The sequence below is a fragment of the Bdellovibrio sp. GT3 genome, assembly GCF_037996765.1.
Classification (GTDB): domain Bacteria; phylum Bdellovibrionota; class Bdellovibrionia; order Bdellovibrionales; family Bdellovibrionaceae; genus Bdellovibrio.
Map to the genome: position 1 here is coordinate 1 of NZ_JBBNAD010000006.1, position 57,671 is coordinate 57,671.

The window sequence follows — 57,671 nt, forward strand, 5'->3', positions numbered from 1 at the left end:
AGCTGCCATGGAGCTGAGATTGCAATTGAAACTCCTCACTTTTCTTGGATTGATTCATGGAATGACCCAACGCATTTTTGGCATTTTTCAAGTGGTTGGTCACGTCGGATGGAAAAAGGTGAATATCTTAGTCACATTGTAGGTGAGTTTGAAACGATCGAAAGCAGAATCGAGTTCAATCAAACCTTTAGAAGCATAATTCCAAAACTTATTTCAAGGATTTTGGGCCAAGATACTTACGAAAAGTATTATGCATTTATTTTTCCCGCAAGAAACATTCACACACGACTTCGAGTAGTTAAAAATTAAACTCCTATTAAAGCTTAGATTTTTTGGACAGCGGAGAGTACATCTATGTCGGAACGCCATAAATCAACAATAGTTTCTATTCTTGTTGTCAGCTGTATTGGTGCTGCATTGGTATCTTGGCGCATTTTTGATGCTTTGATTGTCATATTTGCTCTAGTTATGATGAGCTTTTACACAAAGGATATGCGCAAATGGATACGCGAAAAAAGATTCTCTGGTCCCGGAAAGTTTACAAATTGGCTTATTCCGATTTGGCTTATTGCGGTAACGCTTAGTTATGCTACCCAGCAAAGTTTTGGCCAAGATCAACTAGATGATATCTTGAGTTTTAGATGGATGCTTGCTTTATTTCTGTTCGTTTGGGCTGGCACTAAAATTACTTTTTCAAAAAGATTTCTCACTTCAGTCTTTAGCTCAATATGTATTTTTTTAATTGCAGGACTACTGTGGCAATTTATTATTTTGCCTACAATTTCACCGTCAGTTCAACTCGACACTCGTTTTATTGGTTTTTTTCACAATGCAAATCACTACGGCTTAGCAGTTGGAATTCTATTTTCCTTCACCGCGGGCATTCTAACTTTATCCATAGTCCAAAATGCATCAATCCGCACATCTGCTGCAGCCTTACTTATATCTGGAATTTGTACATTCGGAAGTCAAACACGTAGTTCCTGGCTTGGTATTGGGTTAGCAATCCTCTTCATTTTGATCATATTTAAACGAAATAAACGCATCACGTATCCACTTATAGCATGCGCAGTTGTCACCACACTAGTTTTTGCTTTTGATATTGGACCACTTAAAAGTCGCCTGCTTTACGCTTTCGATTCATCAGGCACTTCTTCAACAGGAATAAGGATGGACCTATGGAAGGCAAACATACAAATTTTTAAAGAACATTGGATTTTCGGTGCAGGTTACTACGAAAATATACGTTTGCTTCCAGAATACTTTAAGAAACTTAATATCAATCAGACATTCATTGGTCATGCCCATAATCAATATTTACAGGTACTTGCTGGTACGGGAATTGTTGGCTTCGTGGTATATCTGGCTTTCTTTGCGAAATACTTGCGCTTTTTCTGGCTAAAGTTCACTCAACTCAAGGATACAAATTCGATGCAAATTTCCTTTGCATCGATTCTCGTATTAATTACCTTCTTAGCCCAATCATTAACAGAATGCCCTTTTAATCTAAGAGAACCCAGAAGTATCATGATAATCTTACTGGGAACAACGTACGGATACCTTTCGAAATTAAGTCCAGAATCATAGCTAAAAAGTAAAAGGAATTTACTTTTTCACGATGGTTGATTTCAATTTACTCGCAATCAGATCTGGTGGATAGATCATTGCTTTATAAACACCGCAATCTATTATCTCGATTGGTGTACCAAAATCTGCAGTCAGCTGCTCTACCGTCTTGTCGAACTCTTGGCGATAAGTATTATGGGCAATGACAAAATCATACTTGTCTGTAAATACATTTTTATTAGTAATCCAGTAATGGTATTTCATTTCATCCATATTCATTTGTGCAAGCTGCAACCCTGTCTTACTCGTGTACGCAATACGTTTTGCGTCCCAATACCCAGAAATACCATGGCGAATTCCCTTAGAACCAAGCTGTTCATCTAAACATCTAACTTCTTCAGGATAATAGGTTCGAAGATTCGCCAATGCTTCCGACTTTTCTAATCCAACCAAACTTCCAAACAACAATAAAGCGCACAGACCACTTAATGCCAGGCCAACTTTCTTCCGATCAAAAACCTGATCTAACAAGAACGGTAAAAACAAAAATGGACCATAGACGATATTAAAGGCATATCGCAAAGGAGCTCCTAGCTGACTTGGAAGAACCACCAGATTTGCAGCCATCGAAACCAATAAAAACAGAGCTATGAACCATGCCTTACTGTCACTTTTTTTGAACTTCCACATTCGCCAAAGAACCACCACATTCAAAACCAAAAAAACTAAACCGATGATCAGGAAAGACAGACTATTGTTAATAAGATCTTGCAGATTGTCTGCGTAAACATTTAAGTTTGCTTTAATTCCATAATAAGAAGTGAAATAACTAATGGCTTTATAAATTCCAAATGAAATTAAAGTGCTATAAAAAACAAAGAGCGCTTTGCTTTTGCTCTCCTGCACCGGAAGGATTTTCATCCACCCCATCACTAAGAAAACAAAAATCGCGGGCAACACAAACTGCAAGATAATTATCTGATCAGAAAGAAGAATACAAAATAAGATAACTACTTGAGCACACTTAATCAGTTTGTTTGATGGATTTCTAAATCCCAAAAGGACAACCCACAAAAGCGCCAAGGTGCAGATATAGGCACCAATATGAAATGCGGACTGCAACCATAAATTGTAATCAAGCGGAAGCAACCCCTGACCAAGAACGGAAAATAAAACAACAAACCCAGCAAGCCTGATCCAGGTTTCATTTTTCTCAAGCTCTCTGTAGATTAAGTAAACAAAAAGCACCAGCATTAGTAGTTGAACCACACCATATGCCCAAATCATCAGGTGCTTATCCGCAAAGATCTTCCACATCGCAAATATGTTAAGCATGTCAGGAAATATGTATAACGCAGGACCAAGACGCCATTCAGAAAGACGAGCACCATTTGAAAGAATATCTATCGCAAGAGTTGGGAAATAGACTGCATCGGAGTTATAAAAAAGTTCCCTATCTATAACACCACGACCAATTGCTCCTAGATAATTCCAAAAACAAAGAAGAAACGAAAAAACAAATATGATGGATGTGGAGTACTTTTTAAACATAGACAAAACACTAAGTTATTCACTATATGCTTGCAAGACAGACAGCAATTGTCCTATTGCATTATCAGCACCACTACTCCAAAATTAGCTCACCCAGTTTTGCCTTATGGGTTCGCACGTACTCTGGAAAACTCTCATCAATCTTAACAAAACGAGAATCCAATTGATCACCATAAAGACTCCCACCATTACGGATAATCTCCTCAACCTTATTAGGATCCTTGAACTCATCTTTATTGTGTTCTTTATGAGCGTAAGCTTCGATCTTTTCGATAACCTTTTTCGCCCCGCCTAGATAACTAAAATGCCAACCACCGTTAGGTACGACAGTGATTTTATCAGTACTGACGCGATTTTCACGGTACAGGCGAGTTTTTTTAATTGTTTTGATATCGGAGTAGTTAAGCATAACCGTTCCATACCAAGGCATATAACCATCAACCAATGGGATAGGCTCTGGGTAAGTCTTAATGAAGCAATTCAAATAGTAGTAGTAAAGCTTTTGTTGAAACACCTTGATGCCAGGTTTCGAAGCATATTCCTTCACTAGCTCTGGACGTGGAATTTCATCCACATCGGAAACAATGATCACATCATTGGGCTTACAGTTTTTAAGTCCATAAAGGATGCCTTCTTTTTGATGATCATCGTAATCCCAAGTTTTAGGAACGCGCCACTTGGAAAAAAAGTTTGGATATTTATCAACAACAACGTGCTCGATTTTATGCAAGAATGGCTTGAAGCGCTCTTTGTTTTGTTCGAAGTAAAGAGGCTTTTCTTTCTTCTGAAACGTACGCGTGGCTTCAACCAGTACAAACTTATCAACAACTTCATTCAATGTGTTTAAACGAATCTCAAGAAGGTCCAGCTCATTAAAAAAAGCAAAGCAATCGTAAATCATAAACAACCTATTTTCTGGATTAATCAAGTTCCGAGCTGATGGAAATCAAATACTGACCGTAAGCATTCTTCTTTAATGGCTCAGCTAACTTTAACAGCTGCTCTTTGCCGATATAACGCATACGGAACGCAACTTCTTCAGGCGAGGCAATCTTTACGCCCTGACGCTTTTCGATGGTTTGAATAAACATGCTGGCTTCAAGCAAACTCTCGTGAGTTCCTGTATCCAACCATGCAAATCCACGTCCCATGACTTGAACGTTGAGGTTGCCTTTCTCAAGATACACGCGATTAAGATCCGTAATCTCAAGTTCACCACGATGTGAAGGTTTAAGTGCCTTTGCATATTCAACTACGTGCTTGTCATAAAAATACAACCCGGTGACAGCATAGTGCGACTTAGGCTTTGTTGGTTTTTCCTCCAAAGATACTGCATTGCCAGATTTATCAAACTCAACAACACCGTAACGTTCTGGATCGTGAACTTTGATCGCAAAAACTTCAGCTCCATTTTTTAGCTTTGCTGATTCCTGCAATAGTCCCATAAACCCATCACCGTAATAAATATTATCACCAAGGACCAATGCACACTCGTCACCGTCGATGAATTTTTCACCAATGATAAAGGCTTGAGCCAGACCATCCGGAGAAGGTTGAACTGCATAAGAAAGCTTAATACCCCACTGCGAACCATCACCAAGGAGTTGTTCAAATCGTGGCGTATCCTGTGGTGTAGAGATAACTAAAATATCGCGAATTCCCGCCATCATCAGAGTTGTCAGCGGATAGTAAACCATCGGCTTATCGTAAATCGGAAGAAGCTGCTTACTTACAACTGTTGTTGCAGGATAAAGTCTAGTACCAGAACCGCCGGCAAGAATAATCCCCTTCATTACTTACGTCCCCCATAATTTTTATCCAACCATTCGCGGTAACTACCAGAAACAATGTTTGAAACCCAAGTTTCATTATCTAGGTACCACTGGATAGTCTTAGCCAATCCAGTTTCGAAATTTTCTTTGGGCATCCAACCCAGCTCTTTTTCAATCTTAGTGGCATCAATGGCATAGCGCTTGTCGTGCCCCGGACGATCCGTCACATACTTCTTCTGTGATTTATAACTCTGGCCGTCTTTGCGAGGACGAATTTTATCCAAAGTATTGCAAATTGTATCTACGACCTCGATGTTCTTTTTTTCATTCCAACCACCGACGTTGTATGTTTCGCCCAGGCGACCCTTTGCAAGTGCGAGCTCGATCGCCTCACAGTGGTCAACCACATAGAGCCAATCGCGGATATTAGAGCCGTCGCCGTAGATTGGAAGATCCTTACCATTCAAAGCATTATGTATCATTAGCGGGATCAACTTTTCCGGAAACTGATACGGCCCATAGTTGTTTGAGCAATTCGTGGTTACAGTCGGCAATCCATACGTGTGATGGTAAGCGCGCACCAAGTGATCACTTGCAGCCTTAGAAGCAGAATACGGACTATTTGGCTGATAAGGAGTTGTTTCACTGAACGCGGGGTCATTTACTTCCAAACTTCCATAAACTTCATCCGTAGAAACATGCAGGAAGCGGAATGCTTTCTTTTCGGCTTCCGGAAGTTGTGACCAGTATTCTTTAGTTACTTGAAGCAAGTTAAAGGTACCAACAATGTTGGTCTGAATAAATTCGCCTGGACCATGGATCGAACGATCGACATGGCTTTCCGCCGCAAAATTCAAAATGGCGCGGGGCTTATGCTCGCGAACCAACTTCTCTAATGCAGGCAAATCCAAAAGATCTGCTTTGGCAAAAATATATTTGGAATTACTTTCCACAGATTTTAAATTTTCGAGATTACCTGCGTAGGTCAATTTATCGATATTAACAACAGGCTCGTTGTTATTTTTCAACCAATTCAGAATAAAATTGGAACCGATAAATCCAGCTCCGCCTGTTACGAAAATCATAGTAATAACCCCAATTTAACAAAGATAAAAATGTACCTTAGAACATTCGAATATCCAACGGAATGCAACGCAAAATGATTCTTTCTATGCAGGCCTCAACCCCTGTGTTACCAAATATAGAAGGCCAATTAGATCAAGGACAACACTTTGCAGCAATCACCTATGACGATCTACTTTGATATCAGCACACTCAACCCAGACAAGGTTACGGGCGTAGGTGTCTATATGCTTCAGCTATGGGAGCGTCTCCGCAAAAGGACCGATCTAGTCGTCATTCCCGTGCTAAAACTTTCACGCATCAAAAAACGCGCAAAACTTGAGCAGTTCTTAAACTCTAAAATTCAGCTAATTTGGCCGTGGACGGGAATGGGTTCGAAAAATGCCCTCTACCACGGGCCTGATTTTAAAGTACTTATGAATGCCTTCCTTCCCCGCGTGGTCACCGTTCACGACATGGTGGTTTTTGAAAAGTCGTACAACAATCCAGCTTTCTACACCAAAGGCATTAAGGAACTAACTCAGGTTCTCAACAAAAAACTAAACGCCGTGGTCGTTAATTCTGAGTTCACAAAATCTGAAGTATTAAAGCACTTCCCAGAGTTAAAACAAAAAACTCACGTCACCTATCTTGGTTGCGACCGTACTTATCCCCCTCAAGTGCCATTCGAAGACGATAGACTTGGCAAGTATATTTTGTTCCTGGGAACTTTGGAAAAACGCAAAAATCCAGTTGCAGTTCTTGATGCTTTTAAAATCCTTTGCGATCAAGGTACCGATTTAAAATTAGTTTTAGCCGGAACCTGGGGTTATGGCGAAAACGAAATCAAACAAGCCTTGGTGCGATTTCCATATCCAGACAGAGTCTTTCATTTAAACTACGTTCCTAACAATCAAGTTGCTGGCTTATTCAAAAATGCCCAAGCGTTCGTTTTTCCGAGCCTGTATGAAGGTTTTGGCATTCCAGTATTGGAAGCCATGAGCCTGGGGTGCCCTGTAATCACTTCAGATAAAGGGGTATTGAGAGAAATCACGGGCGATGCCGCATTACACGCATCCCCGACTGAGCCGAATGAAATTGCGCAATCTCTGATTCGTCTACTTGGTTCGGAAGAATTAAAACAAAGCCTGATCACGAAGGGTCGCATTCAGGCCGCTAAATTTACGTGGGATAAATGCGCAGAAGAAACGGTCAACATTTACAAGTCCATTTTAAAAGCGACTATTTAAGCGCCTTCAATACCGGCTCTAACATTCGCATTGAACCGTAACAAGTAAAGTGAACGCCATCATTCCAGAACTTAGGGGAACCATCATCCCCTTCGATCCCTTGAAAAGCATCAACGATCTTAACTTTTGAATTCTTTGAGAGCTCGATCAATTCCTGAATCCACTTTTCATGCCGCGCATATATTTCAGCATGCTCAGCCTTTAATTTTGCCAGAAACACGGGATTGTAAGGAATCACGACAACGACAACTTCAACGCCATTGTCAGACAAGGACCTCACTTGATCCGCAAATAGCTTCCAGGCGTTTTCACTTTGGGCAGATTTAATTGGGCCGTTTACGTAGTTCTGATAAAGCATCTGCACTTCGCGTGAAAGACCCTCGACCGACTCATTGCCTTTGAATCCTGGATCCATGCAGCGCTCATAAAGCTCACTACCCGGGCCTTGGTTTACTGCGACTGAATTTTTATGTTTCACATGATGAAGTGATGCTTCAAAGGTATTATGATCAATAAGAGACTGCCAATGGGAAGCTCTTAACCAAGGATTTTCATGCGCGCTTGTATCAGGCAAATATTTTCGAAGAGCTTCAGTGTTTTTAATTCTTGAATCCGTGTTTTCAGAAATCAACTCGAAGTAATCAGCAAACCAGATCACTCTTTTCAATTTGGTTTTTTCTTTGGCCATATTGCTGAAGATGATTTTAGTCATGACTTCGGCACCTTCGGTGGCGCCGTTAATTGTTTTTAACCCCGTCACTTGCTCTACCCATTGGGGCGGAGTGGTTTGCGCGCGAGAGGATCCTAGAATCAACTGCTCAGCTTCTGGATGCGCCAGAATTGTTTGAGCTGTTTTGTAGTAAATATTCAAACTTGATCTTTTTAGGCTTACTTCAGAACAGTTGTAAAAACACTGCGGGTCGGTTTGATAATTAAACAGAGCAATGCCACCCAATAGTAAAATGATCGTCGCTATAAGCAGATAGAGAGCTTTTAAAGAAGACATAAACTCCCCTTCCTAGAACTGGAAGTAGAGGAACGGAGATTCCTCGCCCATATAAGTTAAACAAACTACAAACATCAGCGCCAACAACACCACTCGCCACGCGGAAGGCTTAAACTTGATTTCCCAAGTGTTGCGAGCAAATAGTGCAATCGGCAGCGCTAAAATCAAAGCTGCGAAGAAGCGATCACGGTGCTTGGTTGCAATAAACAGAATATCCCAACTGACCGGTCCCTGGATCATGAAGACTTTAGACAGCCATAAATTCGCTGTGTGTATATCCGGCGCCCTAAAGAACACCCACGCCACGTTCACAGCCAGGAACGTCAAAATCCACTTTAACCATTTAAACTTAAACAAATCCCAACCGCGGTTCGTAAAGAATCGTTCGACAAGCAATAAACTGCCATGGAAGCAGCCCCAAACCACATAAGTCCAAGCAGCACCATGCCACAGACCACCGATCGCCATCGTCAGAAACAGATTACGATAGGTTTTCAATTTGCCGGCGCGATTACCACCCAAGGAGATGTACAAATAATCCCGTAACCAGGCCGACAAGCTGATATGCCATTTTTGCCAGAACTCAGTGATTGATTTGGATTTGTACGGGGAATTGAAGTTTTGTGGGAATTGGATGTTCATCATCAATCCCAAACCAACGGCCATATCAGAATAGCCACTGAAATCAAAATACAACTGCATGGTGTATCCCACCATCGCGAGCCACGACTCCCCTGTGGAAAGTTGCGCCATATTGCCAATCATCGGATCGATAACAATGGCAATGCGATCGGCGATCAGCATCTTCTTGGTCAAACCAAAGATAAAGAAGTAACAGCCGCGCCAGAAGTTTTCGGCCTTGAATACATAAGTTTCATTAGCCTCTAGCTGGGGAACGATCACATTATGACGAACCAATGGTCCCGAGATCTGATGCGGAAATAAAGTCACATAACCCGCAAATTCCAACAAGTTAGCGTGAGCATCTGAAGTCTTACGATAGACGTCGATCACGTAAGACATCGACTGAAATGTGTAAAATGAAATACCAATCGGCAATACCAACGCCAAATGAGGAAGCAACGCCTGAGAAACCCCTGCGCTTTGAAAAACTCCATTCATAGATTCAGCGAAGAAGTTGTAATACTTAAAGAATCCCAAAATAGAGAGATTGCAAATCACCGACGTCAGCAGCAGCGCTTTTCGCATCCGCTGAGTTTTTGCATAGTAGATAGCCTTGGCTAAGTAAAAATCCAGGACAACCGTGAACAACAATAGAAAGACGTAGGTTTTACTCCAGTACGCGTAAAACACGACGCTTGAGAAAAATAAGAACCACAACTGCAGATTCTTTTTTGTGATCAGGTAATAGCCCAACAACGTGAGCGGCAAAAATAAGAATAAAAATGAGTACGAATTAAATAACATTGCAGCGAGACTATAGAAGAGCTTTCATTAGAAACCAACCGTCTTAAGATGTGCCAAATCGCGTCAAGGCATAGGCGCTAAACCCACGAACAGCCCCGTAGATCACCAAAAATGCAATTTCCAAATTGTGCGAAAATATTGATAAACAATTACAATCAGTATAAAAATCTCAGTTCGTGAGGTTCATAATGAAGATTTTGGTTACTGGTGGCGCCGGTTATATCGGGTCACACACAGCAAATAGGCTTTTAGAATCAGGATTTGAAGTAGTCATTTTTGATAAACTGACAACGGGATTTCGCAATGCCGTACCCTCAAACGCAAAGTTTATTGAAGGCGACATCAGAAATGAGGCGTTTCTTGCTGATGTATTGATTTCTGAAAAAATAGACGCAGTTATTCACTTTGCGGCGAAGCTTAATGTTAAGGAATCTACACTAAAACCTCTTGATTATTACGACAACAATACCGGCGGCGTCCTTACTCTTCTTAAAGCCATGGAAACGGCAAAGGTACAACGTATCGTATTTTCTTCAACCGCTGCGATTTTTGGGGATAAGGTCCAAGATCGGGCTATCTTCGAAGATGATCCCAAAGCCCCCCTCAATCCATATGGTTATACTAAGCTAATGAGCGAACAAATCCTACAGGACGCCTCAAACGTGGGATCTATCAAGTATTGCGCTCTGAGATATTTCAACGTAGCGGGCGCAAGCGATTCTGGAAACAATGGACAACGAACTGCGGATGCTTTCCATTTGATTCATCTAGGCGTCCAAGCTGCTATTGGAAAAAGAAAAAACCTTCAGCTGTTCGGAACGGACTATCCAACCAAAGATGGCACTTGTGTTCGCGACTATATCCACGTTGAAGATCTGGCTGACATTCACCTTTTAGCTTTGCAGTATCTTTTAGCTGGCGGAGATTCCAACTACTTTAACTGTGGTTATGGTTTTGGTTATTCAGTTAGAGAAGTCATTGAAATGATCAAGAAGGTCTCGAATACTGATTTCCCGGTCATTGAAGGCGAACGCCGCCCGGGAGATGCAGCCTCTTTGGTGGCAGATTCCTCCAAACTGAAGTCCGTTTTGAATTGGAAACCAAAAAGAGCTGATCTTGAATTGATTTGCAGATCAGCTTACCAATGGGAAAAAAGCCTGAAAGAATAAAACATGATTAGTGTTAAGAGCAAAAATATCACATGGTTCGTTTTAGCAACCGTATTTATCGCCTTCATTTATTCTTTAATCGGTCGCCCAATCCATATCGATGACGCCTGGTTAGGCGAATACTCGTATTGGTGGGCACAACTTGGATATGTGAAATCAGAAGCTCTTAGAGGGTATTTTGGCGCCGAAAACAAACTGTTCGTTTATCATAAACTATTTGCCCAGCAAGGCGGACTTCTTATTCGGGCCACCGAATTCAATGTCTACATATTAAAGGCACTACCCCTTGCATATTTATGTCTAGCTTTTATTTTGGGCTTTCTCTTTTTCAAGAAATGGATGTCCACACTTTCTTTGTGCCTGCTGTTCATTTTGGTTCTGTGTTTTCATCAGATTGTCGGCTTAAGTTTCACCTTTAGACCTGAAATACCGGTCATGTTTTTTGGAATGTTGGCTGCTTACTTTCTTATTCGTGAAGAAAAGACTGAAAAAAAATTCATTTTTATATCAGCGTTTTTTGCAGCTATTGCCGCCGCTAATCACTTAAACGGCATGGTCTACATTGGTGCTGGAGTGCTGTATTTATGGATCCAAAAAAAATGGCTGCAAGGCTTTATATACGGGGTCATCGGATTCTTTGGAGTTTGCTATTATTTCATCGATGTCAGATCTCTGGAAGATCTAAAAACTCTTCATCTTCAATTTACTAATTGGAGAGATGTGGCTGGTGAAAAGGTGGGATTACTTCAACTGCCTTTACGAGTACTGAGAGAACAGGAACGCTTTTTTCATACTCCACCGGAAATCGCCTACAGTTTGCTTTTACTAACCAGTTTGTTCGTTTACTTCAACGAAAAGATCGGCTCTTTTCACAAGGAAACCTATCGTCTTTTACTTTATGCTGCCTTGGTTACTTTCTGCTTAAGTATTTTGGCGCACGGCAAGAGCACAAAATATATCGTATACGCGGTTCCATTTTTTATGGCTTTCATTGTCTTAGTTTGTCAGTACGCCCGTCGTGGCAAAATGGCAATTTTGGTAGTGGGTTCTTTGTATGTATTAACAAATCTCATTTATAATTTTAACGCCTTCAAAGGTGCACCTTTGTTTAGCCATGAAATTGAATATGCGGCAAAGCAAATACCTGCCGGAGCAAACGTAGCCGCACATTATCCTTATATTTTTCTGGGAATTCCATTGGGACAGAAAGTTCAGGCAACTGTAATTTATGAGGATATGGAACGCGCCAAGGTACTTCCCCCTACCGCCGAAGACTTTTTCGAACAAGCAGCGAAGTTTAATATTGATTACGCCCTAATTCAGGCCGAAGACCGTGCGCAATTTCATATTGCCTACGAAAAAGTAGGCCAATACGAGCCAATTTATAGGGGCGAACAGGATTCAGTCTGGTTATTTAGAAGAATCCGGTAGCGTACCCTGATCAATAAAGAACTGAGGGCGGCCTTTACTTTCGAGGTATATTTTACCCACGTATTGGCCAATTACGCCAAGTGAAAGAAGCTGGACGCCGCCCAGAAAGTAAATTGATATAATCAAGGACGTCCATCCAACCAATGTGTTGCCGGTGAAATATCGGTAAAGTGCATAGACTCCCAACAAGACCGTAACACCACAGATAATCAATCCTAGGGCAGAAATCATTTGCAATGGCTTATTGCTAAACGAGGTGATTCCGTTCCAGGCAAAAGTTAACATTTTTTTCAGTGGATACTTTGATTCACCAGCAACTCGCTCATTTCGATCATAGTACACAATGCTTGAATTCTTACTTGTTAGAAGGACTAAACCACGTAGAAAAAGGTGCACTTCTTGAAACTGCCCCAGGTAACTTAGAGCTTTCCTTGATAACAGCCGATAGTCCGCATGATCGTAGATTACATTAGTGCCCATTTTTTTCATCAATACATAAAAGGCGCGGGCAGATATTCTTTTAAAGAAAGTATCTTTTTCGCGGCGGCGGCGAACTCCGTAAACTACATCGTTTTTATCTTTAACGAAATGCTGAATCATTTCTTTGGCACAACCAATATCGTCTTGCAGATCCGCATCGATACTAATCGCACAATCAACCAACGGTGTTGAATACTTTAAACCAGCTAGAAGGGCGGGTTGGTGTCCCACATTTTGTGCCAGTTTAAGACCATGTACCTTCGAACTGTTGGCGCGCATTTTCAAAATTGTTTCCCACGTTTGATCTTTGCTGCCATCATCAACAAACAAAATGAAACTCTCCGGGCTGACCAGACCTTCATAAATCCAGGACTCCAATGCACTTAAAAATTGCGGCGTCGACAAAGGCAAAGCTTCGGCTTCGTTGTAACAAGGGCTCACGATGGCAACAATTGGAGGTGTGGTATTCATAAATATTGTATAATGGGTCCAAGACACTAGGTCCATACTGTTAAGTTATGCCGGGCGTTATTTCAAGCTCCAACAAACCGTTGTTGTGCTTTACTACAACTCCATGAATCATAGAGTGATGATCGCCTTGATAGTCCCCTGCTACAACGAAGAAGAACGCATCAACCTGGACGCCTTTGTTCAGGGTGACTCTATGGGCATTGAGTTCTATTTCGTCGACGATGGTTCGAAAGATCGCACTGCAGCTATTATCGAAGAAGCCTCCAAGAAGTATCCGTTCATTCATCTGATTAAACTTGCCCAAAATTGCGGCAAGGCCGAGGCCGTTCGCCAAGGGATGATCGAAGTTCAGAAAAAAGTGAGCTTTGATGATGACTCTTGGATCGGATTTTGGGACGCGGATCTGGCGACTCCACTTTCGGAAGTTCCTAAGATGATCCAGTACGCCAATCACTATCGCCACGTGGACTCGGTCTGGTGCAGTCGCGTTTATCGCTTGGGTGCTGACGTGCGCAGATCCCCGCTGCGCCATTATCTGGGCCGCGGATTCGCGACCTTGGTGGGCGAGCTTTTACACGTTAAAAGTTACGACACTCAATGTGGTGCAAAACTTTTTAAGCCTTCGACAATTCAAACAGCGTTTAGCGAAAAGTTTATCGGCAAGTGGGTCTTTGATGTTGAGATTTTACTGCGCTTGAAAAACTTTACGGTGATTGAGTACCCCGTCACCGAGTGGCGAGATGTGCCCGGTTCAAAAGTCAAAATCAGCCGCGAGATCTTTCGCGTACTCTGGGAAATTTTGAAGATTCGTAAGAAGTATATTAAGAACTAGCCAGATCCACTCCCGCTACGCATTGGATATTTCCGCCGTTCGTATTCAATAACCCTCATCTAAAGCACACAGAACAAACAGCAACGACCAAAGATTGCATCGTTAGTTTCTCAATATAATCCTGCATTTACGCAGTATTTACATTGAATATACGGTGTGCTATTATGGTTTTTGAATGGGACGATACTAAAAACATCTCAAACAAGAAAAAGCATGGGATTTCATTTGAAAATGCCTTGTTGATTTTTAAGAGCGAGTTTTCAATCGTCTACGACGAATTACACTCTAGCCCATCGGAAGAGCGCTTTTGGGCGATTGGAAGAATCCATGCTGGCTTGATTATTGTGGTATTTACAGAAGTAATTGACGATGTAATTCGCATCATCTCCGCCCGAAAGGCGACACCAAGTGAGATTGAAAAATATGGGTAAAACGAAATCAATAAAAGACGCAATGAAATCTGCCAAGGTAAGCAAACAACCGCAAAAAACCGCAGCTCTGAATGAAGTGGATGTTAAGGTCAGTATTTCAATTCGCTTGGATTTGGATGTTTTGAATTGGTTGAAAGAAGAAGGGGAAAATCAAGGTATCCCTTATCAGACTTTGGCGAATTCAATTTTAAAGAAAGCTTCCAAAGATACTTCACTGGAAGAACGATTGGCAAAGATCGAGAAAGCACTTTCTCTTAAACACGGATAACCACATCCGAATCGGATGCAGCAGTGCGTTTTAGCCGAAATACTGCTTATACCACTCCGCCGTTTTTTGCAGGGCTTGCTCGGCTGACACTTGGGATTGCCATTGCAGTTCGGCTTGGGCCTTTTCGCAATTAAGCAGCCCGTGTTTTGAACCCTTGGTTGTTAGCTCGAATTTCTGAAACGGGTTTCCTAAATACTTTGCTTTAAAAATCTGTGCCGCCTGACCAACCGGTAGCTGATGATCTGCACCCACGCCGAAGTTCCACTCTCCGGAGGCTTGGGGGCCTTTTTCAAGTAAAGCCTGCGCCAATGTCAGCAGAGCGCTGACGCCGTCATCAACGTGCATCCAAGGACGAATGGAATCGGGGTTTTTCAGTGGCAGATCAAGCCCGCCTTGAGCGGCTTGGGCCAGCTGCCAAATCAAACTTTCATTGGCAAAATCTCCGCCACCAATGACGGCTCCCATGCGAGCGGAAGCCAATGCAATTTTATGCTTGTTGTATTTTTCAGGCGCAAAGACACTTTGCAGATAGGATTCTAAAACCAAATCCGTACAGGCCTTCGCTGTTGCCGCGGGTGAGCTTCCTGCCAGTGGATCGGATTCTTTAAGATCCGCACCTGCTTGCGGGCGATAGACTTTATCGGAAGACATCATCACCACAGCACGAACGGTCGCAGTTTCACGCAAAGCTTCTAGGAAGTTAATTGAACCCATCACTTGCGACGAATAAGTGTCGCTGACACGATCCCAGGAATCGCGCAAGCCACCGCCGCCAGCTAAGTGAAAAACCACATCAGCTTGAGAGTATTCCAGCGCCGCCTTTAGCGCAGCAGCGTCGCGCACGTCCCCAAAGGTGGAGTTCATGCCCTGCCCGATATTTGCGACTTCAAAAAAATTTGGATTGGTGGCTGGGGGAAGAGAATATCCAAAAACGAGGGCTCCGGCATTTTTTAAAGCCAAAGCCAGATGACTGCCGCGAAAGCCCGTGTGACCGGTTATGAAAACCCGGCGATCGCGCCAGAAATCAAGATTCATCCGCGAAGACCTTGCTCGACACCTTCAGCTCTGTGAGTGGGATGCACCCACAAAGTTTCATTGCCATCGTAGTTCCAGTAAAAGCCTACTGGGTCGGTATCGTGAATCACCACGCGCAACTTCCCATGGCCTTCGGTGGCTTTCATCTTAAGTAGTGTCTGTGACAAAGACTGCTTATTCAAATTGCCGCCGGACGAAGGAACGCAGTGTTCTTCGTACATGCGCGCCAACAACGAAAGCTCGACTAGGTTGAAAACAGATTCGCGAATAAAATATTTATCAGAGTGAAATGATGACATTTAGATATTCTAAGAAACCCTGAAACCAGGTTCAAGGACTTATTAGCCTGGACCAGCCACAGTTTGCAGATGAATCAGCTTATTGCGCGGTCGTGCCCCGACAAACTCCCCCAAAAACTCCTGAAAGACATTTCCAAAGTTCACATCCGCCAGATAGTACAGGTTTTTGGAGCGCACAAGATAAGGAGTCAGTTCCCGCTCACGAATACGGGTTTCAGCCATGATTTGAATTTGCAACTCATTGGTGGGAATCGTTTCGGGATGCATGGAAAGGCCAGCCTCGGAGCATCGATTGCTAAGTCCTTTATAGAAGTAACGACAACGATCAAAACTGACCTTCGAAAACGATCCCATGTAGCGAAGACCCAATTTACGAGTTAATTGATCCCCCAAGGTCCAGATATTGTATCCCATCCACACCACACGGCGCTTGGACTTTAAATAGTCCTCGATAAGTCTTTTAGGAACTTGATTGTCGAATTCGGAATTTACAATGAAACTTGCCTGACAGCGTTCCAGCTCCCCACTGGAATAGGTGCTCATCTCAATCATGACCTTTTGAAAGTCAGGGAACTGCTCAAATATTTTCGCAACACCCGCTATACTTCTGGAGCTGTCATAGACCACGGCAATGCATTTCTCCTCGGGCTTTTGCGAAATCTTTACCGCGACCAATATCGCAGTCGCAGACAGCAGAAAAAAGCCAAAGAAGAAAAGTGTCCTCATTTTATGTGCACCTCAACTGAATCCGGCGTTTCGACTCCAAAATGAGCAGGCATCTGATGATCCGTTTTAATCCATGCCGGTCGCTTACCGGTGCGCTGACTTTCACGATACTGACGGTGCGCTTTTAAACTGGCCAAAACATTCACTGCATTTGCCACAAGCCAACGCACCGGCACCATGGTCGCCTGGCTAAAGTCATTCACCCGATGCACAGCCAACATTCTTTGGATAATCCTTAAAATCATGGCCGCCGCGTTGAATGCCAACAAAAAGGCGAAGGCCTCTGTGCGCAGAATGGCCGGAATTTCAAATCCAGAAATCGCAATTCCAATCATACCAAGAAGAACGACCAAAGATAGTACAGTCAGAATACTGCACGCCGGCCCCTTGCGATCACGAAGCAGGAAGTAGCGATCCACCCAGCCCCCGTGCCATTGAATATTCGCCAACCCCTGATAGGCAATCCCCAAAGTCCAGCGGGATTTCTGTCTGACACTGGCAGAGAATCGATTTGGGAAGTATTCACGAGTCGCGATAAACTCCCGCTCCCCGTTTTCATGAACAATCTCGACACAGGCAAAATGAGATCTAAAACCCAAGGGTTTGGCGATAATCCCCAGGTGATAGTCTTCGGTCAGGGTGTCCTCTTTCATGAGTTGACCCTCTTGCTGAGTCATCATGGTCTTAACGAACTCCCTGGAGATACAAGTTCCTACCCCTGCCGACGGGATTGCAGCCCCCATCGCCTGGCGCACCAGAAGATCTTTGGTATGCGACTCGCTGAATTCATCGATGTACACTCCCCCAACCAGCGAGGTCTTGGGAACATCGAATGAAAATACAGGAATTTGAATAAAGTCAGCCTGATTGCTGTAATAGTTTAACAGAGTAAAGGCATGAGGATGCACGACGTCCTCTGAATCCTGCAACAGCAACAAATCCATGCTTTTGCCCGTGGACTGTTCGGATTCAATAATTTTTTTGGCAATTTCGTTCAACATCTGTCCCTTGCTGGTGGGACCTGGTTGCGAGTTGACGACGACGACGACTTTCTCGGGATACATTTTCTCGAGGCGCGCGGCCTCTTGCCAGGTTTCCGTGTCGTTGGGATAAACACCCAGGAAGAATGTGTAGTTTTCATAGTCAATGCCGCGCACGTTTCCGCGAATCATCGGGCCGATCACATCGGACTCTTTCCAGTTTGCGATCATGATGGCGATGTGTTTTTGCGGAATTCCTTTCATACGACGCAGAGATTTCAGCGGCAAACGCAAGGGTCTTAAGCGCTTCACCAACGCCACTGAATCAATGAACAGATCATCCAAAATAAACAGGGTGGTTGCAACCACGACCATGACTGTGAGGCCTGAAAATATATCATCAAATCCAAACCACATTAGAACTGCCCTCCCACTGCGAGCAATCCTTCAAGTTCACCGTTGGTCGTGTGTTTTTGAAATGGATGATATAGCAAAGCACTGACACTCCAGGATTTTTCAGCCAAGGTCACACGCCCACCAGCACGCCACTCGGTGATCGTGGGACCGAGGTCAACGCTGTTACTGACTCTTTGATAAATCTCTCCGTAAGCGTCCATGGAAACGGTGCCACCCGCAAACCAACGATAGCCCTGCTTAAGCCACACGAGGGACACGGGTGTGAGATCGATGCGCGGCACGTAGGCGGATTCAAGGTAGCCTTCTGAAAAGTTTTGCGTAAGGCCCCACATCTGCAAATGACCTGCGCTGAAAATCATACGCGGATCCCAAGTGCTGACGGGATCCTGACCATCCATCGACATAAGCGTGCGGTAGCCCACCTGCCCTTGCAGCTTCACTCCCGGATAGAACTGAAATTGCAGGCCCACGTTCGGGTTCACCGTATTGTCATAATACTTTGAGAGAGCGCCTGGTGACTGATACTGGATGTTTGCACCCATGTAGGCTGATAAACCAACAACACCAATTTCGGTGATTGGCTGATAGTAGCGAAGGCGAGAATCGGTCACGAAGTCGTATTCGAAGTAGTAGCTGCTTTCAGAATAGAAATCGAAGAAGCCTTTTTTTAGGAACGCATCAGCTTCCTCGGAGATTGTCGTCGTGGATCGATTAAGAACGTCGGGCGCGGAGGCATCCACGTTTCCGCCTTGAGATTGCGCGAACGCCGATGCACCGCCGAGAAGTGAGGATATCAAAGTACCCAGAAGAAGAGCTGATTTCATTCTTAATTGCTTCATAAAACTCCTGTCCATCCCGACAAAAAATGACGTTAATGGATGGAAAAACCAAAGAGGAGTTACAGGAATGAAAGTTCCGAATCCTTGTCGGAAAACAGATTTCCTTGATGATGGCTGGGTGCATCGAAACGGTGCGTATATCAATTCACAAAAGTCAGGAGTAGTCTTTGGGAATGAGTGAAAGAATAGATATCGAATCAAACGTCATGGATGATCGCCGCACGACTGGCTATCTGGAAATTAATAAATTTAATCCGGCTGAGAAAACCAGAACGGCATTGAAGAAGCTTGCCCTATGGTGGGGACTGTCTTTGCTGTCGGTGCTGATTCCGGTATTTCACTTTGTACTGGTGCCGCTGTTTTTCTTTTTGGGGTTTTTCTTTGCTCGCAAAGGCTACAAATCAGAAGGCCAGGTTTTAAGCGGCCAAACCACATGCCCTCACTGTGGCACTGAAATCAAAGTCGCCAAAGCTGATTTGAATTGGCCCATGACGGAAATCTGCCAAAGTTGCGCCCGTGTGGTGCGAATGGAAAAGAAAGACGTTGTTTAGGTTGGCGATTCTTTGTTCTGAATGTTCGCCTCTTGCTGGTACTTGAACTTGTTGTGGGCTGCACACAGGGCTTGCAGATTAGTGAGAGCATGCCCGCCCCCAGCCCATTGTGCCTGCCGGTGATCGACTTCAAGCCCGTAGGTGCTGCCGCACTTTTTTCCGGTTTGTTTGTCTATGTATTGGCAACTTTGATCGCGGGCGAGAATCAGGGAACGCAGTCTGGGAGTTATCGTTTTTGAGGTTCCGATGCTGGAAGCGGAAACTGTTGCTGAAGTGTCAGAGGATTCCACCGGATTGTGACTGTGATCACGTTCATTAGATCTAACCACAGCCAACTTCATTTTTCCGACAATATAGCTACGTGATAAGATTTCAAAAAATGAAGACAAGGAATGATCCTTGTTATTGTCTTGAAGCAGATGGGCGGCTTTGTCTTTCGCCTGCATAACGGTTTCGTGCTGGTTGCGAGAGAATGTCAATGAAACATGAACAGACTCGTCTCTTTGCATGCGGACTTGCTCTGGTTTTTTGAGTTTGATTTGCAAACCCTCTGCAATCTCCCTCTGAGTTTCCAGCGTACTTTTTCCACTAATTTTTTCGATGATCTCAGATTTTTGCTGCGTGGATATTTCTATACCCTCTTTGCCTTTTTCTTTAACGGCACGAGCCAGCTCGGAAAGCTGAGACAGATTGACGGAACCTTCGTGAATTTTTCGGGCTACAGATGGAATTTCCCCAAGGACTCGGGCCGCTTCCAAACGTCGCATTGCCGCTGATCCAGAATACCGGAGTTCTTTGGTTAAGTATTCGTACATTGTCGGATAGCCACGCTGAAGAAAAATGCGTCGGATTTCAACTTCTTTGATATGCGCCAAAACCAAATGCAACAGCTCTCGCTCTTTTTGGGAAAGGTATTTTAGCCGGGATTCGACCTCGACGTCGCTTAGAGTATGGATATTCACGATTCCTCCGATCATTAGGTTCGGAGTTGCTACAGACATGCCAAGACAAATTGGATTCTCAAAGAGTGGTGACGTCGGACATCTTACTTTTCAAAAAACTAGGGGCTCTACTTATTTACGGCACGGCCATCCGGGCCTCACTGCGCTTTTCTACCGCATCGTGCGGGCGCAGAGGCCGTACATAAGTAGAGCCCCTAGCTTTTTCAAAAGAAGAGAATTGGCGTTACCACTCTGCGGAACCCAGCTTTTTTTTACATTACATAACTCAATGCAGAACCGATGTCGGTTCCGCATTGCGCCAGAGAGAGAGTTTGTGTGTGAAAGATAGAAAGAAAGAATAAAGAAGAGAGAAGTTTACATATGAAAGAGAGACCCAAAAAAAAAAGCAATCTCCAAACGCAAAATCAAAGACAACCAAACGAAGCCACAAAAACCAGGAGCGGTCAAAAAGGTCTGAGTGCAAGGCGGAGGGTAATCCCCGCAGCGCAGGCGTGCTCAATGCACGTCGGAGCGAGGAGATAACCCGACAACGCAGCAATCAGGCCTTTTTCACCGCTCCGAGTAGGGTTAGCCGAAGCGGCCTGTGATATAATTTTCCGTTTTCTGATCTTTGGGATTTGTGAAGACCTGATCACTCCCCCCAAACTCAATCAAATCACCCAAATACATAAAGGCCGTATAATCAGAAACACGGGCCGCCTGATGCAGACTGTGAGTAACGATTGCGATGGTCACGTCTTTACGAAGTTCCTGAATCAGTTCTTCGATATGACGAGTGGAGATCGGATCCAAAGCAGATGTAGGTTCGTCCAATAGCAAAATCTCAGGTTCAGTAGCCAATGCACGCGCAATGCACAGACGCTGCTGCTGACCACCGGACAAAGCCGTGGCCGAGGAGTTCAAGCGGTCTTTCACCTCAGTCCACAATCCGGCTTGCTGCAGGGATTTTTCCACGCGCTCTTCCATGAAAGCTTTCTTTTTCACACCACGGACTTTTAAGCCGTACGCGACGTTTTCGTAAATGCTTTTTGGAAATGGATTTGGCTTTTGGAAAACCATCCCGATACGCATGCGCACTTCCATCGGATCGATTTCTTTACCCAGAATATTGATGCCGTCTGGATGCAAAGTGATTTCACCCTGATAATGGGCATTGGCATAAAGATCGTGCATGCGATTGAAACAACGAAGAAGAGTGGTTTTACCGCAACCAGAGGGTCCGATCAAAGCCGTCACACGATTTTCGTAAATTGGCAGAGTAATGCCGTTCAAAACTTTCTTTTCACCATAGGAGAACATCAAGTTTTTAACGTCTGCTCTTAATACTAGTTCGTTGTTCATAAAGTATCCTATCTTACTAAATAATTTTTCAAAATTCGGTTTGGACTTCACCAAACCAACCAGTCACCTATGACTTACTCACTCGGAATCCGGAGAAAGTAAGTCCGTACCTCAACAACCTTTTACCACTTCATCTTTTTGCGGAAGCGGCTGCGGAGCCAGATGGCGCCGCCGTTCATTACTAAGGTCATTACTAACAATACAATCCCCGTCGCGGCTGCATTTACGTGGAATTCAGCTTGTGGGCGGGACAACCAGTTGAACATCTGAATTGGCATCACCGTGAATGGGTCCATCAGCCATTTGAAATTCAAATAAGGCAGATGAGTGTCAATCGGTGACGTCGGCAAGAATGCAATGAACGTCAAAGCACCAATCGTAATCAATGGAGCCGTCTCTCCGATCGCGCGCGATAAAGAGATGATTACACCCGTTAGAATACCGCCGGAAGAGTATGGCAAAATATGATAGCGGATCGTTTGCCATTTGCTGGCACCCATCGCGTAACTGGCTTCACGGATGATATTGGGAATAGAGCGAATGGCTTCACGTGTGGTTACGATGATGATGGGCAAAACCAATAATCCCAATGTCAGACCAGCAGTCAGGATACTTTGGCCCAGTTTCAGTTTATAAACGAACAAGCCAAGCGCCATCAATCCATAGGTGATCGACGGAATGCCGGCAAGATTTACGATATTGAGCTCAATCAAACTGGAAACCCAGTTTTTCTTGGCATACTCTTCCAAGTAGACACCCGCCGCCACTCCCAGTGGAATTGCACAGAAGGCCGTGGTCAGCATGATACAAAATGACCCCACCCAAGCGGATAGAATCCCCGCCTTTTGCGGGAAGCGAGATGGGAAGTTCGTGAAGAAATCAAAATTAATTCGTGGCACGCCGGTTATGGCCAGATCCACGATCAAAGCCAGCAACGTCACCAGGGCAAACATCAATGCCATTAAGCCCGCAAGAGCAAAACAGAAGTCCCACATCTGGCGGCGTTTGATATTGGAAAGAAGGTCCTGTCTTGATTCCATCTATTCCTTCTCCTGAAACTTTTTACGTAGCCACAGGCCGAAAATATTAAAACACAAAGTCAAACACAGTAGGCTTAAACCTGCGACATAGATTGACTGATAGCCGATGGAGCCGTGAGGAAGGTCGCCCAAGCTCACTTGCACGATAAAGGCTGTGATGGTTGCCGAAGGCTCCAAGGGATTCAATGTCAGATTCGGCTGCATACCTGCGGCGATGGCCACGACCATGGTTTCACCGAGCGCACGGGAAATACCCAGAATATAGGCTGAAGTGATCCCGGAAAAAGCGGCAGGAATCACCACGCGGAAAGCTGTTTGAATGCGCGAGGCCCCCACTGCAAAGGAAGCTTCACGCAAGTGACTTGGCACCGAGCGCATGGCATCTTCGCTAAGGGAACTGATGTAAGGAATGATCATCACACCCATTACCAAGCCCGCTGACAAAACGTTAAAGCCACCCATGGATGGAAAAACTTTTTGCAACAGAGGTGTCACAAACAACAATGCAAAGTAACCGTAAACGACTGTCGGAACGGCCGCCAGCATTTCAAGGACGGGTTTTAAAATCTCTCGCACATTGGGGCGCACGTACTCGCTGAGGAAAGCTGCTGCCACCGTGCCCAGTGGAATCGCCACAAGCAAGGCAATGATCGTTGTTAGAAAGGTTCCGCACAACAAAGGCAAAATACCGTAGTGAGCATTCTCGAACAAAGGAGTCCACTCAGGGTCTGTGATAAACTGCCAAAAACTGACGTGTTCAAAGAACGGAATACTTTCCGTTACCAGAATTCCGACAATCCCCAGGGTCACAAACACCGAACTTGCTGCCGCTAAGAAAAGAATGCTTTCGATCAAAGCTTCCTTCAAACGTCGCATGCGGCGAACAGGGTGGTTCGCCGAGGTGAATTCAGATAATTTCTTTAGTTGTTTTTTACTCACGATGGCTGCTTCTTACTTTGCACTTTCGCGCTTCATCAGGTCTTCGACCTTTACGCCGATCTCGGTGTGACCACCGAAAACGGTGCCCACCTTTCTGGCTTTCACGTGATCTTGTCCGATTTTGTAGGCTGCAGCAGGTAGCGCCACATACTTCACTTCAGGAACGATGGTTGGACAGTTTTGCAAAAAGAAATTTGTGAATTCCAGAATTTCAGCCTTCGCCAACGACTTTTCATTTACATAAATGAACACTGGGCGGGACAACGGGAAATACTCCCCGCTTTCAACTGTCTTACGAGCTGGAATTATTGGTTCATTTTTTTTAGGCGATTTAGGGCCACCCACCACCGGCACAATGCGCAGCTTAGCGATGTTTTCTTCGGCATAAGCCAAAGGAATGTAACCAAGGGCATTCAGGTCATTTGCGACACCGGTCACTAGGGTGTTGTCATCCTCGCTTGCCGTGTAGTCACCACGTGACGATTTGGATTTCCCCATAATCGCTTCGGTGAAATAATCAAAAGTTCCGGAGTCAGAGCCTGCACCGAACAATTTCATTTTTTCTTTCGGCCAAGCGGGATTCACATCAGACCACAACAAAATCTTTCCTTGAGCCGTGGGTTCCCACATTTTTTTAAGTTCATCTGTGGTGATGGATTTTAGCCAGGTGTTTTTGGGGCTCACGATAATTGCCGTCGCATCGAAAGCGATCGGCAGCTCAAGGAAACGAACTCCCTTTTCCTCGCATTTTTTTATTTCAGCTGCTTGAATGGGTCTGGAGGCGTTTTGTACGTCGGTTTCACCACGACAGAATTTTTTAAAGCCACCACCGGTACCGGAGATTCCCACGGTCACGCGAACTTTTCCGCGCTTCATAGTTTGATACTCCTCAGCCATGGCTTCCGTGATGGGGAAGACCGTGCTTGAGCCGTCGATACGGATCACGGGCACCTGAGCGTAAGCCGGTGATACAAAGTTGAACGACAAAGTCAAAGTTGCTAAAAAAGTAAGCAGTTGTAACATGTTAGAAATCTATCACGGGGTATTTTTAGAGTATTGTTAAGGTTTGATTAGGATTTAGCCATTTTGCGTTATACGCCATTTCGAGTATGATTTTAATCACTATGGCAGATGAAGATTTGAACTCCGAAAAGAAAACATTGATAGAGCAGGTTTTTGAAGTCTTGCCCAGCGCCGTTTACATATTTGATATTCACGCTGGCACAATGGCATGGTTTAATGAAAATGTGGCGAGTCGCTTTGGCTGGAAACAAGAGCAACTCATTGCCATGGGACACAATTATTGGCCAACTGTCATGCATCCAGACGACCTCCCTGCTTTACAAAGATCCCGCGATTACATTTTGAACCAAATGGTCGACGGCGAGATCATGCATTTTCAATATCGCTTCAAAGATGTCTGGGGACAGTATCACTGGATTGACGACCGAGTCATCATTTTCAAACGTGATGAAAAAGGAGTTCCGCTCAGTGTGGTCGGAATCGCTGCCGTCATCGACGACCAAAAATTCCACGAAGAACAGCTGGCCGAGACACTGAACACTTTAAATCTTTCTTTATCCGCCGCCAAGATGGCGACGTTTTCTTTGGATGTTGTGAATGCCATTCCAAAGTGGGATCGCCGTATGTTTGAACTGCATGGCGAGGAACCCAACGACGATCCAATGGAAACTTATCGCCGCCGCATCCTACCCGAGGACCGCGAGCCGACAACGACGCATTTCTATGACTCCTACAACCGAAACGATCCGGGAATTTCAATCCACTACCGAGTTCGGCATGACGATGATTCCATTCATCACATCACGATGTATGGTCGAAAAAATGAATCCCGCCCCGGAGCGCCTTTTTTTGGTGTGGCTTGGGATTCCACACGGGAAATCCAATCAGAAAAGAAGATTGAAGAATCCAACGCAAAAATGGTTGCCACCGCAAAAATGGCGGCCTTGGGGGAAATGTCCGGAGGGATCGCTCATGAAATCAACAATCCTCTGACCGTCATTCAGGCGCGCTCCTTTCAGTTACAGCAAATGGTGGAAAACGGAAGTCTGGATCCGGAGAAAATTAAGCAGGCCGCAGAAAGCATCAGTAAAACTGCGGATAAAATTGCCCGAATCATCAAATCTTTGCGCTCATTTTCCCGTGAAGGCGACAAAGATCCCTTTGAATTGGTCAGCGTAAAAAGTCTGATTGATGAGACTTTGGAGTTCTGCCGCACCCGATTTTACAATCACGAAGTCGAACTTAAGGTTGGAAATATCGACGAGGATTTTGAAATCGAATGCCGCTTGATTCAAATCGAGCAGGTCCTGCTGAATCTGCTAAACAACTCTTTTGATGCCGCCCAGGCTTCAGAGAAAAAATGGATCTGCGTTGAAGCGGCCGAGCATTTTGACTTTATTGATATTAAGATCATCGACTCGGGCCCGCGAATTCCTGATGATGTGGCAGAAAAAATCATGCAACCTTTTTTCACCACCAAGGAAATTGGCAAAGGAACAGGCCTTGGACTGAGCATTTCAACAGGTATTATCAAGGCGCACAAAGGGGACTTGTTCCTGGATCGCACCGCCGAACACACCACCTTCGTGATGCGCCTGCCTCGTTTGCAATAGAGCTTTTAAGGTGAAAACTCAAAACCCTGCTCGGAACTCCAATTGATTCGATACACAATGCAATTTGGAATCGGCAGGGGCTCCGTCAGATCCGGGCGCAAGGAATGCAGGAATCTTTTCAGCATTAAACCGTGTGTGCAAAGACCCGCCGCCTGAAAGCTGTGCGTTTTGCATATTTCCATCAAACCCACCTTGAACCGCTCAATCGCATCATGGGCACTCTCACCGTTTTGATAAGTGAAGGAAAAATTCTTAATTTCGTGGGAAGTCCAACGTAGCCAGCTGTCCTCACCATGTGTTTCCTTGATTTCATCCTGGGTCATGCCCTCGATGTCACCCAGAAACACTTCACGGAACTTTTCAGAGACATAGGTGGGCGCACTTATTTTTTCATTGGCGATCCGGGCGGTTTGTTGTGCGCGCATCAGATCACTGGTGAACATCATTTCCACGGGATGGCTTGCGAAAAACTCCTGCAGACTGAGAGCCTGTTTGCGTCCTTCATCGTTAAGCGGGATATCGGAATGACCCTGCATACGACGAAGCAAATTCCAATCTGTTTGCCCGTGTCTGAATAGATAAATTGTTTTTCTCATAGGCCCCGATTGAAACACTTGCAACGGGAAATTAAAAGAGGAAAGATACTTACATGCACAAGATTATCAGAACTTTCCGCAGGTCTTTTGAGTCTTTGTTTAGTTTTCGTCTGCTCTTGCTGACGTTCGTCCCGCCTATTCTGGCGGTCCTTGCCGTGTTTATGGTTTTTTTCTTTTACTGGGGCAGTTGGACTGTGGGGCTTGAAGGATTTCTGCAAGGTCTTTGGCCTTTCCAGTGGCTGCATGATTTCACGGGCTGGGGAGGTTATGTCGACGCAGTGGCCGCCATTGTTCTGGTGCTGTTGTTTATCCCTGCCTGCTTTTTACTGGCGCTGATTTTTGTTTCCATTTTTGTTTTGCCGGTGGCTTTAAAGTGGATCGCTGAAAAGGATTATCCGCACTTGGAGAAAAAGCACGGTGGATCCCTGATGGGCAGCTTGTGGAATACCGCCTATACTTCCGCTTTATTTATATTCTGGTTTTGTGTCACCCTGCCCCTGTGGCTCTTACCTGCGGGAGCGATTCTGGTCCCGTTAAGTCTGACTTCGTGGCTTAATAAAAAGGTTTTCCTGTACGATGTTTTGCAGGACTATGCGAGCCAAGAAGAGCGCCAGGCCATCGAGTCCGCAGAGGCAAAACCCCTCTTCGGCATGGGATTGATCATTGGAATATTTTCTTATATCCCCTTTGCCCTGTTCTTTTTGCCGGTGTTTGCAGCCATCTGTTACACCCATTACGGTTTAAACGCCCTTTCAGTCCTCAGATCCAAGAAATCCTAGTGTATTCCAATTTCCCGGGGTGGCTTTTTAGCTGAAGTTCGGCTATCTTGCCCCCGTGAGCAAATGCAGTCAGGAACGTAAAAATATCGATATCGACACTCTGGAAGAAAGAGTGCGCAAAGCCGGGATGAAACTCACCCAGCAGCGCAGTCAGATGCTAAAAATCCTTTTGCATCATCCGGAGCCTATTTCTGCTGACGAGATTTTTAAAAAAATCGGTGGCAAAGAAGCCGGCGCTGATCTGGTGACCATCTATCGTATTCTTAAAAAATTTGAAGAGTCCTTGCTGGTGAATCGCCTGGAGTTCGGTGATGGCGTTGCGCGCTTTGAACTGACTTTGGAGTCCGGCCACCATCACCATCACGTCATCTGCCGCAATTGCCAGCGCGTGGAAGCCCTGCACATCTGCGACCTGGATCAACACATCCAGATGGTTGAAAAGATGGGCTACAAGTCTGTATCCCACCGTCTGGATTTCTTTGGCCTTTGTTCCAAGTGCCAGTAGTGCTAACGCATTGCTTACGTAACTAGGACCTGGCACCTTTTAGAGGCTGTAGCGAGTTAGATCCAGGTATCCGGCATCAATCGGGTCATATGCCAAATAAGCCTTTTGCAACTCATCGTAAGCCTTCCAAAAATTAGGATTCTGACGACGAACGCCCCACTTACTCACAAGACCCTCATAGTCTTTATCACTTTTGATTTGGCTTACTTGCCGCGTGAACTCCGGCAATTGTTTTTCACTGAGTTCAAAAATCATATTGGGATACGAGGCCCAGAACCCCTCTCGCAAAGTCAGTGTGTCCTCTTTCGGCGCCATACGCAGACTCTCGGCCGTAATCCAGGAAACGTTTTCGTGTTCCTTATTATGAATCAAAGTGAAGACCCGGGAAGCACCCGCTTTCGGGTGAACCATGACATAGGCCACATCGGGGAAATAGCGCGCAAAAGGAGATTTCCCCTGTGCTTTGATGGATGAAATTTTGCGGAATTGCTCATCCATGCCTTTTGCTTGCACCTTGAGGTTGGCACTCTGAGGTGGCACCACGACCCGCCAGTTGATCGGATCCACGGCACCGCGAACTGTATCGTTCATGCGGTAAAAAAGAATTTTTTCCACCATCTGACGTTTGGTTTCAGTCTCTTCGGTGAAACGCACTCCAGTGGGCTCAGCCGAACCCACCGGGGGAAAAATATAGCCCATCTTGGCACTCGTTAAAACACCTTCATACCACTTACGACGATAAGAAAGGCGCTGCTCGGGCGGCAGAAATCTTAGGAACAGCTCCTCGGCTTCCATGCGAATCATATCCATGTAAACGCGGGTTAAAAGCTGATGTCCCACATTCCCGAAGACGTCAAAATTCACAACCAGGTTGTAAACAAGTCTTTCCAACAACGGATAATCCAAAACGAAAACAGTTTTGGACAAGTCCCCGACCGCGCCTTTCATCACCACAGCATTTTGATCATGCCTGAAGACCGTCAACGCCGCATTTGGATTGGTATTGTCGCCATCCCAGATATCATTCAAGGTGTAGCCATTAGGTCGAACTTTACTTAGTTCCTCGCTGCGCAGTTTGCGATAGGACTCCCGAAAATCCGTAATATCCTTAAGGTCTCCGGGCGCTGATGAAAACTTAACGTCTGAACCAAACTGCCCTGGCATTTTTAACAACGGGCTTGCGCGCTTTTCGTACTCCGGCGAGAGCACCATTTTGTCCGCTTCGGGATTTAAGAAGAAAACATAGAACTGCTCTTGAATGGAGTTGACCGCCATGGAGCCGTTGCACACGGGTCCTTTGATAAAGGTCGACACATGATATTGAGCATCATCAAGCAGGAACTGATAGCGTTTTTTTACTGGGATACTTTGAAAAGCCAGGTAAGGGTTTTCCGCGACCCCAGCTTCATAGGAGGGAAGCTTTTCGATATCCCACTCTGATTCATTAAAGAGGTGCTTGAAGCGCGCTAGCTTTTGCGTTGAAAACTCGTAGGGCAAATGAGTTTTTGCGACAATAGTTCCCGGAAAGCGGATAAGGCAATATTGAAATCTTTTAACTCCGGGATCATCATTCGGCCTACGCGAGGCGATCTCATCCGGCTTTTCGCAGGCCGTTTTTGATCGGATCAGTCTGTAAAACTCGCGGGGCTCTTCCTTGAAATAGATATGCGCCAAAAACAAATGCTCGTAAAGATACCGACTGATCAGCTTTTGCTTTAAATCGGAATGATTCAGATACTTTTCCCAGTCGGCAATTTGCCGATGCAGCTTTTCAGAGGGTGTGCTTGCTTTTTTCAGGGCTTCTTTACCGGGACCGGGAGCACCTTTGGCGATCCACGATTTAATTGATTCAAGCTCCGCGTCGTTCAAAGCCGGCAGACCATAGGGCATTCCCAACTGCGGCTGAGTCTTTTTCAAGTTTTCAAGCTCGGTCATGTTTGCAGCACAGATGTGGCTTTCGTGAACCTGCGCTTTAACAGATGCTGAATTGACTGCGCGCATATTAAGCATCTGGAAAAAGAGGCTTTCCTGAGGGTCCACTGAGGTATGAACCGTAAAAAACTTACGGGTCCGCCAGGCTTCCGTGGTCTTTTCATCAATCCAGATGCGCGATGGGACGACACTGTCCATCCGAGTGCCATCATAGACATTCAGTTTGTTCGCACCGCGGGCAAAACCTTCAAAGTTCTGCAGATTCAGCTGACAAGGGGCATTGAAACAGCTGTGGCAAGACAGGCAGCGATTATCGAAGATAGGCTGAATTTTATGAGAGTAGAGGTCCTCGGGATGGATGAAATCTGCATTTGCCTCCTTCGCGCTGACTGAGAGCGAAAAAAAGGACAAAATAAAACAGAATACAAATGTCTTAATGAATTGCATCGCGTGAATCTCCCCTGTATTCTCTGCCATAGTAAACACAGTTAAGAGGAATAGCATGGAAAAAATCCCATTTGAAGTTGTACAAGATTCTATCGACGTGATCTGCGGTATGGAGACAGAAGCTGATCTTGAAAAAGCGTCTGAGCACCTGTTTGATGTGCAGCCGGATTTGGGCGGCTTTTTCATGGAGTTCATCGAAGACATGAGCGAAGGCGCTCAAGACCTGGGCTTCATGATGGCCTTGATTCTGAATCGCGCCTATGAAGAAAAATACGGAAAAATGCGCGCGATCACTGAAGATGAAGTTGTGGCTCGCTTTGAAAAAGCGGAACCAGAAATGGAATCCTTCCTGCAAATGAACGACGAAATGATCGTACAAATTCAGGAGCGCGCAAAAACTGAAGGTCAACCTGAGCTTATCAACTACATCATTGAAGAGCTTTTCATGTCCCCAGACCTTGAGCCTTCCTTGGAAGCTGATGAGCAAGTTCACTTGTTCATGGTCTGCAAATTCTTTGCTGATTGCTTGAATGATGTGGCTAAAGAAACTGCAGCGGATATCGTTCGCCACTAGTTCTGTCCTCAGTCTTGCAAAATGATAAAATTCTCTGAAAAAGGCTCTCTTGCGAGAGTCTTTTTTTTTATTTTAGACCTCTGACTACTTGCTAGGTCACAGTTTTCATGAGACGCCTATAGGATGACTCAAATCACAAAAAGAAATCATCTTATAGTGAACGTAAATGGTGAGAATATTCAGGTCTCTGCCGACGAGGCTTTTCAGCCCTTGGCACAGTTCTTACGCAACACCCTCCATAAGCCAGGCACCAAGGTTGTTTGCGCAGAAGGCGACTGCGGAGCCTGCTCCGTTGTGACCTCCACTCTGCGCGCTGATGGATGGACTCCTCTACGCACAATCAATTCCTGCATTGCTCCCGTTTATCTTTTTGATCTGTCCTGTATCGTCACCGTCGAAGGTATGAAGGACGCCGAAGAACTGAGCGAAGTTCAAAACAAGATGCGCGACTTTCATGGGGGCCAGTGCGGATTCTGCACACCGGGTATGGTGTGCTCCATGGCGCAACTCGCAGAGGACTGCAAAACCTCGGGCAGTGCCATCACCGAGAAAAAAGCGCGAAACTACCTGACGGGAAATCTTTGCCGCTGCACGGGATACGAACCGATTCTAAAGGCGGCAACGCATTTGGATTTAAACAAGTGGCAACTCCTTTCTGAACGCTACCTGACCACGGATCTTACTTCTAAATTCAAATCCCACCTTTCTGAGGGAATTGAAATCCAGAGTGAAAATAAAAAGCTCTCCATGCCCACCGTTTTGACGGAAGCCCTGCGCATTAAATCCGAGAATCCGGCGGTGCGCCTGGTGGCAGGAGCGACAGACCTGGGTGTTTTGATCAACAAGGCAAAAACATCTCTTCAGGAAATCATGGTCTTAAATAAAATTCCGGGCACACAAATCGTCAGCGGTTCTGCTTCTGGAATTTTGATTGGTGCCATGGCGACTTTGACGGACGTGGAAAATTTCGTAAAGTCAGATCATCCGGAACTAAAGCGCCTGCTGCATATTTTTGCTTCGCCACAAATTAAAAATCAGGGAACCTTGCTGGGAAATATTCTAAATGGCTCCCCGATAGGCGACAGCATTCCTCCATTGATGACTCTGGATGCAGAAATTCAGTTTCAATCCGTACGTGGCGCCCGCTCTGTAAAACTGAGTGAGTATTACAAAGGGTACAAAGTGTTCGACAAGGCCGAAGACGAAATCGCCACCGGACTTTTTGTTCCAGCACTGGTTGGAAACTATGTGCATCGTTATTTCAAAGTTTCGCTTCGCAAGGATTTGGACATTTCCGCTGTCACTTTTGCGGCAGTTTTAAAACTGGATGGCGGCACAATCACGGAAGCCCGCATCAGCATGGGCGGCGTGGGCCCAACGGTCGTGCGCATGCCACAGGTTGAAAGCCTGCTGGCAGGACATTCTTTTAGCGAAAAGACTTTTACTGCAGCTGGAGCTTTGGCATCCAGTCTGATTAAACCCTTGTCGGATCTGCGCGCGAGTTCTGAATATCGCCATCTGGTCACCGAGAATTTATTTAAAAAATGCTTCCATGAATTGAATGCAGAAATGAATTCCAAAATGGAGGCTGTATGTCCATAGGGAAAAACATCCCCCACGATTCTTCCACGGGTCATGTCAGTGGCACCAGTGTCTTTATCGACGACCGCCCTTACATGCAAGGTGAAGTCCTGGTCTTGCCCGTGGGTGTCCCGGCGGCGGCGGGTATTTTAAAATCCATCAACTATGAAAAAGCCCTTAAGGCGCCTGGCGTTTTAGCGGCCTTTACCGCAAAAGATCTGCACCACAATGTTTGGGGCACCATCGTTGTTGAACAGCCTATTTTGGTTGAAAGCAAAATCGGTTACTACGAAGAACCGGCGATGATTTTGGTCGGCACTGATTACGATTTACTTTTGCAGGCCAGAAATCTGATAACCTTTGAAATTGAAAAAGCTGAAGCCGTATTAAGCATTGATGCGGCGATTGAGAAAAACCAGTTCATGTACCATGGCGGCCCGATGAAGTGTGGTGATGTGGATCAGGCCATGGCCAGCGCCCCTCACCGCTTAAGTGGCGCCTTTGAATGCGGCGGCCAGGAGCATTTCTATCTGGAATCCCAGGCCTGCGTGGCTTACCCGTTGGAAGATGGACAGATTGAAGTTCACTCAAGCTCCCAACATCCCACCGAGACCCAACATCTTGTTGCAGAAGCCTTGGGCCTTTCGCTACATCAAGTAGTGTGCGTGGTAAAACGCATGGGTGGCGGCTTTGGCGGCAAAGAGAGCCAAGCTGCACCATTTGCTGCACTAGCTGCTTTGGTTGCGCAAAAACTAAATCGTCCCGCAAGATTGATACTTTCCAAAGATGACGACATGGCGATGACCGGCAAACGTCATCCGTTTAAAAACTTCTGGGACGTGGCCTTTGATGACAATGGCATGATCCTGGGACTTAAATGCCACCTCTATGCGGATGGCGGAGCTTACGCCGATCTTTCCAGTTCTATTTTGGATCGCGCACTTTTTCACATTGATGGCGCCTACTACCTACCGAACGCCTTCATTGAAGGACACGTGGTGCGCACGAACATGTATTCAAATACCGCCTTCCGTGGCTTTGGGGGACCGCAAGGGACCATGACTATTGAAAGCATCATTGAAGAAATGGCCGCTTACCTGAAAATCGATTCATTGTTGATTCGTGAGCGCAATTGCTATCAAGAGGACTCACGCAACACCACTCACTACGGTCAACGACTGGAAAACGCTCCTTTGCCTGAGCTGTTTGCACGCCTGCGCAAAGACAGTGATTACCAAAAGCGCCGCAGTGAAATCGAGGAGTTCAATAAAAACTCCCACGGTAAGGTGCGCGGACTTTCGGTCACGGCCACTAAATTTGGTATCGCCTTTACGGCGCGATTTTTAAATCAAGGCAACGCCTCCGTGAACGTGCACAAGGATGGAACTGTCCAGGTTTCCACAGGTGCGACGGAAATGGGCCAAGGTGTAAACACCAAGATTCAACAAATCGTCGCTCACTGTTTTGGTATTCCTGCCGAACAGGTTCGCGTGATGGCGACCTCGACAGAGAAAAACCACAACACGTCACCGACAGCGGCTTCCAGTGGTGCAGATATTAACGGCGCGGCTGCACATAAAGCAGCCATGGGAATTCGCAAGCGCCTGGCTTGGGTATTTCAGCAAACGCTGGCAAAAGCGCCCATGGATGACATCAACGAATGCCCGGCATTTGATGAGACTAATTTAAAATTTGAAGAGTTTGATTTTAGTAATTCCAAAATCACCCACCTTCCGACCAAGACTGAAATGACTTGGGTGGATTTGATTTTGAAAGCCTATTTTAATCGCTTAAGTCTTGGCGAATACGCGCACTTTAAAACTGAGGGACTGGGCTACAGCAAAACCACAGGCAAGGGCACGCCGTTTAAGTACTTCACCAACGGTGTGGCAGCGACAGAAGTTGAAATTGACACTTATACGGGTGAATACAAAATTCTTCGTACCGACATCCTGATGGACCTGGGAAGACCTTTGAATCCAGGGATCGACCGCGGTCAAGTGACCGGCGCTTATGTTCAGGGTATGGGCTGGGTGACTTCTGAAAAGCTTTACCACAATAAAGACGGAAAACTTCTAAGCCACTCGCCGACCACCTACAAAATTCCCAACGTTCAGGACACGCCTCGTGTTTTCAATGTGGACTTCATTGAAAACAACGGTAACACCGCTAACATTCACGGCTCCAAGGCCGTGGGCGAGCCGCCGTTCTTGTTGGGGATCAGTGCGTGGACCGCTATCAAGGATGCACTTCGCTACAAAGCTCAGGGTAAAATTCCGCAGATCGTTTCACCTGCCACTCCCGAGGTGGTTCTCATGGAGCTGAGCCGTTATGACCGGACCTAATTTTGAAAACTTCCTGAGTGCTTTTAAGCGCCTTCAGGATTCCGGCAAAAACTTTGTTGCCGTAACCCTGGTGAAACAAATCGGATCGTCTCCGCAGGACGTGGGCGCAAAAGCCCTGGTCAGTGCTGACGGTCTGGAGTTTGGCACAGTTGGCGGTGGCAAAGTGGAAAATGCCGCCATCAAAGAAGCCCAGCGCATGATTCAAGAAGACCACAAGAATCACTTTGTGGATTGGAACCTGCAAAAAGATATCGGCATGACCTGTGGTGGCGTGGTGAGTTTCTTTTTTGAACTGCACAAGGCGCAAAACCCCTTTCACATCGCCGTATTTGGCGCAGGCCACATCGCTCAGGAATTTGTCCGACTGCTGCTGTTTTTGGATTGCCAGGTCACGTGTTTTGATCAACGCGATGAATGGCTGAGCCGTTTACCCAAGTCACCCAAATTAAAAACTATTCTAACAGAAAGACTTTCTGACGAAGTCGCAAAACTTCCAGACGGCACCTATGTCACACTGATGACCATGGGTCACGGGACGGATTTACCGGTCTTGATTGAAACGATGAAGACCCGTTCCCGCTTTAACTATGTCGGCAACATCGGCAGCGAGCAGAAACGCAAACGTCTGGACAGTGATTTGAAAGCGGCTGGAATCGCTGAGAGCTTGATCAAGGATTTTCACTGTCCGATGGGAGACCACTTTGGCGGCAACAATCCCGCCGAGATCTCCTTTAGTATCGTCGCACAATTACTTAAAACCCGCGACACCCTTATGATTTCAAAAAACCAGGAGTAATATCGTGTCTTTGCAGAACAAAAAAACTCAAGGCATTCCCCGCACCGAACTTCCCACTCGCCTGGCTCAGGCACGTGGTGATGAAAAAGTCGATATTCTGATTAAGAACATCCAAATTCTTAATGTCATCACTGGTGAAATTTATCCTTCGGTCATTGCCATCGGTGGTGAATACATCGTGGGCGTGGGCCTGGAATACGCTGACGCCCCGGCTCGTCGCGTGATTGATGGCGGCGGCGCCTTTATCACTCCCGGCTTCATCGATGGTCACTTGCACATTGAATCCTCGATGATGTCGCCTTTTGAGTTTGAAGCAGCAACTTTGCCACTGGGAACGACGACGGCAATCTGTGACCCTCACGAAATCACCAACGTCATGGGCGCGCGTGGATTTGAGTGGTTCTTAAGATGCGCAGAGATCACCAAACAAAACCTTTTCGTGCAAATGTCCTCCTGTGTCCCCGCTCTTCCGGGATTTGAAACCACGGGCTCGGATTTTACTTTGGATGAAATGAAGAAACTTAAAAATCATCCGGCCGTTTTAGGACTGGCCGAAATGATGAATTTCCCTGGCGTTATTAATGCTGACAACAGTGTTCTGGATAAGGTCGAAGAGTTTTCCGATCTGAATCTGGACGGTCACGCACCGCTATTGCAAGGCAAAGCCCTGAATGCCTATTTGCTTGCCGGAATTCAAAACTGCCACGAAACCGTGACATTGGAAGAAGGCCGCGAAAAATTGCAAAAAGGCATGGGTCTTATTATTCGCGAAGGCAGTGTAGCAAAGAACTTAAAAACCCTGGCTCCCTTGGTGAGTGAGTTCTCCTCTCCACAGTGTTTGTTATGCACAGATGATCGCAATCCCTTTGAGATTGCGCATGAAGGACATATCAATTTTATAATCAAAGAACTTATCAATACGCACAAAGTCCCAGTGCATGTGGCATACCGTTTGGCCACTTATTCAGCGGCAAAACACTTTGGTTTAAAACGTCTGGGGCTGGTGGCTCCAGGAAAACGCGCGGACCTGGTTTTGTTAAAGGATCTGACACAGGTTTCAATTAAGGACGTGATGATTGCGGGCGAGTTGGTTTCTGAGTTGAAGCTTTCAGATAAAGTTTCCGAGAAACTTTTAAAATCAAATCCCCCAATGGAAAACACCATCAAACGCACTCCCATTAAAGAGAGCGATTTGCCATTCCCTGACACGAAGGGCACCTATAACGTCATTGAAATCGTGCAGAACGAAATTATCACCAAGCATTTGAAATGTTCCTTTGACGGTATTTCCTTTGATCAGGATGACGTTTTGTTCATGGCCAATATTGAACGCTACGGACAAAATCTACCAGCGGGTTTGGGTTTTGTTCGCGGCACGGGTTTAAAATCCGGCGCCCTGGCAAGTTCGGTGGCCCACGACTCCCATAACATCATGGTGATTGGCACCAACGTCGCCGACATGTGTGTTGCGGTTAATGAAATCATTCGCATGGGCGGTGGCTTCGTCGTTGCCGACAAGGGTGCGGTTCAGGCTTCTGTAGAGTTGCCCATTGCAGGTCTTTTGAGTCTGAAAAGTGCTGATGAAATCAAAAAGGGAATTGAAACCTTAAAGGTCGCGTTCAAACGTCAGGGCGTGATTTTGGAAGAACCATTTATCCAAATGGCCTTCTTGGCACTTCCGGTGATTCCAACTTTAAAACTGACGGACAAGGGCTTGGTGGATGTGACTCAGTTTAAGTTCATCCCTCTGGAAGCAACTGTCTAAGGCTTGCGGGGAGTATCCATCCGGGCGATGTAACCGCGACGGAATTTAAAGATCTCCTCCACATCCTTGCGGACCATCTTACTGGCCGTCAGCCAGCCCAAATACCCCAGCGGTAATTTATAGCGAACCCGGTCAATCATCAGAGTCCCACCCAGGAATGGTTTGAATTCATGGGTGTGATGCCACAGCTGATAGGGGCCTTTCTTTTGGTTATCAACAAAACGAAACGGTGGTTTCCACTCGTCGATCTCTGTGACCCAGCTTGCCGGGATGCCACGAATTTTTAGCTTATAGTTTATCAACGTCCCCTGCTCGATCTCGGCTGTCGAAACGCTTTGAATATTAAAATTCAAACTCGGCGGAGTGATGGCTTCCAGATTGTGGGGATCTCTGAAGAACGGAAACAGCTTCTCGGGAGGCTGGGGCACAAATTGCTCAGCGTAAAATACTTCCTCGCCCTCTTTGTAGGCTGAACAAATATTCTCCAAGGCGTTTCGCAGAGTCGGATATTGAAACTCATAGCCCAAGGCCATCGCCTTTTCTGCTGAACCGCGAATTGAGCTCAGCACGACTTCAGATGCTTCTCCAAACAAAGCCTTCAAAGCAATCGGCGGCACCGCGGGTCCAAGTTTTTTATTCAGAGAGCTTGCAAGGACTTCTGAAAATTCGCGATTCGTCACGGGATGTGGCGAACACCCGTTGATCGGTCCGACATAATCATTGTTCTTAAGTGCTTCTGCAAAAAGACCCACGATATCGTCGATATGAATCCAACTCATCCAGTGCTTGCCATCCCCTAGGACACCACCCACACCGGCTCTGAACGGGAAAAGCATTTGTTCCAGGGCACCACCGTGCGGAGCCAAGACAATACTGGTGCGAATAAAAACCTTGCGACCTGGAGCATGACTTGCAGCCCGCTCCCATTCTTTGGAGACCTCGGAAAGAAAATCCATTCCCGCTTGATGATCTTCGCGCAAAATTGTTTCACCACAATGACCATAAATACCTATCGCTGAGCCATGAACAAAAACTCTCAGGTCACCAGGCAAGGATTTTATAAGATTCTCTGTGGCATTCACCCGGGATTGAAAAATGTTTTTCTTTTTCTCCTCTGTCCAGCGCATGCCTATGACAGGTTCGCCAACCAAATTGATAACGGCTTCGATGTTTTCAAGTTTTTTATCGTGCAAGGGCCCCTGGACCAGATCACCGACCACCACGTCACAGGGAAACGGCAACACCTCGCGGGCCTTGCTAAGACTGCGACTGATCACCGTGATCTCATGTCCGTCAGAGGCAAGTTTTTTACCAAGTTCTTTTCCGATCAGTCCTGTGGCTCCAGTGATGAGTACCTTCATATCGGTCGTCCTTTATTTTTTAAAGCCTTGGTGAAGGCCTGTAGACATCGTCCCCGCGCTTCATTGTGGTCAATCATAGGTTCAGGATAAGCGTCAGTGCCGTATTCAGGCACCCATTTTTTAATATACTTTAATTCCGGATCAAACTTATCCGCCTGAGTTTCGGGATTGAATATTCTAAAGTAAGGTGCGGCATCACAACCAGACCCCGCGGCCCACTGCCAGTTGCCATTGTTCGCTGCCAAGTCATAATCCAAAAGTTTTTTCGCGAAGTATCTTTCGCCGTGATACCAGTGAATCAGCAAGTGCTTACATAGAAAGCTTGCAACCACCATGCGCACACGATTGTGCATAAAGCCCGTTTGATTAAGCTCCCTCATTCCGGCATCGACCAGCGGATACCCCGTGCGCCCCTCACACCAGCGCGTGAAATCGGCTTTCGATTTTCGCCAGGCAATTTTATCGTATTCAGGGCGGAAACTGCGTTTTTCAACTTCCGGAAAGTGCCACAGTATCTGCAAAAAAAAATCCCGCCAGATAAGTTCACTTAACCACACCGGAGAGTATTTCATCCCCTCACGCGCAAGCTCCCTGACACTGACTGTCCCAAAGCGCAGGTGCAAACCCAAGTGCGAGGTGCCCCCTTCCACGGCCGGCAGATCACGATCCTTGGCGTAGTTTTTTAACATTTTGCTGGAGAGCTCAATCGGAGGAAACTCCAATGAGGAACGCTCAAAACCCAGGGACTTTAACGTCGGCATTTTTTCGGGTTTGGTTTTGGTGTAGGAACTTTCATAAAGATCATTCGGATAGGACTTCAGGTAAAATGGAGTCAGAGATTTCAAGACATTATTTTTATAAGGCGTATAAACAGTATAAGGCTTCCCTTGCCCCGTGAGGATTTCGTCCTTTTCGAAAAGAGTTTGATCCTTGTAGGTTTTGAATTCAATCTTCAAGGACTTTGCAAGCTTGGCAATAGCGGCGTCTCTTTTGCGGGCCGCGGGCTCGTAGTCGTGGTTCGTGTAGATCGCCGCCACGTTATGTTGCACCAGCAACTCTTTAAATACTTCCAGGGCATTGCCGTGGCGAACCCACAGATCAGACTTCTTTTTTTGCAGGGTGGCTTTAAGCGCACTCACGGTGTCGTAAATAAACGTCACCCGGGCGTCCTGCTTATCGTCCAATTTATCCAGAATATCCGTATCAAAAATGAATAAGGGCTGAACCTCGGTGGATTCCTTCAACGCATGAAATAGACCCGCATTGTCATTCAATCGCAGATCTCGTCTAAACCAAAATAGTACCATGATTTCCTTTTGCCCACCGACACACTCATGCAGTGCGTGGGACATTTTGGGTTTAACATTGAACAAGATTTAGGTAAAATTTTGAAGCATGGATGAGAAAAAGTCTGCCAAAAAACAAAATAGCAATGCGCAACAGGCAAAGCCCGAAACGGGTCTGAAAAAGATCAAGTCATCGGTTTTTTCCCGAGGACTGTCCATTGCAAAAATCACTTTGCAGACGGGAGCTTCCGTCGCCAGCCACGGTGTCACGACTGTTTTAAAATCCAAAGAGTTCAAAGAAGCCAATTGGAAAAAGCTTTTGGAAACTCAAGCCTCGAATATCAGCGTGGAACTAGGGCAACTCAAAGGCAGCCTTATGAAAGCAGGACAAATGCTTTCCATGTATGGCGAGCACTTTCTTCCACCCGAGGCCAACGAATTTTTAAAATCCCTGCAGTCAGACTCCCCATCCCTTAATTGGACGGCCATTGATAAGCGCCTGAAAGAACTTTTACCTCAGGAAAAGCTGGACTTACTGGATATTGAAAAGGAAGCCCTGGCATCGGCCTCCATGGGTCAGGTGCATCGCGCTCGCATCAAAGCCACGGGCGAGTTGATTGTTCTGAAAATTCAATATCCCAATGTGGATAAGGCCATCGACAGTGACTTGCGTGCTCTGAAAACCATGCTCTCAACCCTGAAACTGATTCCGAAGGATTTTAACACAGATTCTCTGTTTGCAGAAATTCGGGAGATGTTGATTCAGGAGACTGATTATCTTCAGGAAGCGGATGCCACCGAGGATTACCACCGGCGTTTAGACGGTGATCGTCGCTTTGTCGTACCAAAAGTGTATCGGGAGTTTTCAGGTCCGAAGATTCTTGCGACCTCCTTTGAGCGTGGCTTGCGAGCAGATGATCCGGTCATTCAAAGTCTGGCCCAGGAACGTCGCAATCGCCTGGCCTTGAATTTTCTGGATTTATATTTCAAAGAAATTTTTGAATGGGGCGTAGTTCAGACGGATCCCCACAGCGGGAACTACCGCATTCGCATTGACCCTCAGGGGCATGATCAGTTGATTCTGTTGGATTTTGGTGCAACCCGCACCTACGATGACTCTTTCCTGGGCCCCTATCGCCGCATGGTGAAGGGTTCATTATTCAATCAGCAAAAAGTATTCATGGATGCCGCCCTGGAGCTAGGTTTTGTTCGCGCGACAGACAGCCCGGAATTAAAAGCTGTGTTTGAGTCCTTCTGCTATGAAACTGTTGAGCCCTTTATTGAACACACAGATCCGCGCAACACCTTGGGCGTGATTGATGCCCAGGGAAATTATGACTGGAAAAACACGGATCTCCCGCAGCGTCTGTCCAAGAAGGTCTTCCAGATTGCCCGACAGTTTTCGCTGCGCGCCCCGCCTCGCGAAATCATTTTCCTGGATCGCAAGACCGGTGGTGTTTTTATATTCTTATCCATTTTAAAAGCCAAAATGCGCGGTCGCGACGTCTTGCTTAAACATCTGAACTCCGTGGAATAGTTTTATGTTACGTGCTCTTTTTATCCTGATTGCTCTTACTCTGCCCTTCGTCTCCGCTGCGAGCGAAGGGGAAAACAAAATCACGGTGCAATGGAACTCCTTGCCCGGGGAATCCCTGAATCAGCACAAAATCAAATTTTCTGAGCTTAAAGGAAAAGTCGTGGTTGTGGATTTTTGGGCGACCTGGTGTGAGCCCTGCAAAGAGGCTTTGCCCCATTATATGGAGTTTCACAAAAAGTACAAATCCAAGGGACTGGTTATCTTGGCGGTGAATGAAGATGACACCGTGGCGGACCGGGATGCTTATTTAAAAAAGACTCCCTATCCATTCCCGGTTTTTGCGGATCCCGGCAGAAAAATGCTGGAGACTTTTGGCGTCGCTGCCATCCCCACCGTTTTTATCTTTGATAGAAACATGAAGCCTGTGACTTTCGTTCGCGGGTTTGATGCGAAGAAAGCACAGGCAATAGAAAAGGCTATTCAGGATTTAATCGTCGCGAAATAGTTATTTCGTATCTGCTAGATTGGTTTGGATGTAAGGTGCAAACCAAATATCGTAAATTTTCCCGGTTTTGGTTTTACCTTTGGCATCGGTGTACCAGAACTTGGAGCGTTCACGAATTTCCGCGTTCTTACCACGACTCTCGAAGTTCTTTTCATACTTCAACGAAATCTTAGTCAACTTCAGACTGGCTTTGGACATTTCGGACTTTTGCGAAACGCCGTCGCCGTTTTTGTCCTTCCAAAGAACCAGACGCTGGAAGTCCTTGTCTTTGGCATCAATCATTCCATCTTTGTTGGTGTCGAGCTTTCTGAGTGCTTCAAAACCATTGATGTCGATGCTGTTGTCACCAAAGAGTTCGTTCTTTTGATCGATGCGTCCGTTCTTATCACGATCCATCGCCAGGAAAAACCCTGGATGATCAGCATTTGGCCAGTAGACTTTTCCACCTGGATTCAGAGGGAAATCACTGACGTTTTCAAACTCTGGCAACTTGTCATCAAAGAACACCATCAATGGCGACCAGTAACCACCACAGAATCCGGTTTCACCCGGGAAGCTGATAAAGATCTCGGCAATGGATCTGTCTGGAGAAACGTTGAAACCACCAATCGTGGCCGTCACGTCCCCGTCCTTACCCATGAAGTCACCACAGCCATACGTCGGCATTTGCGCTGACCAGCCATAATCACCAAATACGGGCCCGGTGTTACAGTCCAAAACCTCTTGTTCAAACTTCATAGCACCCAGTGCCACGGTTGCTTTACTAACCGTGATATTACCTGAGTCATCCACAGAGACATCGGTTGGAATTTTTGTTTTAAACTCAACGATATTACCGAAAATCGCGGCGGTTCCGCCCGCAGGGACCATTTTCACTTTTGAAGATTTGATATTGGCGATTTGACCATTTCCCACAGTCCCGGAACCCTCTTTGGTCACCACAACTGCCGGATACTCGGCGCCCAGATTATAGGTCTTGGTCCCAATCAGCAGGTTAATATCTGCTGTGATCAAAGAACTTTTCGCCAGAGGATTTGTCACTGCACGCAGGTTCGTTGGAAAACACGAGTTAATCAACCGGATGGTCATCGTGTCTTTACCCGCACGTGTGACGGTTCCAGATGCAGGCGCCCCCACAACTGACTCCCCGGCACTGACCGAGTTGACAGCCATTGGAACGTCCTTACTGACGGCCAAAACGTTGTTTTGGTCTGCCATCGCAGTGCTCGTCAGCAATGCAATTGAAGCCCCCCAAAAAACTGCTGTTTTCATAACTCCCCCTTAAACGATCAAATCTTGGTTTTCTTAACCTTATGAATCTTAAAATAAATCATTCTTTTCATGACCGAGTCGCGGCGAAGAACCATTTTCTCGACCCCGTCCGAAAGCATGGTCAGCGTGACCCATTTGCCATTTCGATATTCAGCAGCATACAAGCTTAGCGGTTGCTTATCGTAATTAGCTGCATTTTTGTTTTTATCAATCTCTACATAGTACTTGATGATTTTCACCACCCGCGCGCGAACAACCGTCTGACCACCACCCACTGAGGGAAGTGTTCTTAGGAAATTATCCAGGCTGGTGATCGCATTGCCATTATATGGCTGTGTCATCTTAAACATTTTCTCAACACCGCCGGAAATATTCTGCAGATTATCCCCTGCCTGTGCGGCGATGGAACCCAGATAGAAAGGACTGCGTGGTGGAGTTAAAACATCCACTTCGCCATTTTTCAAAGGGCGAATTCGGCTTGGCGTATCGAAGAACAAAATATTTCCATCCTTCCAAAACCCTGCACGACCACCGTTGGCTTCGTTGGAAATCCATTTACGACTTTTAGCACCGTTGAAAGTCAACGAAGCTGGCTTATTGGGATCTCCCGGATCCGCACCCACATCGTAGGCCCAAACCGGGTCATAGTTCAACAAAGGCCCCGAAGCAAAGTCCTGAGTCACCACAAAGAACTCGGATCTTCCGGAGCTGAGGCTCAGCGTGAATTCGCGATCCGCTCTTTTGACCAAAACGTTTTCTGTGACATCGGGATAGAAATCATAAAAATTGTTTCCGTTATCATCGTTAACCACGATGTTGTTATAGGAAACCTCAAGACCATTGAGATTCTTAAAGATAATACGCTCGGCCAGATTCTGGTCAATAGAGTCATCCAGCTGACGAGTCAGCTTCGTTTGCTCTTTGGCCATCTGTACTTGCACGGCGACAACAACAAGAATCACAATCGCGGATAAACCTATCCCGACCATGAGTTCAACTATTGTTAAGCCTTTCTGATTGCGCATCATCATTTTGCACTCACCACGAATGTGTAATCCCGGAATTTCTCCGGTGCCCAGCTTTTATGGGTCATTCTTAAAGTCACAAGATAAAGTCCACGGTAAAGTTCATAGGGCTGAATGATATAGCCGAAGCTTCCCTCACAGGTATCGCAGTTCCCACGCTCGGCCACGCGCCCGATATCCCACAGCATGGGAAGATTATCGGGAGGCAGGAATTCATCGATCTTGGTTTGATCGTAATTGAAATTCACCTGATAGTCCTGCACACCGGCTTTGATGTTTTCAGCAATATCTGAAACCTGGCGATCCGTGGAACCCGCCATCAAACTTTGTTGCGAAGTCTTATACAAAGATGCCATGCCACCCGCAAAGGTCAGCCCAATGACTGAGATCAATCCCAAAGCCACCAGGGCTTCGATGATAGTTTGACCGTCCCTGTTTTTGAACAATGATTTTTTCATCATAGTCCTTGCCCTTCTCTGGCTTGCTCTACTACGTAGTAGTGGTAAATACGACGTTTACAAGTCGGCACAGTTTGCGTTGCCCCTACCGGGATACCGCAATCCGGATCCACCGCGGTCCACTTAAATGGATCCGCTTTTGCGCGCAGACTGATTACGTTACAGTTCATACGATCTGCTGTTTCTTGAATCGAAGGCATTGGATGCCAAATTGGAGACGGCAGATTGTCGCATTTTGTTCTATTGTTCGGATCCGAAAGAGGATACAGGATACCGCGAGCACGAAGCTCTTGGGTTGCTTGTGGATAGTAGATACTGGTCCACGTGATCCCTGTACGAACCGCCTGTTCGTGGATCTTCAATGATTTACCAATGATGAAAGTTCCCACGATGCGCAGTGGTTTTGTACGACCGCCCTCGATCACGAGGTTGTCACAAGTATAAAGACCCGTCACAAATGAAGCACCGGCTTTGATGGTGCAATCCCCAATGATGGATCTTACCATGAACTTCTGATCATCCACCGACCAGGTTCTGTTCGCGGCCACTGGATCTGCTGTCGTTGCATTGTCCTCTCCGGCAAAGTTCCAGGACTTACGAGTCGAAGATGAGAAGCTTGAACCCCAGTTGGCAGCACCGAAGGACTGCGAGTTGATCATATTATAGTACTCATCACACTTTGCAACCAAGTCAGCGGATTCATCATCAACTGTACCAGTACCTGCGTTCGTCGTCAGAGACAACGCCGTTGGACGAGTCAGGGAGCCGTTGCTTGCAATTTGGAAATTCAAGTAACCAGACAAGTGATTTGGATCGGCATTGGAACGAATCGGAGTACTGTTATAGTAAGTCCCGTCGTAACCTCTGAAACGAATCGACAACGAGTTTATTCTTACACCGTCTTTATTAACCAGGTACTGTCCGTTTGTGATCGTGACCTGCACGTCAATACGGTCCTTATACTCTTTTCCGGACCAGCTATAAACCTTGTCCAGGTCAATCTTCACGACCGGTAAGTGATCCTTCAGCTCTTCATAGTCATCAAGTTGTGCCTGATACTTGGTTACATTCGCTTGCGCAGTATCCTTGGCCGAAGACGTCGCCGGCATTTGCACATTCTCAAGAGAAGCGATCTGTTGATTCAAATCACTGATTTTTGTATTCAGTTTCGTAATTTTCATTTCTAACTTTTCAATTTCATCCGGATCCTGATATGTACCAGGAGGCACCGGAGTTGGAGAGACTGTCGGAGACGGACTCACAGTTGGAGAGACTGTTGGAGATGGCGATGCTGTCGCCTCTGGGTCCGGAGTTTCCGTGGCTGTCGGAGAAGGAGAAACCGTCGCCGTCGGAGACGGCGTTGGGGTAGCCACAGGCTCAACAGGTTTTGCCATTTCAGCTGCAAGATCCGCTTTTGCGACTTGCAGATCCGCTTCAGCAGTTGATTTTTGTGTTTTCAAACTACTTAGATTTGAACTTTGCTGATCACTTGTATCCTGGGCATTTTTCAACGCTGTTTTTGCATTATTCAAATTCGTTTTAATTGTGGCCAGACGTGCCGGATTCAAGACTGGTGGCGTGATCTCCACGAAACCGTCTTTAACAAGATCGACCGCAAACTTACGTTCGTCTGAGCCAGAGCCATAGAGCATTTCCAACTTGGCAATGGCACCCGAGTATTTGTCTTTGTTATCAATTTCCCACTTACCGGTTGACCAATCTCCCGTCAAAGTAGGGTTTGTTGGCAATTGGTTTTTCTGAGCATAGAAAGTGTTGTAATTGGTAAGAACCGTACGATAGTTCGTGTAATAGCCTTCACCATTTTTGGTCGGATCCGTAGACTCCGTCTTTTTCGCAGTCACATCGGAAGCTTCCATGTATTCCAAGTTTGAACTTTTTTGATTCAACTCAGAACAGATTTTATTCCAATCATATTCAGTACCCGATGAGCCCGAGGCACGGCCCGACATGACGTCCAATCCCAAGTCGCGCATACCATCGTTTTCAATACCGCCCAGAAATCCACCAAACACGCGGGAGTCGGACCAGAAGCGATCCGGTAGCGAGCCTTGTGTAACAGGAGCATAGGGACTGTTATCCGGTCTTAAAATCCAACCATTACCCATATAGACACGGTCCGCGAAAGTAACACCTGCATAGCTTGAGTTACCACCACTACCCGAATCATATGGCAAAGTGATATTGCCGTTCACGAAGACGGGACTTTTAAAGACCAACCCCGTGCTGTCACCTAGATCATTCTTACTGTTGAATTTGTGGAATACGACCTCACCTTTATCCGTTTGGGAAGCATTCCATTCTTTATCCATGCGCAAGTTGCCGGGAAGTACCAAGGCAAACGAACCCACTTCACGTGGATAAATTGCAAGTTGAGCGCGAACTTGCAGTGGTGCACGGCCTACTTGAACAACTTTATCTGTTTTATCTATCAAAGAAACCTGTGCTTGAACGTAAACTTCGCGACCTGCTTTTGGCAAATAACCCGCATTCGCTGGACGAGTCAGGAGTACTTTAATGGCTTTCACCGGCACGACCGCGCCTGAAACTTCATCCACCACATTTTTCAAATTATTTACAACCGGGAATAGAGGATGGTTTGCTGACACCGGAAACACCAAGGATAATTCAATTTTATCCAGGCGCAGTTTATCCAGATCTTTATCATGCGGACCAATATTCGTCCCGGATGCCGCCATCGCCTGCAAGGATTGCAATTGTTCATCAGACATCACCAGGCGTTCAACGTTACCGGCGTGATTCCAATCACAGCTTGTTGTATTTTGCATTAAGGTGTTGTTTTCAAAACAATACTTTTGACGAACACCGAAGACCACGTAGTCCAGCGCACTGTTCACCGCGAACTTTAAGTTCACCACGTTTTTGGTTTTAACGACTTGTTTACGCTGACCGATGACGTAAGAGGATAAAAAATAAAAACTGATGCTCATCACGACCATGGCCGTGAGAACCTGCATTATCGCGTTACCTTTTTTATTTCCAATAGTCCTATACATACCGACGTTTCCTATATGAGTCCTTATCGGACAGGAAACGAACAAGATTTATTGAAAAATCGCAATAATCCCAGAATTCTTAAGTAATTAGCGTGTGATACTACTTAAAGTTCGATTTCGGACCGCCACTTTGTATCATTCCGAACCATAATGGCGTGTTACCAAAGAATTCTTGTGGATTCATGCAAACTTATTACTATTTACCTCCGGCAAGATTTGTTTGAATGTACGGAGCAAACCAAATGTCATAAACATTGCCTTTTCGGGTCTTCCCTTTCGCATCGGTGTACCAGAATTTGGATCGTTCACGAATCTCTGCGTTCTTTCCGCGGTTTTCAAAAAACTGCGTGTAGTTGAGTGAAATCTTATTCAGTTTGAGACTCGCTTTTTTCATCTCGCTGGACTGAGAAACCCCATCGCCGTTTTTATCATTCCATAAAACCAGGCGTTTAAAGTCCTGATCCCTGGAATCAATGACGCCGTCTTTGTTGGTGTCGAGTTTTTTCAACGCTTCAAAACCATTTACGTCAGAGTTATTATCTCCGAACAGTTCATCTTTTTTATCAATAATCCCATTCTTGTCGCGATCCAGTGCCAGAAAAAATCCAGGGCTGTTCGCTCTGGGCCAAAAGACTTTCCCGCCAGGATTCAGAGGAAAGTCAGAGACATTGTCAAAGATCGGAAGCTTATCATCAAAGAACACCATCAAAGGTGACCAGAAGCCACCGCAAAATCCCGTCTCTCCAGGATAACTGATAAAGATTTCAACTATAGAGCGGTCAGGCGAAACATTCAAACCACCAATTGTCGCACTCACCAAGCCATCTTGCCCCATGAATTCACCACAGCCATAGGTAGGCATTTTTGCCGACCACCCGTAGTCACCAAACACCGGGCCTGTGTTGCAATCAATGATTTCCTGTTCAAAAGACATTGTGCCAAGCCCGACTGTTTCTTTGCTAATTGAAATGCCGCCAGAGTTATCAACCGTCACATTCGTTGGAATTTTAGTTTTAAATTCCAGAATATTTCCGTAAATGGCAGCCGTGCCTCCCGCAGGAATCATTTTTACTTTCGACGAACTGATGTTTCCGACCTGGCCACTACCCACCGTGCCGGATCCTTCGCGAGTCACAATGACAGAGGGAAATTCGGCACCAATATTGTAGATTTTGGTTCCCACCAGAATATTGATGTCTGCCGTTACCAGAGAGCTCTTAGCAAGAGGATTCGTCACTGCCCGTAAGTTGGTTGGAAAGCAGGAGTTTATCAGACGAACCGTCATCGTATCTTTACCAGATCGTGTGACCGTCCCCGATGCCGGCGCACTGGAAATAGTTTCACCTGCATTTACTGAATTCACTGACATCGGCACTTCGGTGCTGTTCGAAAGTACGTTTTGATCAGCATACACGCTAAATGTCGGCAGCAAGACCGCTAACGATAAAACAGCTGCTTTCATTGTATCCCCCTCATAGCGACCACTATTTCTTTTCTGCTTTATAAATTTTAAAATAAATCATTCGCTTCATAACCGAATCACGGCGCAGAATCATTCGGTCCACACCATCAGAAAGCAACGTCTTGCCTTCCCATTTACCATTTGAGTACTCGGCGGAATATAAATTCAAAGGTTGAACTTTATAGTCAGCAGCATTTTTCTTGGTGTCCGGCTCCACATAGTACTTCACGAGTTTCACCACGCGGGCGCGCACAATTGTCTGACCACCACCCACAGCCGGGAGTGCTCTTAGGAATACATCCAGGTTGGCAATTTCTGCGCCATTTGATGGCTGAGTCATTTTAAAAATGCCTTCGGCATCACCTGTGATATTCTGCAATTTATCCCCTGATTGCGGGTTGATCGAGCCCAGATAATAGGGACTGCGTGGTGGAATCAATCTATCGACCACACCATTAACAACCGGACGAATTCGATTTGGTGTATCAAAAAACAAGATATTCCCTTCGCGCCAAAACCCAGGTCGTCCCCCGCTGTCCTCATTGGAAATCCATTGACGACTTTTACCGGGACTGAAAGTCAACGATGCTGGTTTATTGGGATCCCCCGGATCCGGGCCGACGTCGTAGGCCCAAACCGGATCGAAATTCAGCATTGCTCCTGAAGCAAAATCCTGAGTCAACGCATAGAATACTTTGTTGGCTTTACTTAGATTCAAAGTGAAATCACGATCTGCTCGTTTCTTTAAAACATTCGTGGTCAGATCAGGATAGAAATCATAAAAGTTATTTCCATAGTCATCTTCAACTTCAATGTTATTATATGAAACATCGATACCATTCAGATTCTTAAAGATAATTCTTTCCGCCAGGTTCTGGTCAATGGAATCATCCAGCTGTCTGGTTAATTCAGTTTGCTCTTTCGCCATTTGAACTTGAACCGCGACCACGGTTAAAACAACAAATGCCGACAGGCCCAGTCCCACGACAAGTTCAACAAGAGTGATACCTTTTTGATTATGAATCATCATTTTGCACTCACCACGAAAGTGTAATCCCGAAACTTCTCCGGCGCCCAACTACTGTGAGTCATTCTTAAGGTGACTAAATAAAGACCGCGATAGATTTCATAGGGTTGAATAATATATCCGTAACTACCGCGACACTTATCACAGTTTCCCCTCTCGGCGACCATCCCCACATCCCAAAGCATGGGTAAATTTTCCGGTGGAAGAAAATCATCAATCTTAGTTTGGTCGTAATTGAAATTAACCTGATAGTCCTGAACACCGGCTTTGATATTTTCCGCTATATCGGAAACCTGACGATCTGTCGCAGAGGCCATTAAACTTGCTTTCGAGGTATTTCGCAACGAAACCATTCCACCCGCGAAAGTAAGACCAATCACGGAGATCAACCCTAAAGCCACAAGTGCTTCGACTATAGTTTGCCCTTGAATGCCGCCAAATTTATTCTTCTTAATCATAGTCCTTGTCCTTCACGGGCTTGCTCGATCACGAAATAGTGGTAAAGGCGTCGTTTACAATTCGGTACCGTTTGCGTGGCACCGACGGGAATACCACAATCCGGATCAACGGCGGTCCACTGGAATGGATTGGCCCGGGCTCGCAGACTGATCACGTTGCACGACATACGATCGGCCGTCTCTTGAATGGATGGCATCGGATGCCAAATCGGAGAAGGCAGCTGATCGCATTTTTTTAGATTTCCGGGCTCCGACAACGGATACAAGACACCACGGTCGCGCAGTTCCTGTGTGGCTTGTGGATAGTAGATGCTACTCCAAGTGATCCCTGTACGAATTGCCTGCTCATCAATCTTCAGGGATTTTGCAATAATAAAAGTCCCCACGATGCGCAGTGGTTTTATACGACCACCCATGATCGTCAGGTTTTCACACGTATAAAATCCTGAAACAAAACTTGAACCCGGTTTAATCACGCAGTTCTTAATGATCGATTTGACATAGAAGTCCTCATCATCAGAATCCCAGATTCTGTCGGCCGCTGCGTATTCAACCTTGGCAGTCGTAGTGACATCACCGGCAAAATTCCAGGAATTTCTGGTTGAAGCCGAAAAGCTTGCACCCCAGTTGGCGGCGCCAAAGGATTGAGAATTGATCATGTTGTAATACTCTTCGCACTTGGCGGCCAGATCCGCACTTTCCTCGTCATCTGTCCCCGTTCCAACACCTGCCGTAGTGGTAAGTACTGTGGGCCGTGTTATTTCACCCGAAGAACTGATGCCGAAATTCAAATAACCCTGCAAGTGATCCGCAGGAGTCGATGCGCGAATAGGCCTACTGTTAAAGTAAGTACCATCGTAGGCTTTGAACTTAACCGACAGCACATTGATTCTATTGCCATGGGAGTCTATCAGATTCTGACCATTCTTAATGGTGACCTGCAGATCAACCCGATCTTTATAGGTTTTTCCAGTCCAACTTTTTGCATTATCCATGTCGACTTTAATTTCCGGCTGATTCTCTTTAATCTCTTTATAGCGATCCACTGCATTCTGGGCACTCTGCACATCAGACTCAGCCTCGCTCTTGGCTTTGGCACTGGCCTTGCCTTCTTCGTCTTCTTTTTTGGCAATATCAGAAATCAATTTATTCAAATCGTTTTTCAAAAGTTGTATTTTGTCTTCCATCTCCTTAATTTTTACCGGATCCTGATAAGGTGAATCGGCTGCAGGAGTCGGTGACACTGTTGGAGAGGGTGATACAGTCGGAGATGGTGAAGCTTCTGGTGTGCCCGTCGGTGATGGTGAGGCTGTCGGATCTGGTGAAACCGTGGGAGAGACTGTTGGTGAAGGTGACGGCGACGGCGACGGAGTTGCCACAACCACTGGCTGAACGGGTTTTTCCTTCTCAAGCTTTAACGCATCTTCAGCATTTTTTAGCTCTATTTCTTTGGCCGCTTTTTTGTTTTTTAAATCTGTCAGAGCTGCGCTGGGCTGTCCTGCAGAATCCACAATCTTTTTATAATCCTGCTGGGCTTTGCTTAAAATGGAAGCGAGATTTGATTCAAGGGCAGGATTCAGAGTGGGCAACTTCACTGTTATAAAAGCATCGCGAACCAAATCCACAGTGACTTTTTTATTTTCACCATCTTGCCCGTAAGTGACTTCAATAGAAACAATGGCACCCGTTTCTTTGCCTTTATTATCAACAGCCACACTTCCTGAACTCCAATCACCGTTCGTCACGTAACCAGGCAAAGGATTTTTCTGGGCATAAAAAGTGTTATAGTTAGTCAGAGTCAGGCGATAGTTTGTGTAATAGCCGTCTTCATCAGGTGGATCTTTATCTTCATTCTTTTTTGTCGCCTTTAAGTCAGAGGCTTCCATGAATTCGAACTTGGTACTTTTTTGATTTAAATCCGCGCAAAGTTTATTTAAATCAAACTCCTCACCATTGGAACCATTCGAACGACCCGACAACACATCCAGTCCCAAGTCACGCATGCCATCGTTCTCAATTCCCTTTAAGAATCCTCCGAATACGCGGGAGTCCGACCAATAACGATCCGCCACCCCACCCTGTGTGACGGGTGCATATTGAGAATCATCGGGTCTAAGAATCCAGCCATTACCCATATACACCCGGTCTGCGAAAGTCACACCCGCGTAAGCAGATTTCCCCTGAGCCCCACCATCATTTGGCAGGTTAATATTACCATTAACAAAAACGGGACTGGTGAAAACCAACCCCTGACTTTCACCCAAAGCACCTTTGCTGTTAAATTTATGAAAGTACACCGTACCTTTATCATCTGAAGGTGGCGTCTCGTTCCACTCTTTATCCATGCGCAAATTACCTGGTAGCACCAAGGCAAAGGAACCTATCTCACGAGGATAAACCGCCAGCTGAGAACGCACGGTAAGTGGAGCCCGCCCGACTTGAATCACATTCCCTGCATTATCCAAAAGAGACACTTGCGCTTGAATATAGACTTCTCGTCCAGCTTTAGGGAGATAGCCCGCATTCGAGGGTCGAGTCAGCAGCACGCTCATGGATGACACCGGCACCACCGCACCCGAGATTTCATCAACGACGTTTTTCAGGGAGTTGACCACCGGAAACAAAGGATGCGCTGAGGACACCGGGAACTTCAGCGACAATTCAATTTTATCCAAACGCAGTTTCTCGAGATCCGGGTCATGAGGACCAATATTGGTACCCGCGATCGCCATCGCCTGCAACGACTGCAACTGTTCATCCGACATCACCAGACGCTCGACATTCCCGGCATGTTTCCAGTCACAACTGGTTGTGTTTTGCAAAAGCGTGATATTTTCAAAGCAATATTTTTGGCGGATACCAAAGACCACGTAATCCAGGGCACTGTTGACAGCGAACTTCAGGTTCACCGTATTCTTGGTCTTAACCACTTGCTTGCGCTGTCCAATGACGTAGGTTGAAAGGAAATAGAAGCTGATGCTCATCACCACCATCGCGGCGAGAACCAGCAAAATCGCATTGCCTTTATTATTTGGATTTTTATTGAACATACCAGTGGCCCCTATATGTGAGTACTTATCGGGGCTGGTATCAAAAAGTTATATAGAGCAACTGTGGGTACCCAAGCTGTTTTGCAAATTACCTTTGGGGTACACCATCAGTTCGTTAGGAGTTTCACTGAATTGAAGAAGTACGAAACAGTTTCACTTAGGCGTGCTGTGGATCCAGACAGGAAACACCCTGTATTTCAGTCTCGACGGTCGCTTCGATGATGCCAAAGGCTTTCATTCTTTTTTTGATTTCGTTTTTCACCGTCTGCATTTCAAGCAAAGTGGCTTCTTCCTTTAACACCACATGGCCGGTGAATACGTGATTTTCACCATCCAAAGACCACAAGTGAGCATGATGCACATCCACCACGTTTTCGATTTTCTTGATCTCTTCAACGACCGCTTCAACCGAAGATCCTGAAGGTGATGCCATCAAAAATACTTTTGTCGCCTCACGCAGATTTTTAAAGACGTTAAACAAGATCCACACGGACAAGGCAATCGCCAATCCCGCATCCACTTGTGGCAGATCCCAGAACTTCATCACCAGGGCGCCAATCAACACCAGCACCCACCCCATCACGTCTTCAATCATGTGCCACATCAACATGCGCTCGTTCAATGAAGTCCCTTTGGAAACTCGCAACGCTGCGATGCCGTTGATGGTCACGCCCAACAATGCGAGCAATAACATTCCATTGGCATGAGGCTGCTGCGGATTGATCAAACGAGGAACGGCCTCCACCAAAATGAAAACAGAGCCCACGATCAAAATCATCCCGGTGATCACCGCCCCCAAAACTGAGAAACGTCGGTAGCCGTAGGAAAAATTCTGATCACTGGATTTGTGGGAAAGTTTCTCCATGAAGATCGCAATAATCATAGCCAGTGCATCACCGAAATCATGAAGAGCATCACTCATGATTGCGACGGAGTTTGTCAGATAGCCGCCCACCAGTTCCACCAGGGCAAAGCCCAGGTTCAGAACAAACGCAAACCGCATGCGTCCTATGACTCCACCGTGGCTGTGATGATGGTGATGGCCGTGACTATGACTGTGATGATGATGGTGTCCGTTACTCATGCTGTCCATTACAGCCGTTTATTGACCGAGTTTCAAGCTCATGATAGCCCTTTGCACATGATGACACGCGCTCAATACAAGAAATTTGCATTTGGACTTTTGATTTACACAATCCTGGTCATTTTATGGGGCGCGTGGGTGCGAATTTCCCACTCAGGAGATGGTTGCGGCGACACTTGGCCACTGTGCAACGGCCAACTGATTCCTGAAGCGCAACGCGGTAAAACATGGGTGGAGTATGGACATCGCCTGATGTCAGGAATCTATGGCTTTGTCGTGATTTATTTTTACTGGGCGGCTCGCAAAATCTATCCTGTGGGTCACTTCGCCCGCAAAGCCGCACTGGCGACTTTGGTGTTCATGATCACTGAAGCCCTGCTTGGCGCAAAACTTGTGCTGTTTGGCCTGGTCACCACCAACGACACTCCTTATCGCGCCTTCATCATGGCTCTGCATCAGATCAATTCGTTCATTCTGACCGGCTCCGTGGCTTTGGCATTTGCTGCCGCAACCCTCAGCGACACCACGCCGACCCCGATGCCAGGCTATCGTAAATTTAAATATCTCCCGTTGATCATTGTGATCCTGGGCATCACCGGAGCCTGGGCTTCACTCTCAAACTCTTTGTTTCCAACTGATAATTTGTTTGAAGGCTTTATGGCTGATCTCTCCACTGATTCTCACTTCCTGGTGCGCCTGCGCGGCCTGCATCCTTTGCTGGCCGTTCTTGGTGCCGGCAGTCTGGCACTGTTTTTCTGGCTGAAGTCCCAATCCGCCTCGCACCCTTTGGTGCAAAAAAAATCCGCTCAGATGAGCGGTATCCTGATCCTGGGAATTTTATTTGGAATTGGGACGCTGGTATTTCATGCCCCGACGTGGATGAAAGTCACTCACCTGTGTCTGGCCCATGTCATCTGGGTGACCTTGCTACAATGGGTGTTTTTTATGCGCAACGCTGACAAGACCCCGGCTTAAGTAGTCAGTTCATTGGACTCGGTAAGACGGTGGAGAAAATCCACCTTCTCGTTGATGTCGTTAATTTCCAGCACCATCTGCTGCAGATCATAGTCCCTGACCATATAAGATGCGAAAGACCCCACGACTTCTTCGGGCAAATTCATATTTCTTAAAAACATGTCGCGCTGTGCGGGATCTGGAATATGGGTGTGAATCCAGCGTATCAGAACTTTATGCAGCCCCTGAAGACGCACCAAATGCTGTGGATCCACCAAAGTTTGCTCGGGAATGATATCGGCCTCACACACAATGTACGGCGTCTTGTGGTCAACTGTATGCTTCAAACGTAACTTGCCTTGCCCCTGCAAAAAGACCAGAAGAGTTCCGTTCACTCGCTCTTCGATAATCTGAGCGTAGCCGTAACCTGCGATTTCACGCACGAATGGCACGGGCTCACCCGGAGATACCGGACCCACCTTGGAAGGGTCTTCAATAAAGCCCATGGCAATAGGCTTATTGTGAGCTACGGCATTCTTCACCATAGTCAAATAGCGAGGTTCAAAAATATTCAGGGGCTTTGTTGTATGTGGAAACAATGTCACGTTGACTAACGGAAACAGAAATACTTCCATAGCTAAGGACCCCCACAGCTTGTTTATGTATTATAATGATTGTAACCTAGGATTGCTATGGAAAATGTCGATGCTAAAATGAGAAATGTGGTCTTTTTCGATGGAGTCTGCCACCTTTGTAATGGCTTTGTCGACGCCGTGATCTCTCGCGATCCGAATCATTATTTTTTATTTGCCCCACTTCAAGGCACCACTGCAGAAAGTCTTTTGCCAGCCCAGGACCGTGAGTCTCTGGACACTGTGGTTTACTACGAGTCAGGTCGCATTTACCATCGTTCAGCAGCTGTACTTAAAATTCTTTCTGGACTGGGTGGCGTCTACAATGTGTCTCGACTGGGTTGGATCATTCCAGGATTTATTCGGGACTCACTTTATAAAATGGTTGCAAAAAACCGCTATACTTGGTTCGGTCACCGCGATTTTTGCCGCCTGCCGACAGCTCAGGAGCGAAGCTATTTGCTGCCTTGAAGCACCTTTACAAAAGGGCGATCCGCCCCCGACAACTCCTCGGTCACAATCTCCCCGGCTTTCATCCATTTCAATGCATCATGCTCACTTAACGTGATCTGACTGTCGGTGGTCGTTGCCTCGTAGACTCTTAAGCGAATGGTCTTGGAGGGATAATCAAAATCCAACTCCCCGACCAAGTCACCCACGGAGATCTGAATCCCCAGCTCCTCATCAATTTCCCGTCGCAAAGCCTGCTCCGGAGATTCACCC

General features: G+C 46.1%; 53 protein-coding genes (1 of these 53 running past the window's edge). 21 read left to right on the plus strand and 32 right to left on the minus strand.

The window, feature by feature from the left end:
• Both AAAA73_RS15395 and AAAA73_RS15400 read left to right on the plus strand, forming a co-directional pair.
• Positions 1-309 (plus strand): hypothetical protein (locus tag AAAA73_RS15395; protein ID WP_340599379.1); only part of this gene is annotated, 309 nt, incomplete at its 5' end.
• 45 nt (positions 310-354) lie between these two features.
• Entirely contained in the window at positions 355-1,587 is a 1,233-nt protein-coding gene (locus AAAA73_RS15400) for an O-antigen ligase family protein (RefSeq protein WP_340599380.1), read from the plus strand.
• A gap of 18 nt (positions 1,588-1,605) precedes the next feature.
• Here AAAA73_RS15400 and AAAA73_RS15405 read toward each other — a convergent pair whose 3' ends face one another.
• From AAAA73_RS15405 to rfbB, 4 genes are all read right to left on the minus strand, one after another.
• Positions 1,606-3,117, minus strand: a complete 1,512-nt coding sequence (locus AAAA73_RS15405) for a hypothetical protein (protein ID WP_340599381.1) — start codon at positions 3,115-3,117, stop codon at positions 1,606-1,608.
• Between the two features lie 73 nt (positions 3,118-3,190).
• Positions 3,191-4,018: an N-acetylglucosaminyltransferase gene (locus AAAA73_RS15410; RefSeq protein ID WP_340599382.1), complete on the minus strand. Its 828-nt coding sequence runs from the start codon at positions 4,016-4,018 to the stop codon at positions 3,191-3,193.
• A 19-nt stretch (positions 4,019-4,037) separates the two neighbouring features.
• Positions 4,038-4,910 (minus strand): glucose-1-phosphate thymidylyltransferase RfbA, encoded by an 873-nt coding sequence (gene rfbA, locus AAAA73_RS15415; RefSeq protein ID WP_340599383.1) that lies wholly within the window; start codon positions 4,908-4,910, stop codon positions 4,038-4,040.
• Positions 4,910-5,974, minus strand: coding sequence for a dTDP-glucose 4,6-dehydratase (rfbB, locus tag AAAA73_RS15420; protein WP_340599384.1), 1,065 nt, complete (start codon positions 5,972-5,974; stop codon positions 4,910-4,912). Before rfbB ends, rfbA begins: the two co-directional genes overlap by 1 nt.
• 162 nt (positions 5,975-6,136) lie before the next feature.
• Here rfbB and AAAA73_RS15425 point away from each other — a divergent pair, with 162 nt between their 5' ends.
• A complete protein-coding gene (locus AAAA73_RS15425; RefSeq protein ID WP_340599385.1) occupies positions 6,137-7,201 on the plus strand; it encodes a glycosyltransferase family 4 protein in 1,065 nt (354 codons plus the stop codon).
• Here AAAA73_RS15425 and AAAA73_RS15430 read toward each other — a convergent pair.
• Together AAAA73_RS15430 and AAAA73_RS15435 are read right to left on the minus strand one after the other, a co-directional pair.
• Positions 7,194-8,207 carry a hypothetical protein gene (locus AAAA73_RS15430; RefSeq protein WP_340599386.1) on the minus strand — a complete coding sequence of 338 codons (1,014 nt, stop codon included), beginning with the start codon at positions 8,205-8,207 and terminating at the stop codon, positions 7,194-7,196. The two genes, AAAA73_RS15425 and AAAA73_RS15430, sit on opposite strands and share 8 nt — an antisense overlap.
• Positions 8,208-8,219: 12 nt before the next feature.
• Positions 8,220-9,635: an MBOAT family O-acyltransferase gene (locus tag AAAA73_RS15435; protein ID WP_340599387.1), complete on the minus strand. Its 1,416-nt coding sequence runs from the start codon at positions 9,633-9,635 to the stop codon at positions 8,220-8,222.
• Between the two features lie 188 nt (positions 9,636-9,823).
• Here AAAA73_RS15435 and galE point away from each other — a divergent pair, with 188 nt between their 5' ends.
• Both galE and AAAA73_RS15445 read left to right on the plus strand, forming a co-directional pair.
• Positions 9,824-10,804 (plus strand): UDP-glucose 4-epimerase GalE, encoded by a 981-nt coding sequence (galE, locus tag AAAA73_RS15440; protein ID WP_340599388.1) that lies wholly within the window; start codon positions 9,824-9,826, stop codon positions 10,802-10,804.
• A gap of 3 nt (positions 10,805-10,807) precedes the next feature.
• Complete coding sequence (locus AAAA73_RS15445; protein WP_340599389.1) at positions 10,808-12,235, plus strand: hypothetical protein; 1,428 nt, start codon at positions 10,808-10,810, stop codon at positions 12,233-12,235.
• On the opposite strand, the gene AAAA73_RS15450 is transcribed toward AAAA73_RS15445, so the two are convergent.
• On the minus strand, positions 12,215-13,186 hold the full coding sequence (locus AAAA73_RS15450) for a glycosyltransferase family 2 protein (RefSeq protein ID WP_340599390.1): 972 nt from the start codon (positions 13,184-13,186) through the stop codon (positions 12,215-12,217). The two genes, AAAA73_RS15445 and AAAA73_RS15450, sit on opposite strands and share 21 nt — an antisense overlap.
• A 103-nt stretch (positions 13,187-13,289) precedes the next feature.
• On the opposite strand from AAAA73_RS15450, the gene AAAA73_RS15455 reads away from it, so the two are divergent.
• From AAAA73_RS15455 to AAAA73_RS15465, 3 genes are all read left to right on the plus strand, one after another.
• The gene (locus AAAA73_RS15455) at positions 13,290-14,018 is read left to right on the plus strand and encodes a glycosyltransferase (RefSeq protein WP_340599391.1); all 729 of its coding nucleotides are present in this window, start codon (positions 13,290-13,292) and stop codon (positions 14,016-14,018) included.
• A 164-nt stretch (positions 14,019-14,182) separates the two neighbouring features.
• Entirely contained in the window at positions 14,183-14,449 is a 267-nt protein-coding gene (locus tag AAAA73_RS15460; protein ID WP_340599392.1) for a BrnT family toxin, read from the plus strand.
• A gap of 22 nt (positions 14,450-14,471) precedes the next feature.
• Entirely contained in the window at positions 14,472-14,717 is a 246-nt protein-coding gene (locus AAAA73_RS15465) for a BrnA antitoxin family protein (RefSeq protein WP_340599393.1), read from the plus strand.
• Between the two features lie 30 nt (positions 14,718-14,747).
• Here the strand turns inward: AAAA73_RS15465 and rfbG are convergent, their stop codons facing one another.
• The 5 genes from rfbG to AAAA73_RS15490 are packed head-to-tail and all read right to left on the minus strand — an operon-like array spanning position 14,748 to position 18,998.
• Positions 14,748-15,752: a CDP-glucose 4,6-dehydratase gene (gene rfbG, locus AAAA73_RS15470; RefSeq protein WP_340599394.1), complete on the minus strand. Its 1,005-nt coding sequence runs from the start codon at positions 15,750-15,752 to the stop codon at positions 14,748-14,750.
• Positions 15,749-16,051, minus strand: a complete 303-nt coding sequence (locus AAAA73_RS15475) for a hypothetical protein (RefSeq protein ID WP_340599395.1) — start codon at positions 16,049-16,051, stop codon at positions 15,749-15,751. Before AAAA73_RS15475 ends, rfbG begins: the two co-directional genes overlap by 4 nt.
• Positions 16,052-16,093: 42 nt before the next feature.
• A complete protein-coding gene (locus AAAA73_RS15480; RefSeq protein ID WP_340599396.1) occupies positions 16,094-16,777 on the minus strand; it encodes a hypothetical protein in 684 nt (227 codons plus the stop codon).
• The gene (locus AAAA73_RS15485; RefSeq protein WP_340599397.1) at positions 16,774-18,174 is read right to left on the minus strand and encodes a glycosyltransferase; all 1,401 of its coding nucleotides are present in this window, start codon (positions 18,172-18,174) and stop codon (positions 16,774-16,776) included. The genes AAAA73_RS15480 and AAAA73_RS15485 overlap by 4 nt, the downstream gene beginning before the upstream one ends.
• Positions 18,174-18,998, minus strand: a complete 825-nt coding sequence (locus tag AAAA73_RS15490; RefSeq protein ID WP_340599398.1) for a hypothetical protein — start codon at positions 18,996-18,998, stop codon at positions 18,174-18,176. The genes AAAA73_RS15485 and AAAA73_RS15490 overlap by 1 nt, the downstream gene beginning before the upstream one ends.
• Before the next feature lie 188 nt (positions 18,999-19,186).
• Here AAAA73_RS15490 and AAAA73_RS15495 point away from each other — a divergent pair, with 188 nt between their 5' ends.
• Positions 19,187-19,564, plus strand: coding sequence for a hypothetical protein (locus tag AAAA73_RS15495; RefSeq protein WP_340599399.1), 378 nt, complete (start codon positions 19,187-19,189; stop codon positions 19,562-19,564).
• Here the strand turns inward: AAAA73_RS15495 and AAAA73_RS15500 are convergent.
• The 5 genes from AAAA73_RS15500 to AAAA73_RS15520 form a co-directional block, all read right to left on the minus strand.
• On the minus strand, positions 19,561-20,526 hold the full coding sequence (locus AAAA73_RS15500; protein WP_340599400.1) for an HNH endonuclease: 966 nt from the start codon (positions 20,524-20,526) through the stop codon (positions 19,561-19,563). The two genes, AAAA73_RS15495 and AAAA73_RS15500, sit on opposite strands and share 4 nt — an antisense overlap.
• A gap of 567 nt (positions 20,527-21,093) precedes the next feature.
• Entirely contained in the window at positions 21,094-21,867 is a 774-nt protein-coding gene (gene pstB / locus AAAA73_RS15505) for a phosphate ABC transporter ATP-binding protein PstB (RefSeq protein ID WP_340599401.1), read from the minus strand.
• A gap of 122 nt (positions 21,868-21,989) precedes the next feature.
• Positions 21,990-22,907, minus strand: a complete 918-nt coding sequence (gene pstA / locus AAAA73_RS15510) for a phosphate ABC transporter permease PstA (RefSeq protein WP_340599402.1) — start codon at positions 22,905-22,907, stop codon at positions 21,990-21,992.
• Complete coding sequence (pstC, locus tag AAAA73_RS15515; RefSeq protein ID WP_445292047.1) at positions 22,908-23,783, minus strand: phosphate ABC transporter permease subunit PstC; 876 nt, start codon at positions 23,781-23,783, stop codon at positions 22,908-22,910.
• Positions 23,784-23,858: 75 nt separating this feature from the next.
• The gene (locus AAAA73_RS15520; RefSeq protein ID WP_340599404.1) at positions 23,859-24,869 is read right to left on the minus strand and encodes a PstS family phosphate ABC transporter substrate-binding protein; all 1,011 of its coding nucleotides are present in this window, start codon (positions 24,867-24,869) and stop codon (positions 23,859-23,861) included.
• 86 nt (positions 24,870-24,955) lie between these two features.
• On the opposite strand from AAAA73_RS15520, the gene AAAA73_RS15525 reads away from it, so the two are divergent.
• The gene (locus tag AAAA73_RS15525; protein ID WP_340599405.1) at positions 24,956-26,482 is read left to right on the plus strand and encodes a PAS domain-containing sensor histidine kinase; all 1,527 of its coding nucleotides are present in this window, start codon (positions 24,956-24,958) and stop codon (positions 26,480-26,482) included.
• A 5-nt stretch (positions 26,483-26,487) separates the two neighbouring features.
• Here AAAA73_RS15525 and AAAA73_RS15530 read toward each other — a convergent pair whose 3' ends face one another.
• On the minus strand, positions 26,488-27,078 hold the full coding sequence (locus tag AAAA73_RS15530; RefSeq protein WP_340599406.1) for a histidine phosphatase family protein: 591 nt from the start codon (positions 27,076-27,078) through the stop codon (positions 26,488-26,490).
• 53 nt (positions 27,079-27,131) lie between these two features.
• Here AAAA73_RS15530 and AAAA73_RS15535 point away from each other — a divergent pair, with 53 nt between their 5' ends.
• Together AAAA73_RS15535 and AAAA73_RS15540 are read left to right on the plus strand one after the other, a co-directional pair.
• Positions 27,132-27,857 carry an EI24 domain-containing protein gene (locus tag AAAA73_RS15535; protein WP_340599407.1) on the plus strand — a complete coding sequence of 242 codons (726 nt, stop codon included), beginning with the start codon at positions 27,132-27,134 and terminating at the stop codon, positions 27,855-27,857.
• A gap of 55 nt (positions 27,858-27,912) precedes the next feature.
• Positions 27,913-28,362: a Fur family transcriptional regulator gene (locus tag AAAA73_RS15540; protein ID WP_340599408.1), complete on the plus strand. Its 450-nt coding sequence runs from the start codon at positions 27,913-27,915 to the stop codon at positions 28,360-28,362.
• 39 nt (positions 28,363-28,401) lie between these two features.
• Here AAAA73_RS15540 and AAAA73_RS15545 read toward each other — a convergent pair whose 3' ends face one another.
• The gene (locus AAAA73_RS15545; protein WP_340599409.1) at positions 28,402-30,771 is read right to left on the minus strand and encodes a fatty acid cis/trans isomerase; all 2,370 of its coding nucleotides are present in this window, start codon (positions 30,769-30,771) and stop codon (positions 28,402-28,404) included.
• Positions 30,772-30,796: 25 nt separating this feature from the next.
• On the opposite strand from AAAA73_RS15545, the gene AAAA73_RS15550 reads away from it, so the two are divergent.
• From AAAA73_RS15550 to adeD, 5 genes are all read left to right on the plus strand, one after another.
• On the plus strand, positions 30,797-31,315 hold the full coding sequence (locus AAAA73_RS15550; protein WP_340599410.1) for a hypothetical protein: 519 nt from the start codon (positions 30,797-30,799) through the stop codon (positions 31,313-31,315).
• A 156-nt stretch (positions 31,316-31,471) separates the two neighbouring features.
• Positions 31,472-32,917 carry a xanthine dehydrogenase small subunit gene (locus tag AAAA73_RS15555; RefSeq protein ID WP_340599411.1) on the plus strand — a complete coding sequence of 482 codons (1,446 nt, stop codon included), beginning with the start codon at positions 31,472-31,474 and terminating at the stop codon, positions 32,915-32,917.
• Positions 32,908-35,241, plus strand: coding sequence for a xanthine dehydrogenase molybdopterin binding subunit (locus tag AAAA73_RS15560; RefSeq protein ID WP_340599412.1), 2,334 nt, complete (start codon positions 32,908-32,910; stop codon positions 35,239-35,241). The genes AAAA73_RS15555 and AAAA73_RS15560 overlap by 10 nt, the downstream gene beginning before the upstream one ends.
• The gene (xdhC, locus tag AAAA73_RS15565) at positions 35,228-36,037 is read left to right on the plus strand and encodes a xanthine dehydrogenase accessory protein XdhC (protein WP_340599413.1); all 810 of its coding nucleotides are present in this window, start codon (positions 35,228-35,230) and stop codon (positions 36,035-36,037) included. Before AAAA73_RS15560 ends, xdhC begins: the two co-directional genes overlap by 14 nt.
• 4 nt (positions 36,038-36,041) lie before the next feature.
• Entirely contained in the window at positions 36,042-37,802 is a 1,761-nt protein-coding gene (adeD, locus tag AAAA73_RS15570; protein WP_340599414.1) for an adenine deaminase, read from the plus strand.
• Here the strand turns inward: adeD and AAAA73_RS15575 are convergent.
• Positions 37,799-39,163, minus strand: coding sequence for a TIGR01777 family oxidoreductase (locus tag AAAA73_RS15575; protein WP_340599415.1), 1,365 nt, complete (start codon positions 39,161-39,163; stop codon positions 37,799-37,801). The genes adeD and AAAA73_RS15575 overlap by 4 nt on opposite strands.
• On the minus strand, positions 39,160-40,470 hold the full coding sequence (locus AAAA73_RS15580) for a cryptochrome/photolyase family protein (RefSeq protein ID WP_340599416.1): 1,311 nt from the start codon (positions 40,468-40,470) through the stop codon (positions 39,160-39,162). The genes AAAA73_RS15575 and AAAA73_RS15580 overlap by 4 nt, the downstream gene beginning before the upstream one ends.
• An 88-nt stretch (positions 40,471-40,558) precedes the next feature.
• Between AAAA73_RS15580 and AAAA73_RS15585 the strand changes: the two genes are divergently transcribed.
• The gene (locus AAAA73_RS15585) at positions 40,559-41,986 is read left to right on the plus strand and encodes an ABC1 kinase family protein (protein WP_340599417.1); all 1,428 of its coding nucleotides are present in this window, start codon (positions 40,559-40,561) and stop codon (positions 41,984-41,986) included.
• Between the two features lie 4 nt (positions 41,987-41,990).
• Positions 41,991-42,491, plus strand: coding sequence for a TlpA disulfide reductase family protein (locus tag AAAA73_RS15590; protein ID WP_340599418.1), 501 nt, complete (start codon positions 41,991-41,993; stop codon positions 42,489-42,491).
• Here AAAA73_RS15590 and AAAA73_RS15595 read toward each other — a convergent pair whose 3' ends face one another.
• The 9 genes from AAAA73_RS15595 to AAAA73_RS15635 all read right to left on the minus strand — a co-directional run bounded on the left by AAAA73_RS15595 (position 42,492) and on the right by AAAA73_RS15635 (position 55,281).
• Positions 42,492-43,763, minus strand: coding sequence for an EF-hand domain-containing protein (locus AAAA73_RS15595; protein ID WP_340599419.1), 1,272 nt, complete (start codon positions 43,761-43,763; stop codon positions 42,492-42,494). It abuts the gene before it with no gap.
• A gap of 17 nt (positions 43,764-43,780) precedes the next feature.
• Positions 43,781-44,794 carry a prepilin-type N-terminal cleavage/methylation domain-containing protein gene (locus AAAA73_RS15600; RefSeq protein WP_340599420.1) on the minus strand — a complete coding sequence of 338 codons (1,014 nt, stop codon included), beginning with the start codon at positions 44,792-44,794 and terminating at the stop codon, positions 43,781-43,783.
• The gene (locus tag AAAA73_RS15605) at positions 44,791-45,249 is read right to left on the minus strand and encodes a type IV pilus modification PilV family protein (protein ID WP_340599421.1); all 459 of its coding nucleotides are present in this window, start codon (positions 45,247-45,249) and stop codon (positions 44,791-44,793) included. The genes AAAA73_RS15600 and AAAA73_RS15605 overlap by 4 nt, the downstream gene beginning before the upstream one ends.
• Entirely contained in the window at positions 45,246-48,281 is a 3,036-nt protein-coding gene (locus tag AAAA73_RS15610; protein ID WP_340599422.1) for an ABC transporter C-terminal domain-containing protein, read from the minus strand. The genes AAAA73_RS15605 and AAAA73_RS15610 overlap by 4 nt, the downstream gene beginning before the upstream one ends.
• Before the next feature lie 196 nt (positions 48,282-48,477).
• The gene (locus AAAA73_RS15615) at positions 48,478-49,743 is read right to left on the minus strand and encodes an EF-hand domain-containing protein (RefSeq protein WP_340599423.1); all 1,266 of its coding nucleotides are present in this window, start codon (positions 49,741-49,743) and stop codon (positions 48,478-48,480) included.
• A 22-nt stretch (positions 49,744-49,765) separates the two neighbouring features.
• The gene (locus AAAA73_RS15620; protein WP_340599424.1) at positions 49,766-50,773 is read right to left on the minus strand and encodes a hypothetical protein; all 1,008 of its coding nucleotides are present in this window, start codon (positions 50,771-50,773) and stop codon (positions 49,766-49,768) included.
• Complete coding sequence (locus AAAA73_RS15625; protein ID WP_340599425.1) at positions 50,770-51,228, minus strand: type IV pilus modification PilV family protein; 459 nt, start codon at positions 51,226-51,228, stop codon at positions 50,770-50,772. The genes AAAA73_RS15620 and AAAA73_RS15625 overlap by 4 nt, the downstream gene beginning before the upstream one ends.
• Positions 51,225-54,278 carry a hypothetical protein gene (locus tag AAAA73_RS15630; RefSeq protein WP_340599426.1) on the minus strand — a complete coding sequence of 1,018 codons (3,054 nt, stop codon included), beginning with the start codon at positions 54,276-54,278 and terminating at the stop codon, positions 51,225-51,227. The genes AAAA73_RS15625 and AAAA73_RS15630 overlap by 4 nt, the downstream gene beginning before the upstream one ends.
• Positions 54,279-54,435: 157 nt before the next feature.
• On the minus strand, positions 54,436-55,281 hold the full coding sequence (locus AAAA73_RS15635) for a cation diffusion facilitator family transporter (protein ID WP_340599427.1): 846 nt from the start codon (positions 55,279-55,281) through the stop codon (positions 54,436-54,438).
• Between the two features lie 27 nt (positions 55,282-55,308).
• Here AAAA73_RS15635 and AAAA73_RS15640 point away from each other — a divergent pair, with 27 nt between their 5' ends.
• Positions 55,309-56,337: a COX15/CtaA family protein gene (locus AAAA73_RS15640; protein WP_340599767.1), complete on the plus strand. Its 1,029-nt coding sequence runs from the start codon at positions 55,309-55,311 to the stop codon at positions 56,335-56,337.
• On the opposite strand, the gene AAAA73_RS15645 is transcribed toward AAAA73_RS15640, so the two are convergent.
• Positions 56,334-56,951 carry an LON peptidase substrate-binding domain-containing protein gene (locus AAAA73_RS15645; RefSeq protein ID WP_340599428.1) on the minus strand — a complete coding sequence of 206 codons (618 nt, stop codon included), beginning with the start codon at positions 56,949-56,951 and terminating at the stop codon, positions 56,334-56,336. The genes AAAA73_RS15640 and AAAA73_RS15645 overlap by 4 nt on opposite strands.
• A gap of 57 nt (positions 56,952-57,008) precedes the next feature.
• Here AAAA73_RS15645 and AAAA73_RS15650 point away from each other — a divergent pair, with 57 nt between their 5' ends.
• The gene (locus AAAA73_RS15650) at positions 57,009-57,419 is read left to right on the plus strand and encodes a thiol-disulfide oxidoreductase DCC family protein (RefSeq protein WP_340599429.1); all 411 of its coding nucleotides are present in this window, start codon (positions 57,009-57,011) and stop codon (positions 57,417-57,419) included.
• Here AAAA73_RS15650 and AAAA73_RS15655 read toward each other — a convergent pair.
• Positions 57,404-57,671: the 3' portion of a (deoxy)nucleoside triphosphate pyrophosphohydrolase gene (locus AAAA73_RS15655; protein ID WP_340599430.1), read on the minus strand. Its footprint extends 146 nt past the window's final position; only the last 268 of its 414 coding nucleotides appear in the window; its start codon lies off the right edge, out of view — the gene reads right to left on this strand; it ends in the stop codon at positions 57,404-57,406. The genes AAAA73_RS15650 and AAAA73_RS15655 overlap by 16 nt on opposite strands.

What these genes read in the sequence shown, in the direction of transcription:
- pstC (WP_445292047.1), bottom strand. Translation starts at nt 23,783, where the DNA reads ATGCGACGTTTGAAGGAAGCTTTGATCGAAAGCATTCTTTTCTTAGCG.
- AAAA73_RS15400 (WP_340599380.1), top strand. Translation starts at nt 355, where the DNA reads ATGTCGGAACGCCATAAATCAACAATAGTTTCTATTCTTGTTGTCAGC.
- AAAA73_RS15560 (WP_340599412.1), top strand. Translation starts at nt 32,908, where the DNA reads ATGTCCATAGGGAAAAACATCCCCCACGATTCTTCCACGGGTCATGTC.
- xdhC (WP_340599413.1), top strand. Translation starts at nt 35,228, where the DNA reads ATGACCGGACCTAATTTTGAAAACTTCCTGAGTGCTTTTAAGCGCCTT.
- pstB (WP_340599401.1), bottom strand. Translation starts at nt 21,867, where the DNA reads ATGAACAACGAACTAGTATTAAGAGCAGACGTTAAAAACTTGATGTTC.
- AAAA73_RS15410 (WP_340599382.1), bottom strand. Translation starts at nt 4,018, where the DNA reads ATGATTTACGATTGCTTTGCTTTTTTTAATGAGCTGGACCTTCTTGAG.
- AAAA73_RS15650 (WP_340599429.1), top strand. Translation starts at nt 57,009, where the DNA reads ATGGAAAATGTCGATGCTAAAATGAGAAATGTGGTCTTTTTCGATGGA.
- AAAA73_RS15435 (WP_340599387.1), bottom strand. Translation starts at nt 9,635, where the DNA reads ATGTTATTTAATTCGTACTCATTTTTATTCTTATTTTTGCCGCTCACG.
- AAAA73_RS15635 (WP_340599427.1), bottom strand. Translation starts at nt 55,281, where the DNA reads ATGCGGTTTGCGTTTGTTCTGAACCTGGGCTTTGCCCTGGTGGAACTG.
- AAAA73_RS15600 (WP_340599420.1), bottom strand. Translation starts at nt 44,794, where the DNA reads ATGATGATGCGCAATCAGAAAGGCTTAACAATAGTTGAACTCATGGTC.
- AAAA73_RS15490 (WP_340599398.1), bottom strand. Translation starts at nt 18,998, where the DNA reads ATGAAATCAGCTCTTCTTCTGGGTACTTTGATATCCTCACTTCTCGGC.
- AAAA73_RS15405 (WP_340599381.1), bottom strand. Translation starts at nt 3,117, where the DNA reads ATGTTTAAAAAGTACTCCACATCCATCATATTTGTTTTTTCGTTTCTT.
- AAAA73_RS15535 (WP_340599407.1), top strand. Translation starts at nt 27,132, where the DNA reads ATGCACAAGATTATCAGAACTTTCCGCAGGTCTTTTGAGTCTTTGTTT.
- AAAA73_RS15460 (WP_340599392.1), top strand. Translation starts at nt 14,183, where the DNA reads ATGGTTTTTGAATGGGACGATACTAAAAACATCTCAAACAAGAAAAAG.
- AAAA73_RS15520 (WP_340599404.1), bottom strand. Translation starts at nt 24,869, where the DNA reads ATGTTACAACTGCTTACTTTTTTAGCAACTTTGACTTTGTCGTTCAAC.
- AAAA73_RS15630 (WP_340599426.1), bottom strand. Translation starts at nt 54,278, where the DNA reads ATGTTCAATAAAAATCCAAATAATAAAGGCAATGCGATTTTGCTGGTT.
- pstA (WP_340599402.1), bottom strand. Translation starts at nt 22,907, where the DNA reads ATGGAATCAAGACAGGACCTTCTTTCCAATATCAAACGCCGCCAGATG.
- AAAA73_RS15530 (WP_340599406.1), bottom strand. Translation starts at nt 27,078, where the DNA reads ATGAGAAAAACAATTTATCTATTCAGACACGGGCAAACAGATTGGAAT.
- AAAA73_RS15450 (WP_340599390.1), bottom strand. Translation starts at nt 13,186, where the DNA reads ATGAATACCACACCTCCAATTGTTGCCATCGTGAGCCCTTGTTACAAC.
- AAAA73_RS15430 (WP_340599386.1), bottom strand. Translation starts at nt 8,207, where the DNA reads ATGTCTTCTTTAAAAGCTCTCTATCTGCTTATAGCGACGATCATTTTA.
- AAAA73_RS15575 (WP_340599415.1), bottom strand. Translation starts at nt 39,163, where the DNA reads ATGAAGGTACTCATCACTGGAGCCACAGGACTGATCGGAAAAGAACTT.
- AAAA73_RS15445 (WP_340599389.1), top strand. Translation starts at nt 10,808, where the DNA reads ATGATTAGTGTTAAGAGCAAAAATATCACATGGTTCGTTTTAGCAACC.
- rfbB (WP_340599384.1), bottom strand. Translation starts at nt 5,974, where the DNA reads ATGATTTTCGTAACAGGCGGAGCTGGATTTATCGGTTCCAATTTTATT.
- AAAA73_RS15495 (WP_340599399.1), top strand. Translation starts at nt 19,187, where the DNA reads ATGAGTGAAAGAATAGATATCGAATCAAACGTCATGGATGATCGCCGC.
- AAAA73_RS15480 (WP_340599396.1), bottom strand. Translation starts at nt 16,777, where the DNA reads ATGAGGACACTTTTCTTCTTTGGCTTTTTTCTGCTGTCTGCGACTGCG.
- AAAA73_RS15625 (WP_340599425.1), bottom strand. Translation starts at nt 51,228, where the DNA reads ATGATTAAGAAGAATAAATTTGGCGGCATTCAAGGGCAAACTATAGTC.
- AAAA73_RS15605 (WP_340599421.1), bottom strand. Translation starts at nt 45,249, where the DNA reads ATGATGAAAAAATCATTGTTCAAAAACAGGGACGGTCAAACTATCATC.
- AAAA73_RS15455 (WP_340599391.1), top strand. Translation starts at nt 13,290, where the DNA reads ATGAATCATAGAGTGATGATCGCCTTGATAGTCCCCTGCTACAACGAA.
- AAAA73_RS15610 (WP_340599422.1), bottom strand. Translation starts at nt 48,281, where the DNA reads ATGTATAGGACTATTGGAAATAAAAAAGGTAACGCGATAATGCAGGTT.
- galE (WP_340599388.1), top strand. Translation starts at nt 9,824, where the DNA reads ATGAAGATTTTGGTTACTGGTGGCGCCGGTTATATCGGGTCACACACA.
- AAAA73_RS15550 (WP_340599410.1), top strand. Translation starts at nt 30,797, where the DNA reads ATGGAAAAAATCCCATTTGAAGTTGTACAAGATTCTATCGACGTGATC.
- rfbA (WP_340599383.1), bottom strand. Translation starts at nt 4,910, where the DNA reads ATGAAGGGGATTATTCTTGCCGGCGGTTCTGGTACTAGACTTTATCCT.
- AAAA73_RS15595 (WP_340599419.1), bottom strand. Translation starts at nt 43,763, where the DNA reads ATGAAAACAGCAGTTTTTTGGGGGGCTTCAATTGCATTGCTGACGAGC.
- AAAA73_RS15465 (WP_340599393.1), top strand. Translation starts at nt 14,472, where the DNA reads ATGAAATCTGCCAAGGTAAGCAAACAACCGCAAAAAACCGCAGCTCTG.
- AAAA73_RS15640 (WP_340599767.1), top strand. Translation starts at nt 55,309, where the DNA reads ATGATGGTGATGGCCGTGACTATGACTGTGATGATGATGGTGTCCGTT.
- AAAA73_RS15545 (WP_340599409.1), bottom strand. Translation starts at nt 30,771, where the DNA reads ATGGCAGAGAATACAGGGGAGATTCACGCGATGCAATTCATTAAGACA.
- AAAA73_RS15485 (WP_340599397.1), bottom strand. Translation starts at nt 18,174, where the DNA reads ATGTGGTTTGGATTTGATGATATATTTTCAGGCCTCACAGTCATGGTC.
- AAAA73_RS15525 (WP_340599405.1), top strand. Translation starts at nt 24,956, where the DNA reads ATGATTTTAATCACTATGGCAGATGAAGATTTGAACTCCGAAAAGAAA.
- AAAA73_RS15475 (WP_340599395.1), bottom strand. Translation starts at nt 16,051, where the DNA reads ATGTCATCATTTCACTCTGATAAATATTTTATTCGCGAATCTGTTTTC.
- AAAA73_RS15425 (WP_340599385.1), top strand. Translation starts at nt 6,137, where the DNA reads ATGACGATCTACTTTGATATCAGCACACTCAACCCAGACAAGGTTACG.
- AAAA73_RS15615 (WP_340599423.1), bottom strand. Translation starts at nt 49,743, where the DNA reads ATGAAAGCAGCTGTTTTATCGTTAGCGGTCTTGCTGCCGACATTTAGC.
- AAAA73_RS15645 (WP_340599428.1), bottom strand. Translation starts at nt 56,951, where the DNA reads ATGGAAGTATTTCTGTTTCCGTTAGTCAACGTGACATTGTTTCCACAT.
- rfbG (WP_340599394.1), bottom strand. Translation starts at nt 15,752, where the DNA reads ATGAATCTTGATTTCTGGCGCGATCGCCGGGTTTTCATAACCGGTCAC.
- AAAA73_RS15620 (WP_340599424.1), bottom strand. Translation starts at nt 50,773, where the DNA reads ATGATGATTCATAATCAAAAAGGTATCACTCTTGTTGAACTTGTCGTG.
- AAAA73_RS15580 (WP_340599416.1), bottom strand. Translation starts at nt 40,470, where the DNA reads ATGGTACTATTTTGGTTTAGACGAGATCTGCGATTGAATGACAATGCG.
- AAAA73_RS15585 (WP_340599417.1), top strand. Translation starts at nt 40,559, where the DNA reads ATGGATGAGAAAAAGTCTGCCAAAAAACAAAATAGCAATGCGCAACAG.
- AAAA73_RS15590 (WP_340599418.1), top strand. Translation starts at nt 41,991, where the DNA reads ATGTTACGTGCTCTTTTTATCCTGATTGCTCTTACTCTGCCCTTCGTC.